Source organism: Mesorhizobium sp. LSHC420B00, assembly GCF_000503055.1.
In the GTDB taxonomy this organism is placed as follows: domain Bacteria; phylum Pseudomonadota; class Alphaproteobacteria; order Rhizobiales; family Rhizobiaceae; genus Mesorhizobium.
Window position 1 is genome coordinate 1 of the sequence record NZ_AYVY01000030.1, and the last position, 56,699, is coordinate 56,699.

55 protein-coding genes and 5 pseudogenes (1 of these 60 running past the window's edge) are annotated in these 56,699 nt (G+C 60.9%); 30 read left to right on the top strand and 30 right to left on the bottom strand.

The window, feature by feature from the left end; genetic code table 11:
• Positions 1-562: 562 nt before the first annotated feature.
• From X760_RS67450 to X760_RS0139490, 5 genes and pseudogenes are all read right to left on the bottom strand, one after another.
• Positions 563-928 carry a hypothetical protein gene (locus X760_RS67450; protein ID WP_023721803.1) on the bottom strand — a complete coding sequence of 122 codons (366 nt, stop codon included), beginning with the start codon at positions 926-928 and terminating at the stop codon, positions 563-565.
• Positions 929-1,072: 144 nt separating this feature from the next.
• Positions 1,073-1,450, bottom strand: coding sequence for a hypothetical protein (locus tag X760_RS67455; RefSeq protein WP_245278716.1), 378 nt, complete (start codon positions 1,448-1,450; stop codon positions 1,073-1,075).
• Between the two features lie 408 nt (positions 1,451-1,858).
• Positions 1,859-2,287 carry a methyltransferase gene (locus X760_RS78295; RefSeq protein WP_023721805.1) on the bottom strand — a complete coding sequence of 143 codons (429 nt, stop codon included), beginning with the start codon at positions 2,285-2,287 and terminating at the stop codon, positions 1,859-1,861.
• Complete coding sequence (locus X760_RS78300) at positions 2,287-2,844, bottom strand: methyltransferase dimerization domain-containing protein (protein WP_023721806.1); 558 nt, start codon at positions 2,842-2,844, stop codon at positions 2,287-2,289. The genes X760_RS78295 and X760_RS78300 overlap by 1 nt, the downstream gene beginning before the upstream one ends.
• A gap of 336 nt (positions 2,845-3,180) precedes the next feature.
• Positions 3,181-3,432: pseudogene (locus X760_RS0139490) on the bottom strand (DUF2285 domain-containing protein); the annotation flags it as partial.
• A gap of 476 nt (positions 3,433-3,908) precedes the next feature.
• On the opposite strand from X760_RS0139490, the gene X760_RS67465 reads away from it, so the two are divergent.
• On the top strand, positions 3,909-4,526 hold the full coding sequence (locus X760_RS67465; protein WP_348633254.1) for a MucR family transcriptional regulator: 618 nt from the start codon (positions 3,909-3,911) through the stop codon (positions 4,524-4,526).
• A 115-nt stretch (positions 4,527-4,641) separates the two neighbouring features.
• On the opposite strand, the pseudogene X760_RS78305 reads toward X760_RS67465, so the two are convergent.
• Together X760_RS78305 and X760_RS67470 are read right to left on the bottom strand one after the other, a co-directional pair.
• Positions 4,642-4,740 (bottom strand): annotated as a pseudogene (locus tag X760_RS78305) (DUF736 family protein); the annotation flags it as partial.
• 360 nt (positions 4,741-5,100) lie between these two features.
• Positions 5,101-5,661 carry a DUF1003 domain-containing protein gene (locus X760_RS67470; RefSeq protein WP_023721810.1) on the bottom strand — a complete coding sequence of 187 codons (561 nt, stop codon included), beginning with the start codon at positions 5,659-5,661 and terminating at the stop codon, positions 5,101-5,103.
• 861 nt (positions 5,662-6,522) lie between these two features.
• Here X760_RS67470 and X760_RS67480 point away from each other — a divergent pair.
• The gene (locus tag X760_RS67480; RefSeq protein WP_023721812.1) at positions 6,523-6,945 is read left to right on the top strand and encodes a YidB family protein; all 423 of its coding nucleotides are present in this window, start codon (positions 6,523-6,525) and stop codon (positions 6,943-6,945) included.
• Positions 6,946-6,983: 38 nt separating this feature from the next.
• Here X760_RS67480 and X760_RS75405 read toward each other — a convergent pair whose 3' ends face one another.
• From X760_RS75405 to X760_RS75415, 5 genes and pseudogenes are all read right to left on the bottom strand, one after another.
• Positions 6,984-7,142 carry a KTSC domain-containing protein gene (locus tag X760_RS75405; RefSeq protein ID WP_023721813.1) on the bottom strand — a complete coding sequence of 53 codons (159 nt, stop codon included), beginning with the start codon at positions 7,140-7,142 and terminating at the stop codon, positions 6,984-6,986.
• 84 nt (positions 7,143-7,226) lie between these two features.
• Positions 7,227-7,553, bottom strand: a complete 327-nt coding sequence (locus X760_RS0139495; protein ID WP_031194855.1) for a hypothetical protein — start codon at positions 7,551-7,553, stop codon at positions 7,227-7,229.
• A gap of 104 nt (positions 7,554-7,657) precedes the next feature.
• Positions 7,658-7,861, bottom strand: a complete 204-nt coding sequence (locus tag X760_RS67485) for a CsbD family protein (RefSeq protein ID WP_031194857.1) — start codon at positions 7,859-7,861, stop codon at positions 7,658-7,660.
• Between the two features lie 154 nt (positions 7,862-8,015).
• A pseudogene (locus X760_RS75410) lies at positions 8,016-8,316 on the bottom strand (DUF1236 domain-containing protein).
• A gap of 322 nt (positions 8,317-8,638) precedes the next feature.
• Entirely contained in the window at positions 8,639-9,025 is a 387-nt protein-coding gene (locus X760_RS75415) for an alpha/beta fold hydrolase (RefSeq protein WP_245278717.1), read from the bottom strand.
• 128 nt (positions 9,026-9,153) lie between these two features.
• Here X760_RS75415 and X760_RS75420 point away from each other — a divergent pair, with 128 nt between their 5' ends.
• Positions 9,154-9,738 (top strand): CGNR zinc finger domain-containing protein, encoded by a 585-nt coding sequence (locus X760_RS75420; protein ID WP_023721817.1) that lies wholly within the window; start codon positions 9,154-9,156, stop codon positions 9,736-9,738.
• Positions 9,739-9,851: 113 nt separating this feature from the next.
• Here the strand turns inward: X760_RS75420 and X760_RS0139500 are convergent, their stop codons facing one another.
• On the bottom strand, positions 9,852-11,174 hold the full coding sequence (locus X760_RS0139500) for an MFS transporter (RefSeq protein WP_084643007.1): 1,323 nt from the start codon (positions 11,172-11,174) through the stop codon (positions 9,852-9,854).
• 46 nt (positions 11,175-11,220) lie between these two features.
• Positions 11,221-12,018 (bottom strand): NmrA family NAD(P)-binding protein, encoded by a 798-nt coding sequence (locus tag X760_RS67495; RefSeq protein WP_245278718.1) that lies wholly within the window; start codon positions 12,016-12,018, stop codon positions 11,221-11,223.
• Positions 12,019-12,233: 215 nt separating this feature from the next.
• Here X760_RS67495 and X760_RS67500 point away from each other — a divergent pair, with 215 nt between their 5' ends.
• Positions 12,234-13,136 (top strand): LysR family transcriptional regulator, encoded by a 903-nt coding sequence (locus X760_RS67500; RefSeq protein ID WP_023721820.1) that lies wholly within the window; start codon positions 12,234-12,236, stop codon positions 13,134-13,136.
• Between the two features lie 457 nt (positions 13,137-13,593).
• Here the strand turns inward: X760_RS67500 and X760_RS67505 are convergent, their stop codons facing one another.
• The 6 genes from X760_RS67505 to X760_RS67530 form a co-directional block, all read right to left on the bottom strand.
• Positions 13,594-14,343, bottom strand: coding sequence for a ribonuclease activity regulator RraA (locus X760_RS67505; protein WP_023721821.1), 750 nt, complete (start codon positions 14,341-14,343; stop codon positions 13,594-13,596).
• Positions 14,344-14,365: 22 nt separating this feature from the next.
• Entirely contained in the window at positions 14,366-15,529 is a 1,164-nt protein-coding gene (locus X760_RS67510) for a mandelate racemase/muconate lactonizing enzyme family protein (RefSeq protein WP_023721822.1), read from the bottom strand.
• 33 nt (positions 15,530-15,562) lie between these two features.
• Entirely contained in the window at positions 15,563-16,660 is a 1,098-nt protein-coding gene (locus tag X760_RS67515) for an ABC transporter ATP-binding protein (RefSeq protein WP_023721823.1), read from the bottom strand.
• Positions 16,661-16,670: 10 nt separating this feature from the next.
• Positions 16,671-17,561, bottom strand: a complete 891-nt coding sequence (locus X760_RS67520) for a carbohydrate ABC transporter permease (RefSeq protein WP_031194860.1) — start codon at positions 17,559-17,561, stop codon at positions 16,671-16,673.
• Positions 17,558-18,517 carry a sugar ABC transporter permease gene (locus X760_RS67525; RefSeq protein ID WP_023721825.1) on the bottom strand — a complete coding sequence of 320 codons (960 nt, stop codon included), beginning with the start codon at positions 18,515-18,517 and terminating at the stop codon, positions 17,558-17,560. Before X760_RS67525 ends, X760_RS67520 begins: the two co-directional genes overlap by 4 nt.
• Positions 18,518-18,595: 78 nt before the next feature.
• Positions 18,596-20,074 (bottom strand): sugar ABC transporter substrate-binding protein, encoded by a 1,479-nt coding sequence (locus X760_RS67530; RefSeq protein ID WP_031194862.1) that lies wholly within the window; start codon positions 20,072-20,074, stop codon positions 18,596-18,598.
• Between the two features lie 208 nt (positions 20,075-20,282).
• On the opposite strand from X760_RS67530, the gene X760_RS67535 reads away from it, so the two are divergent.
• The 4 genes and pseudogenes from X760_RS67535 (at position 20,283) to X760_RS67550 (ending at position 24,845) form a co-directional block, all read left to right on the top strand.
• Positions 20,283-20,993, top strand: a complete 711-nt coding sequence (locus X760_RS67535; protein WP_023721827.1) for a GntR family transcriptional regulator — start codon at positions 20,283-20,285, stop codon at positions 20,991-20,993.
• A gap of 55 nt (positions 20,994-21,048) precedes the next feature.
• Positions 21,049-22,215, top strand: coding sequence for a mandelate racemase/muconate lactonizing enzyme family protein (locus X760_RS67540; RefSeq protein ID WP_023721828.1), 1,167 nt, complete (start codon positions 21,049-21,051; stop codon positions 22,213-22,215).
• A gap of 52 nt (positions 22,216-22,267) precedes the next feature.
• Positions 22,268-23,628, top strand: a pseudogene (locus tag X760_RS67545) (mandelate racemase/muconate lactonizing enzyme family protein).
• A 17-nt stretch (positions 23,629-23,645) separates the two neighbouring features.
• Positions 23,646-24,845 (top strand): mandelate racemase/muconate lactonizing enzyme family protein, encoded by a 1,200-nt coding sequence (locus X760_RS67550; protein WP_023721831.1) that lies wholly within the window; start codon positions 23,646-23,648, stop codon positions 24,843-24,845.
• 542 nt (positions 24,846-25,387) lie between these two features.
• Here the strand turns inward: X760_RS67550 and X760_RS67555 are convergent.
• On the bottom strand, positions 25,388-25,969 hold the full coding sequence (locus X760_RS67555) for a sulfocyanin-like copper-binding protein (RefSeq protein WP_023721832.1): 582 nt from the start codon (positions 25,967-25,969) through the stop codon (positions 25,388-25,390).
• Between the two features lie 1,334 nt (positions 25,970-27,303).
• Between X760_RS67555 and X760_RS67560 the strand changes: the two genes are divergently transcribed.
• The 8 genes from X760_RS67560 (at position 27,304) to X760_RS67595 (ending at position 34,474) form a co-directional block, all read left to right on the top strand.
• Positions 27,304-27,915: a cupin domain-containing protein gene (locus X760_RS67560; protein WP_031194868.1), complete on the top strand. Its 612-nt coding sequence runs from the start codon at positions 27,304-27,306 to the stop codon at positions 27,913-27,915.
• Positions 27,916-28,031: 116 nt separating this feature from the next.
• A complete protein-coding gene (locus X760_RS67565; protein ID WP_023721834.1) occupies positions 28,032-28,970 on the top strand; it encodes a substrate-binding domain-containing protein in 939 nt (312 codons plus the stop codon).
• Between the two features lie 74 nt (positions 28,971-29,044).
• On the top strand, positions 29,045-29,842 hold the full coding sequence (locus tag X760_RS67570) for an ATP-binding cassette domain-containing protein (protein ID WP_023721835.1): 798 nt from the start codon (positions 29,045-29,047) through the stop codon (positions 29,840-29,842).
• Entirely contained in the window at positions 29,839-30,843 is a 1,005-nt protein-coding gene (locus tag X760_RS67575) for an ABC transporter permease (RefSeq protein ID WP_023721836.1), read from the top strand. The genes X760_RS67570 and X760_RS67575 overlap by 4 nt, the downstream gene beginning before the upstream one ends.
• A gap of 4 nt (positions 30,844-30,847) precedes the next feature.
• The gene (locus X760_RS67580; RefSeq protein WP_023721837.1) at positions 30,848-31,936 is read left to right on the top strand and encodes a phosphotriesterase; all 1,089 of its coding nucleotides are present in this window, start codon (positions 30,848-30,850) and stop codon (positions 31,934-31,936) included.
• A 28-nt stretch (positions 31,937-31,964) separates the two neighbouring features.
• Entirely contained in the window at positions 31,965-32,735 is a 771-nt protein-coding gene (locus X760_RS67585; protein ID WP_023721838.1) for a glutamine amidotransferase, read from the top strand.
• A gap of 3 nt (positions 32,736-32,738) precedes the next feature.
• Positions 32,739-33,647: a ribokinase gene (locus X760_RS67590; RefSeq protein WP_023721839.1), complete on the top strand. Its 909-nt coding sequence runs from the start codon at positions 32,739-32,741 to the stop codon at positions 33,645-33,647.
• Positions 33,644-34,474, top strand: coding sequence for a BtpA/SgcQ family protein (locus X760_RS67595; protein ID WP_023721840.1), 831 nt, complete (start codon positions 33,644-33,646; stop codon positions 34,472-34,474). The genes X760_RS67590 and X760_RS67595 overlap by 4 nt, the downstream gene beginning before the upstream one ends.
• Before the next feature lie 110 nt (positions 34,475-34,584).
• Here the strand turns inward: X760_RS67595 and X760_RS67600 are convergent, their stop codons facing one another.
• Positions 34,585-34,830 (bottom strand): type II toxin-antitoxin system prevent-host-death family antitoxin, encoded by a 246-nt coding sequence (locus tag X760_RS67600; protein ID WP_023721842.1) that lies wholly within the window; start codon positions 34,828-34,830, stop codon positions 34,585-34,587.
• Between the two features lie 709 nt (positions 34,831-35,539).
• Here X760_RS67600 and X760_RS67605 point away from each other — a divergent pair.
• Positions 35,540-36,562 carry a LacI family DNA-binding transcriptional regulator gene (locus tag X760_RS67605; protein WP_023721843.1) on the top strand — a complete coding sequence of 341 codons (1,023 nt, stop codon included), beginning with the start codon at positions 35,540-35,542 and terminating at the stop codon, positions 36,560-36,562.
• On the opposite strand, the gene X760_RS67610 is transcribed toward X760_RS67605, so the two are convergent.
• Together X760_RS67610 and X760_RS67615 are read right to left on the bottom strand one after the other, a co-directional pair.
• On the bottom strand, positions 36,550-37,527 hold the full coding sequence (locus X760_RS67610) for an alpha/beta hydrolase (protein ID WP_023721844.1): 978 nt from the start codon (positions 37,525-37,527) through the stop codon (positions 36,550-36,552). The two genes, X760_RS67605 and X760_RS67610, sit on opposite strands and share 13 nt — an antisense overlap.
• A 15-nt stretch (positions 37,528-37,542) precedes the next feature.
• Entirely contained in the window at positions 37,543-38,691 is a 1,149-nt protein-coding gene (locus X760_RS67615) for a Gfo/Idh/MocA family oxidoreductase (protein ID WP_023721845.1), read from the bottom strand.
• Between the two features lie 400 nt (positions 38,692-39,091).
• On the opposite strand from X760_RS67615, the pseudogene X760_RS79210 reads away from it, so the two are divergent.
• The 7 genes and pseudogenes from X760_RS79210 to X760_RS67645 form a co-directional block, all read left to right on the top strand.
• Positions 39,092-39,259: pseudogene (locus tag X760_RS79210) on the top strand (sugar phosphate isomerase/epimerase); the annotation flags it as partial.
• Positions 39,256-40,032, top strand: coding sequence for a sugar phosphate isomerase/epimerase (locus X760_RS67620; protein WP_051409751.1), 777 nt, complete (start codon positions 39,256-39,258; stop codon positions 40,030-40,032). The pseudogene X760_RS79210 and the gene X760_RS67620, both read left to right, overlap by 4 nt.
• Positions 40,033-40,042: 10 nt before the next feature.
• Complete coding sequence (locus X760_RS67625) at positions 40,043-41,119, top strand: Gfo/Idh/MocA family oxidoreductase (protein ID WP_023721849.1); 1,077 nt, start codon at positions 40,043-40,045, stop codon at positions 41,117-41,119.
• Positions 41,119-41,937, top strand: a complete 819-nt coding sequence (locus X760_RS67630; RefSeq protein ID WP_023721850.1) for a sugar phosphate isomerase/epimerase — start codon at positions 41,119-41,121, stop codon at positions 41,935-41,937. Before X760_RS67625 ends, X760_RS67630 begins: the two co-directional genes overlap by 1 nt.
• On the top strand, positions 41,937-42,770 hold the full coding sequence (locus X760_RS67635) for an alpha/beta fold hydrolase (RefSeq protein WP_023721851.1): 834 nt from the start codon (positions 41,937-41,939) through the stop codon (positions 42,768-42,770). The genes X760_RS67630 and X760_RS67635 overlap by 1 nt, the downstream gene beginning before the upstream one ends.
• A complete protein-coding gene (locus X760_RS67640) occupies positions 42,767-43,489 on the top strand; it encodes a ribulose-phosphate 3-epimerase (protein ID WP_023721852.1) in 723 nt (240 codons plus the stop codon). The genes X760_RS67635 and X760_RS67640 overlap by 4 nt, the downstream gene beginning before the upstream one ends.
• Positions 43,489-44,481 carry an ROK family protein gene (locus X760_RS67645; protein ID WP_023721853.1) on the top strand — a complete coding sequence of 331 codons (993 nt, stop codon included), beginning with the start codon at positions 43,489-43,491 and terminating at the stop codon, positions 44,479-44,481. Before X760_RS67640 ends, X760_RS67645 begins: the two co-directional genes overlap by 1 nt.
• Positions 44,482-44,578: 97 nt before the next feature.
• Here X760_RS67645 and X760_RS67650 read toward each other — a convergent pair whose 3' ends face one another.
• Positions 44,579-45,340, bottom strand: a complete 762-nt coding sequence (locus X760_RS67650; protein WP_023721854.1) for a DeoR/GlpR family DNA-binding transcription regulator — start codon at positions 45,338-45,340, stop codon at positions 44,579-44,581.
• A gap of 232 nt (positions 45,341-45,572) precedes the next feature.
• Here X760_RS67650 and X760_RS67655 point away from each other — a divergent pair, with 232 nt between their 5' ends.
• The 6 genes from X760_RS67655 to X760_RS67680 all read left to right on the top strand — a co-directional run bounded on the left by X760_RS67655 (position 45,573) and on the right by X760_RS67680 (position 52,465).
• Positions 45,573-46,379: a class I fructose-bisphosphate aldolase gene (locus X760_RS67655; protein ID WP_031194878.1), complete on the top strand. Its 807-nt coding sequence runs from the start codon at positions 45,573-45,575 to the stop codon at positions 46,377-46,379.
• Complete coding sequence (locus X760_RS67660; RefSeq protein ID WP_023721856.1) at positions 46,376-47,314, top strand: PfkB family carbohydrate kinase; 939 nt, start codon at positions 46,376-46,378, stop codon at positions 47,312-47,314. The genes X760_RS67655 and X760_RS67660 overlap by 4 nt, the downstream gene beginning before the upstream one ends.
• Positions 47,315-47,463: 149 nt before the next feature.
• Positions 47,464-48,609 (top strand): sn-glycerol-3-phosphate ABC transporter ATP-binding protein UgpC, encoded by a 1,146-nt coding sequence (gene ugpC / locus X760_RS67665; RefSeq protein WP_023721857.1) that lies wholly within the window; start codon positions 47,464-47,466, stop codon positions 48,607-48,609.
• Positions 48,610-49,316: 707 nt separating this feature from the next.
• Positions 49,317-50,570, top strand: a complete 1,254-nt coding sequence (locus X760_RS67670; protein ID WP_031194880.1) for a sugar ABC transporter substrate-binding protein — start codon at positions 49,317-49,319, stop codon at positions 50,568-50,570.
• A gap of 101 nt (positions 50,571-50,671) precedes the next feature.
• On the top strand, positions 50,672-51,610 hold the full coding sequence (locus tag X760_RS67675; RefSeq protein ID WP_023721859.1) for a sugar ABC transporter permease: 939 nt from the start codon (positions 50,672-50,674) through the stop codon (positions 51,608-51,610).
• A 6-nt stretch (positions 51,611-51,616) separates the two neighbouring features.
• The gene (locus X760_RS67680; protein ID WP_023721860.1) at positions 51,617-52,465 is read left to right on the top strand and encodes a carbohydrate ABC transporter permease; all 849 of its coding nucleotides are present in this window, start codon (positions 51,617-51,619) and stop codon (positions 52,463-52,465) included.
• Between the two features lie 381 nt (positions 52,466-52,846).
• Here the strand turns inward: X760_RS67680 and X760_RS67685 are convergent, their stop codons facing one another.
• The 5 genes from X760_RS67685 to X760_RS67700 all read right to left on the bottom strand — a co-directional run.
• Positions 52,847-53,245 carry a type II toxin-antitoxin system VapC family toxin gene (locus X760_RS67685; RefSeq protein WP_023721861.1) on the bottom strand — a complete coding sequence of 133 codons (399 nt, stop codon included), beginning with the start codon at positions 53,243-53,245 and terminating at the stop codon, positions 52,847-52,849.
• Positions 53,242-53,508 (bottom strand): AbrB/MazE/SpoVT family DNA-binding domain-containing protein, encoded by a 267-nt coding sequence (locus tag X760_RS67690; protein WP_031194881.1) that lies wholly within the window; start codon positions 53,506-53,508, stop codon positions 53,242-53,244. The genes X760_RS67685 and X760_RS67690 overlap by 4 nt, the downstream gene beginning before the upstream one ends.
• 400 nt (positions 53,509-53,908) lie before the next feature.
• Positions 53,909-54,517 carry a DsbA family protein gene (locus X760_RS0139515; protein WP_031194882.1) on the bottom strand — a complete coding sequence of 203 codons (609 nt, stop codon included), beginning with the start codon at positions 54,515-54,517 and terminating at the stop codon, positions 53,909-53,911.
• Positions 54,518-55,212: 695 nt separating this feature from the next.
• Positions 55,213-56,289: an S-adenosylmethionine:tRNA ribosyltransferase-isomerase gene (locus X760_RS67695; protein ID WP_023721864.1), complete on the bottom strand. Its 1,077-nt coding sequence runs from the start codon at positions 56,287-56,289 to the stop codon at positions 55,213-55,215.
• On the bottom strand, positions 56,286-56,699 hold the 3' portion of the coding sequence (locus X760_RS67700; RefSeq protein WP_023721865.1) for an SDR family oxidoreductase. Its footprint extends 309 nt past the window's final position; only the last 414 of its 723 coding nucleotides appear in the window; its start codon lies beyond the right edge, outside the window; it ends in the stop codon at positions 56,286-56,288. The genes X760_RS67695 and X760_RS67700 overlap by 4 nt, the downstream gene beginning before the upstream one ends.

Consider the following 56,699-nt stretch of genomic DNA (forward strand, 5'->3'; position numbering starts at 1 on the left):
ACCCTTACCACATCTGCTGACACTCGAGCCACGGTGACCACCGCCGTCACAGTTAGCGCATTTCTCATATTCAAGCTTTGATGTTGTTCAACCGATCAACCCGCGCGTGGGGCGCGATTTGCGAGCGCCTCCCCATATCATCGCCGGTCCAGCAGAGCGCCCTGAAAGAATCGCCAGCCCTAAAGCGGACTATAACGCTAGCATCGACTACGCGCGCGCAGAAGCAAGCCGTGAAAACGTGGTTGTGAAGATCATCGAGTAGCGTGCCGGCTAAGCGTATCTCTAGGGAGCGAGGATGATCACGCCGCCAAGACGACACGGCGTGCCGATCGCGAGATACTGCCAGGAGGCCATGGGGCCGGGATTCCAAGCCATCGTAGGTTGCCTGCTTGGGCCGGATGGACGCGAGGCGAAATCATGCAATCCCCGCGACGGCTCATCGCCGCCGACAATATGGACCCAGAAAGAGAGGCGAGGACGGAAGCGGAGCTTGCGATTGCCGAGCGATGGTCTTCTTGCTCGTCGGTCCTCTCTAGTGGGTTCCCGGGAGGGCGATGCAAAGCTAAGTCTCTGCGCGGCGACGCCACCACGTGAGCCCGCAAGCGAAGACCCAGTTGAAATAGATGAGGGCGATAACCGGCCCGGCCAGGGGACCTTGCAGGTGCCAATAATCAAGGAAGTACCGTGCGCCTTCTGATAGCGTTCCATACGCCGTACCTACGAGCACGACGCATGCGGTAACAAGCAATCCGTTAGCGATATGGAGTGAAGGTATAGTGCGCAGTGCGTTGAGCCAAGCGGCAAACGAGACCGCAGCTAATGGCAGGCAACTCAACGCGCCCGCGATCCACCCGTGGCCAGCGCCAGCCAACGCGATGAAACCGAACAGCAGCAAGGCGCCGAACAGCGAGGCGATGACGTATTTCATGCGTCTAGTTCCGGGACTCCGAGTCCTTCTTAGCTACGGCCATCCCATTCTCCTCGCGGAAATCCTTTAGCGAAGCGTGCCGCAAATCCTATTCACCGCGCAAGTACTTTACGCGGCCAGCCCGTACTTGCCAGGATGCGACCTCTAGGAGAAGCCGTCAGCTAATTTCTTTGTCCAGCTTGCAATCGCGAGCCCGCACGCGATGCCGACACAATCGGCAAACCAGTCGAAGATATCCATGTCGCGACTTATTATTTGCATGCCCTGCAGTATCTCGATCGCGCCGCCAGTAAGGGCGAGAAAAACTATCAGCCTTGCTCTGTGCTCTGGCCAACCAAGACTGCCGATAGCCGTCAACACGACGAACGCTGCGGCGTGATTGAGCTTGTCATCGTGAGAGGTGAACCCGAAACCAAAATTCTGCAAAAGCCACACCGGTGAGAGCGCGAGCACGAGGACACCGGCCAGTGTGACCAGAAAAGCAATCCTTGCCACGATGGGAAAAGGTCTCGCACGCAACAAATCAGGCCACTCCTTTTATCCGAACCTAGGACGCCGCTACTTCGAACATAGCCATCCGCACGTGGCGGCACATTGGGGAACAGAGTCCATTGCCGCAGATGGCTGGGAAAAAGGTAAATTGGAATCTCGGTAGGCTTCTGCGTTTAATACGGCAGTATCAGGGCGGGCGTCAGAAGCAGGCTGCGATCGGTGCCACCGACCAATGCAGCACTCGGAGGGGGAGTTTGCTGCGCGTACCGAACCGGCGACCCGGTTGTTCACCAACGGCGGCCGCGCCAGCAAGAGCTGCAGCGGAAAAACCAAAACGAGCTGCTCGGGCGGCAGCAGCGACAAGACAGCCGCAACCGCAATCAAGTCGCGGGGCGCCTCGGAGATCCCTGCGTCCGAAAATCAACGATTCAGCCACGGTCAGCCCGTGAGGCGCGCACGAAAGAGCGTGGAGCCGTCCGCCAGGCGCGACCTCGAAATATCCCGGAATCCAGCCTCGGTCATCCACGCGCGATACTGACCTTCAGTGTACGATTCGCCGTGGCGATAGAGGTTCAAGAAAGTGACATTCAGAAAGACACCCTCAGGCGGGCCGAGGCGGTCGTCATCGACGACACCCCACCCCGCAATTGCGATCTCGCCTCCGGGTGTGAGGCAACGTGCCGCGTTCAGGATCGAACTGCGCGCCTGGTCCGGCGGAGGCACCTGGACGACGGCCTTCAGGATCGCCAGATCGTGCCGACCGATCGATGGAGCGACAGTTATGTCCCCCTCTTCGACGACCACGTCGTCTGCACCGTATTCTGACAGGATCGCTGGCGCGACCGCTGCGACCGTTGGGAGCTCCATCAGCGTCGCCGCAATCTGCGGCCACCGCTCCCGAAGTCCGACAAGAATGGTCCCGGAGCCCCGCCGATGTCGATCACCGAACTGATCGCCGAGAGGTCCATCTCCCGGGCCAAATGTCGGCCGAAAATCACCCCGCCCGGTGCGAGCCTGCGGCTGAAAGCCGCCGCGGCCTCGGCCCGCGCTTCGGAGAAGTCGTGCAGCGCAGCCGGCCGGTTCTGTCGCAGCGACTCTGCCGTCAGCAAGTCGGCTCCCCAGAGCTCCCGCAGGAGGGCATGATCGCCGCCGCGATAGGTTGGCTTGGACGCGTCGAGGAAGGCTGACGCTTCGGCTCCGTTGCGAAATTGACCATCGTTGACTTCGAGAAGACCAATGCTGGCGAGCGCGTAGAGGAGCCGCGACAGACGATCGGGCTCGACTTGGAGCGCGGCCCCAAGGCCGTCAGCGGTCACCGCGCTGCTCCCGAGCCGGGTGAAGATGCCGAGGTCCAGCCCGGCGCGAAGCGCCAAGGCCGCGGGCACCGCTGCGATCAGTTTGTCGATCCGATCAGAACCAACCATGCCACATCTCCTTGCGCAATCCAGGACCGAGTTTGAGGCTCGGAAGATCGGATTGGACCGAGGCGGCGCTGTCCTCACCTATCCAAGCTGAAGAGTTGTGCGACCGACCGTGAAAAACACGCCGCACTCTACAGCACGACCGGTCTATCAGGCATTGCACCACGCCAGTGGCGTGGAATTGGGTTGGGCTGTACCCGGTGCGCGGGTTTGTGAAAGATCATACCCGCGCCGCTGCTTAGCTACTGAAATTTGGGACTTCAAAATGCCGTTCAAACGAGCCGTCCATACCATTCCGATCTTCATCGCGGTGACTTTCACCAGATCCTGGCTTCGCAGCGCGCCACCGGAAAGAAGATATCGATAGCCGTTGATGGTCATCCAGTGCGCGCGCGCTAGATGCGTCTGCCAGGCTGTGAAGGCCCGCTCCGGCTCCTTGTCCGAATCCACGTGCAGAACGATCCTAGAAACTTCCCTCCAATCGGCCCCTTCGTCAGAAGCATCAAGCAGGCGGATAAAGGTAAGCAGGTGCTCTTCGTCGTAGCCAGGCGCCTCGTCGGCAACGTCGGTGTCTAGCAAGGGCTTGAGCATGGCCCAAGAGAAAAACGCACCCGTGGCAAAGCGTCAAGCGAGAAAAGCTCGCCAGAACGCTATCGTAATCACGATCAGATTGCGCACCAACTCCGGATGCTGGATGGCCGTTCTGAAGCGCCGAGGCACCCGAACAGCCGGGGATGTCTGCCTGGCGATGCCGAGGGCGCGAGAGTTCGGCGATATCATCGCCGCTGCTTCCGCGGGCTCATGCGCGTGTCGCGCAGACCGGTCCGGCTGTAGCCTTCGACGTCAATGGGACGCTGACCTGGCACTTCTCAGACAGCGGGCCCAGTGATCTGGGCCTCGTTCCTGCCGCTGCCGATCGGTGGCATTGTGTCGGACCTCGACCCCGCCGAATAAGCTGCTGTTGCATTGCTTCATCAGCAGGCTGCCGACCTCGAGCGCCTCCCAACCTTGTCTGGAGCTGATGAAAGCGAAGCGTGCCGGTTGATATTTGCAACGAATGAGGTTTGTTGGCGGAAACGACGAATTGTTTGCCTGATTCCGAAATAAACAGCTCATCCGTTTCAACGCGTGCCATTAGACAAGAGGAAAACTCGATGAACGTTTCTCCGGACCGAAACAACCAGGCTGATCTCACATCAATTACGGCCGACATCGTTTCCGCCTACGTGTCGAACAATCCCTTGCCGGTCGGCGAGTTGTCGAAGCTGATTGGGGACACCTATGTTGCTTTGCAAGGGATCGGCACGCCTGTCGTTCCGGCCGCAGTCAAGCTGGAGCCGGCGGTGTCGATCAAGAAATCAGTGTCACCTGATTTCATCATCTGCCTGGAAGACGGGAAGAAGTTCAAATCCCTCAAGAGGCACATCGGAGTTCATTACAATTTAACGCCCGACGCGTACCGCCAGAAATGGAGCCTGCCGTCCGACTATCCGATGGTGGCGCCGAACTACGCAGCCACCCGCTCGGCTCTTGCGAAATCAATTGGGCTCGGGCGCAAGGCGGCGCCCGCACCAGCAGCGGCAGAAAAACCAAAACGAGCTGCTCGCGCCGCGGCGGCGACAACAACCGCAACGGCCGTCAAGTCGCCGGTGAAGAAGGCGCGCAAGGCACTCGTCAAAGCGTAGCGTGCTGCACCCGATAAGGAGCTCCAAGCAGTGTCGTACCTGAACGTGGCGAAGCCCGCCTTTTGCGACGGGGCTCCGTGTTGGGGCGGATCACTCTGCGGCGCGGCGGGAAAATGATGAGCGAGAACTCGTTTTTTGTCTGGGTATCGACCACGCTTGCATAAATCGGAGCAGGAAAGCTTGGATCGTCGAGCTTGACCGAGTGATATTCGCGGCTTTCGCGACGTCTTCCATGCGGTGCCGACGCGCTCGTTCTGATTGACCTGCTTCCGGCCCGCTCAGATGAACCTCGCGGGTAGGGTGGAGGCGCTGGCCGGCTTCGGGCTTAGCACGGGCGACATTGCCTGCGTGCTCGCCACAGACGAGCAGGTTTAAGGCGACCTATGCCCATAAGCTCGAGAGCGGCGCCATCAAGGCCGACGCACGGGTCGCCGAGAACCTATACCGCAAGGCGAGCGGTGAAGGTCGAGGGCCGTCACTGAAGCAATCTTCTGGCTGAAGACCAGGGCGCGCCGGAAGGAGACGTCGATCCATGAGCTAGAGGGAGACACATCAGTGACCTTCGTCACCACCTTCAGCGCTGGTCCAGCTTCTTCGCAGTCTCCCGCTGCTTCGATTCGATCTCGTCCAGTACTGCTTCTGGCGCAATGTCTCTCTTAATCTCGCCGACTTCTATATCGCTTAAGGCTGGTTTTACACTCAACCGATCCGCAATTGAATCGACAAGTTCAGTAAGCTTTGTGAGTTCGTGCTCCGTTAGCAGGCTCACCTGAAGGTCCAGATCCGCCCGTTTATCTGCGGCAACTGACATCCGGTTTTGGCTGATCAGTACAAAGGTCGAGAGGAATATGGCCTCGACGGAAGCTACCATAGCCAATATCACGAATGTCGGATCAAATGGCGGAGTGATCGGTATCCAGCCCAAGTTCAAGACGATCCAGCCGCCATACACGGCCAAGTGAAGGTACACGAAACGCATACTGCCCGTAAAAGAAGTAATCGCCTCAGCGATTTTCTCTTCCAAAGTTGCATCGCTTGCTTCCTTCGCCCGGCGCTCCTCAATCGCTTGGATATTGCGTTTCAGTGTTTGGCTGAGTTCAGTCGGAGGTGGCGGAGGCAACGTTGGAGAATCCATGGAACACCCGTTGGATAGCTATCGGTACTGCCACTCAGGGCAACGTACAAAATCATGGATATTCGACTTTGTTCCCGACTAGAGCCATCTAATCATTGGCTCCGCTTTTTACCGGGGCCCGGGGTCTTAGACGCTTGGCGCCACCAAACGGTGGTTTGCAGTTTGCGCACCCTTGGGGAGGTCAAGTTGCCGAGCGCAGTGGTGTCTCCACGCGGCGGTAAGGCCGCTCGGGACTGGGCATCGAGGCTCAGCGCACCGCGGTCGTCCAGGGGGTGCTACGGCCCTCTGTTTAGGGCTCGGAGTGCCCGATGTCCGGTTCCGCCTCTACATCGTGACGCGTGCCCCTCATGGGAACATCGCCCAGGACCGATGAGCACCACGTGCTGCAGCCTTCCGACTGATCCTTCCCGGCAACCGCCGTCACGACTATACCGAATGCAAGCGAAATGGCGAGGGCGACACCCATTGGGAGATGATGCATGCCTGCCCGCCTACCGAGCGCTTGGAAGACGGTCGATGGAACGTTTGGAGATAGTCCCATCACCGCCTCAACATGCCTAACGAACCGTTATGCGGCTGGCGGCACGGTGCTGCTTGATCGAACCATCGTCGCAGGCGGGGGTTCTGCCCAAGACAACAAAAGCCCGCCGACCGAAGCCGACGGGCCAAGTGCAACCAACAGCTGATCACAATTTGCTGTCTGGCCGGAGTACAGGCACCAACACGCGAAAGGGCCGAAAGTTCCGCAGATGCTAATATACAACATGTGCGAGGCTGGCCCGGAATTCCGGTGGGAGATCCGACCCGGCGGAACCTTTCAGAGCCGCATGCCTTGTCCCTTTTGGATGAAGGAGACGACAAATGAGCCTTGACATAGGAAAGGTCGCCATAGCGTTGCTTGGCCTGCTTGCCTACAAGAACAAGGACAAGATCGGCGAGCTGATCGCGGGAAAGAGATCGACAGATCCCAATAGTGCCGGCTCGCCCGGCGGCCTCGGCGACATCCTGGACCGCCTCAGGAATGCAGGTGCCGGCGACCAGGTTGATTCGTGGGTAAGTAAAGGATCAAACCGACCCGTTCAGCGGGAGCAGGTTGAAAAAGCAATCGACCCGCAAACGTTGAACGATCTGGCCGAGCAGACTGGATTGTCCCATGACGAGCTTCTCGATCGGCTCACAAGAGAACTCCCTGACGCAGTGGACAAGCTCACTCCCGACGGCCAGTTGCCACCGAGCAAAGGTCCAAGTCTCCTGGACGAGGTCCCAAGGACTGGTCGCACTTAGCGCCACCTCGCCACGACATGTCAGGTCATCCCGGGTCGCTATCGCTCGCGGCCCTTCGCGAACGCGGCTTTGAATGCCGCAAAGGTCTCTGGCGGAACACCCTCAAACTCGTACCGCTTGCCGCTGGCCACGAACCACACCGAAAGTACCTTCCGCTCGGGATCGTACTCCGTTTTGCGAATCGAGGTAGAGGGCATAAAGGATCAACGAGCGGAAAAGCCGTCGCGTTCCTCGTCTTTGATGGCGGGGCGCAAAGGAAGCCCGGCGGCGCGACCGTCCCTCTAGTTCAGCGCCGGCGGCTGCCCTGGCCTGAAACTTTTCAGAGCGGCAGCGATGCCCATCATGATGGACGGGTCAGGAAAGTCGAGCAAGCGCAACGTGCCCGGCTCCTCGCCGCAAACGCAACGGATTGGCACGATTTGGTAGTCATCGTCGAACGGCGTGCCGCAGCCGTTTGCAAGAAAATCATATTCCGGGAAGCAGGCCTTCAGGAATGCTTCGACCTCGCGCAACACCGCTTCGGACCGAGCCCCTGAAGGTGGCAGGATGACGAAGCTATCGACCTCGTCGCTTGCCGGAGTACCGGAAGTATTGATGGCAGTAAGCATGAAGAACCCGACATAGCTCCTGGCGACTTTGGAACCAAACGCGGCATCTCGCGCGTTCCGTGAGGCTGCCCGCCGCCGTATGCCGGCGGCGGGCGCATCGTCCGCTACCATGATTGGCGGCTGTACCAGTCATCGACGTCGGATCGGACCCTGTCCTTTTCGATGCCGTAGCGTTCCTGAATTTTGCCTTCGAGCTGGTCACGCTTTCCGGCAATTAGATCGAGATCGTCATCAGTGAGCTTGCCCCACTGTTCTTTAACTTTGCCTTTGACCTGCTTCCAGTTTCCTTCCACGCGGTTCCAGTCCATGGTTTTCTCCATCAGGCGGGATCGCCATAGTTACGAAACGATTGTCACCGGTTTTGGTTCTACGAAACGAAAGGCTTCCCGATCAGTTGCTTGGATCGGCTGAACGCAAAAAGCCCGCCGCACCTTTTCGGCACGGCGGGCTTCAGGTAGAAAATCAGTCGTAGATCTTAAAAGTTTTGCGGGTACCTGGATCAACCAGGACGGTTCGTCCCTCGGCAACTACATAGCGGTACTGAACGTCCGGCACTTCGTAAAGCTCTGACTGTGTCGGGCAGAGCGGTGCCAATGTTGAGCTCAGCACAGGGAAGGCTCAGGGATGCTATCGGCTTCTTCTTTACATATTCCCGGATCACCATGTCTTGCTCAGGCTGAATGATGACGTCCTGAGCGGCGGCGGTTCCGATACCTACGAATAGAAAGATTCCTGTGGCAGCAGATAAAAGTTGCTTTCCCATATAGCAATCCTCCAGCGAGGCAACCTTCCGCTACGGTGCTTGATGCTTCCGTGCGNGACAACGCCACATCGTATTTCGTCGATAAGATTCCTGTCGCAGCAGATAAAAGTTGCTTTCCCATATAGCAATCCTCCAGCGAGGCAACCTTCCGCTACGGTGCTTGATGCTTCCGTGCGAGGCTACTTACCTAAACGGGCAGAAGGACTTGTTGGAGCGCTCCTCGCCTGGGCCATATCCAAGGGCCTCAAGCTCGCTGATCTCTTGGGCCGGGGGCATGGTGCCGATGCGGTCCCAGAACGCCTTTCGTTTCTCCGCCAGCGGGTCAGCCTTTGGATCGAGCTTGTCGCCCACCTCTTTTCGCCAGCTGAGCTTGTCGGCGTCGGTGTGGATGTAGGGCAGCTGCTGCGCACGAAGCGTCGCCGGCCCGACATACACATGACTTGAGCGGGTCGATCGTCTGCGCCAGGGCCTCCAACGTATACGGATAGTCTTCTGGCGCCTCCGTGAAGCTGAACCCGGGCAGATCGGGCGCGACGACCCGTGCCACTTCCGCCAGCGGGTTGATGACGTCGCGGAAGCTGTACGATGAGCTGGGCTGGCCGTGGAGCAGCAGGACACCGGGCGCATCGCGCCGCCCCGCCTCGCGATCGAACAAGTTCACCCCGTCCACTTCGACCGTATGATGCTTGGCTTTATGAACGTTCAGCATGGCCGTTTTCCGTCTTTGGTTTGCAGCGAGCGAAGAAACCTGATAAATCGGTCAATCCGGTTACGTTTTGTAACCATGTAACGGAATATTAAAGGTTAAGTTCCCTGTCGCGCGATCCCACGGCCTGGGTGCCAGAGCACTTCATAGGCGGCCACGCCGCCCTCGACCTTTCGAACGCCGTGTATGACCGGCGAAACCCGCCCCTGCACAATGAACTCTTCAACTCCCCTCGCGATATCGGGACGTGGTTGCTCGCCGCGGGGTTGGCAGACGAACAGGAAGCAGTGGCCGTTGCCGAGATACGGGATCGGCACTTCCTCCACGAAGTTCGTGACATACGGGAATCGTCATACGCGCTCTTCGACGCGATCGCCTCAAATCTGGAGCCTCCCTCGCAACCGCTTGGTCTTTTATGCTCACGCGCCGCAAACAGGTTGGGAGCCCAGCAAGTCGCGTGGGATGGGACACGGCTCGCTCTGGCGTCTGATCAATGGGAAGACCCAGCCTTGGTGACCGCATTCCTTGCGTTCTTGTCCATCGAGGCGTTTTTTACGCTACCCCGCGCAAGGCTCCGCGTGTGCCCACGATGTGGGTGGCTCTTCGTAGACATCTCACGGGGCGGAAAACGTCGCTGGTGCAATATGCGGGTTTGCGGGAATCGCGAAAAGGTAGCCCGCCATCGGGGCCAAGTGGCATCGTACGAGGTAAGATGACAACGCATCCCGCGCCATGGCCTCATTCGTCGCATATTGTGGGCTCCGGATTCAAACATCATGGCGCGTCGTTGTGCCACCGGCGAGCTCGGCGCGAGCTGACTATTCGTTTGTTACAGGTTTGTTGAGGTTTCCCCCGGCACCGAAGGTGTCCCCGGATGCCAGTTCGCAGAGCTGGCGATCAGTGCAGCAAAGGCAAAGACCAAGCTTGCACCGCTGATGCCTGCCCAGCCGGCCTGGGCCCAGCATACTCCAGCGAGACTGGAGCCGGCCGACCCACCCAAGAAGAACAACCCGGTGAAAAGCGCATTCATGCGTCCGCGCGCCTCCGGTCGGACTGTGTTGATGGCGATGCGGCCGAGCACCTGGTCGGCGACAGTACCGAGATTAAGCAGAACCGCCCCAATGGCCAACGCCGCGAGCGACAGCCAGGGGAAGCGATCCGCCTCCCAGAGACCCCAGCCGCCGGAAGTTGGCAATCCGATGAGCACGACGCCGATGAAAGCCGACAGGTGTGCAAATCGCGTTGCGCCATCTGACCAGCCTCGATCGGCGATCCGGCCCGTGAAAGGCGCAATCAACGCAGCGGGTATGCCGACCAGTGCGAAGGCTGCAATGCCAATCTGGTCGAGCCCGAATGGTGGCTCAGCAAGCCTCAGGGCGACCGCCGTCCAGAAAATATTGAAGGCAGCCATCAGCAGGAACTGATAAAGCACGCGACGGCGCAGCAATGGCTCTTCACGGATCAGCTTCCAAAGCGATCCGATGAGAGCGCCGTACTGAAGACCGGTCGCCGGGCGATGAGCCTTGACAACGCGCGCAAGGATCAGGCCGAGCACAGCAACCAATACGGCCATGATACCATAGAATGCACGCCATCCAAGAAACTCGGCAGCCAGGCTTGCGGACGGGCGCGACAGGAGGACGCCCACCACGATGCCGCTCTGCACCGTGCCCACGATGCGGCCCCGATCTTTTTCCGCCGCCAGTCTCGCGATGACCGGAACGAGCATCTGCGCGACCGTGGAGGTGATGCCGACGGAGGTCGAGGCGACAAGAAAAAGTGCCGCCGTTGGGGCAAGCGCGCTGGCAATCAGCGAAAGCACCATGAGGACAAGTGTCAGCCCGATAAGCCAACGGTTCTCCATCAGATCGATGAGCGGGACCAGGAAGATCAGTCCGGCTGCGTAACCAAGCAGTGTGACGGTCGGAACCAACCCCGCCATTTCCGGACCAACCTCGAATGTAGTCCCAATCAAGCCGAGCAACGGTTGAGAGGCATAGAGGCTCAATACGATTGCGGCGATGGCGGCGGTGAAAACTGGGACCAAGCGGCCCTCGGTGGCAGAGGCATTGCTTCTGCCAGGGTAATCGAGAGATGACGTTCCGTGTCTGCGCCGTGGCACGAGTTGGAAGATCAATTGGGAGACCGACATCGGAGATACCCTCTTTGCGAGAAAATGGCCGAAGGCGTCGATGAGATCAGGCGGCCGCGGCCGCCCCGCGCGACGCTGCAGCAAGTTCCTCGAAAAACTGATGCAACGTGCGGGGCTGGCGTCCGAGGATGGCACGCAAGGTCAGGCTGTTTCCGGCGGAACCGAAGTCGGAATAGGACTGAAATACCCGTTCGAGCTGAGCAAGCTGCTCCCCCCGGAAGGGCGGCTTCGCGACAGCGGTCCATTGCTCGAACGTCACCTCGGCTGCCTCCACGGGCCGGCCAAGGGCGACGCTCATCATCCCCGCAATTTCAACGCGATCGTGCATACTTTCTGCCGCAAGCTCGAAAGAGCCGTAGGCGAGCCGGTCGGACGTCAGGGCCTCGGCCGCCACTTCGGCGACGTCGCGGTAGTCGACACGCGCCAGGCGCGCCGTTTTCGCAAACGGCTCGGCAAAGACGCCGGTTTCCACCACGCCTTTCCAAGCAGCTGCCATGTTCTGAAACAGCGTCGCCGGATAGAGGATGGTGTAATCCAAATTCGCGCGGAGAATGGCCTGCTCAACGGGCAGCTTGCTTGCGTGGTTTGCAAGTCCGTTCGCCGGGTGGATAACTGAAGAGAAAACGAACTTGCGGATACCGGCACGCTTTGCGGCCTTGACCATGGTTATGCCTAGGTCCGCTTCATCGGCCACGAACGGCGGTCCGACATGATAGACTCCGTCGACGTTTCTCAGCGCTGCCTTTAGGCTCTCCGGATCTCGAAGGTCACCTGAAGCAATTTCGGTCGCTCCGCTCGCGCGTGCCGTCGCAGCAGCGTACTCACTGCGGACCAACGCCCTCACCGCATGCCCCGCCGGGCAAGCTCGGCCGCGACGAAGCCGCCGCTGCGGCCGGACGCACCGACAACCAGAACAGTTCGTTTCTTGGGTTCTGACATGAGTTCTTCCTTTCGTAGCGAGGTGGCGTCCCTGCCCCATCGAGTGAAATATCGAGTTCCGCTTTTCGGATGGTAGGCGCGGAAAATGTGATATGGTCTCTCTAAATTTGAGAGATCATCATGGGCGGATTTCGAGACATTGAGGCGTTTCTCGCTGTCGTGGAGCGCGGCAATCTCTCAGCCGCGGCGCGGCACCTCAGCCGCTCCTTGCAATCTGTCAGCCGGTCGCTTGCCGCGCTTGAAACCAGCGTCGGCGTCGAATTGGTCCGCCGAACCACCCACAACACGCAAACGACTGAGGCAGGCCACGACTTTTATCGACGGGTGAAACCGGCACTGTCTGAGATTGTCGAAGCAAAGGCCGAAGCCGGCAAGCGCAGTGCCGAACCTTTCGGACTCCTAAGAGTAGGAGCGCCGGTGCTCTTCGGCCCTACTTACCTGGTACCCGTCGTGGCCCGCTTCATGGAGCGCTATCCGAGGATCGAGGTCGACCTCAAACTGTCGGACCGATTCGTCGATCTCATTGAAGATGAACTCGACCTTGCTGTTCGCATCGGGGAACTCCGCGACTACGATCTCAAGGCCCGGCGCCTTGGAGCGATGCGTCTCGTCATTTTCGGCGCTCCGTCGTATTTCGCCACGTACGGGCGGCCACAACATCCGAAGGAGCTAGCGAACCATCAGTGCATCTTCCGCAACACCGACCGCGATGCTGGAAAATGGCAATTCCTGGAAGCCGGCAAGCAGCTGAGCGTCAATGTGGGTGCGCGATTTCACGTCGACAATGCCGCCGCAAGCCATGCGGCGGTCGCTGCGGGGTTGGGCATCGGTCGGGTACCACTCTGGCAAGTAAGAGACCTGGTAGACGACGGGGCGGTTGAGGTTATCCTGGCAGCGTTCGAACAACCGCCGATCCCGATTCATGTGGTGTGGCCAGCGACCCGGCTTCCACTTGCCAAGATGCGCGTCTTCATCGACTTCCTGGTTCAGAACCTAGTCATTGGGGACAGCGAGCGAAATTGAACCGACATCTGATTTTCTGTTAAGCCTGCCGCCGTTTGTCGCCTTCAGGAGCTCTTTCGAACTAGACTAGGCTGATCGTGCCTCGTACCGGCGGACGCCGAAAAAGCGTTTCGACGCGCCTAGAGACTAGGTGATCCGCGCTGCGAGAAGGATCAGCAGCCGCCTCCTGGCGTGTCTTGGCGATACATGAGGTTACTCTGCAGCAGCCCGTACAAGCTTCGTCACGCCTTCGCCAATGGCGTCGATCGTCGCGGAACTCGCTGCCGAACGCCCGGTGCTACGTCAGCTTCTAGGCGCTGATGAGGCTTCCGGTTAGCCATTGGAGGTCCGCATGGTGTAACGCTTGGTGCCCGCACGAGATGGCGGGAGCCGGACCGTCTCGATCGTTCAGTGCAGTGCAGTGGGCGCCCGACGACGAAACTCGACTCCCCGGCCCCGCCACGAGGTAGTTGATGCGCTAACTCGGGTTTTCCAAGCGATTTGCTTTGCGCCACTCCTCGTACTCCCCGCGGGCATCGTCATGCAGCGGATAGTAGCGTTGCAATGGGCCCCCCTCCATGAGCTTGGCTCGCGAAAACTCCTCCCAATCGTGATGCTTCTGTGATTCTTCGATCACCTTCGGGGCCATCACGACGGGAAGCACCACCACGCCGTCGTCGTCAGCGACGATGATGTCGCCGGGGATCACCGTGACACCGCCGCAGGCAATCGGAACGTTGACGGCATTGGGATAGATGCTGGTCTGCACATGATAGTTTGGCGTCCAGCCGCGCAGCCATAGGGGTAGATCGAGCTTTTCGACATTGGGCCGGTCGCGCATGCACCCGTCGATGACGATACCCGCCCCGCCCCTGCCCTTGAAATAAGTCGACATCATATCGCCAAAGACACCCGAGCTCATGTCGCCGCGCGCGTCGACCACGACCACATCGCCCTCCTGCGCGTGGTAGAGCACGTGCCGGTGAAGTTGGGTCTCCGGATCGGCATATTCTCCCTCGGTGAACAGGTCCGGCCGCTGCGGCAGGAACTGCAGCGTCAATGCCGGCCCGACGATCGACTTCCCATGGTTTTGCGCCACCGGACCGACCATGTGCGGATTGCGGAAGCCCATTTGGCCAAGCGTGCCGGCAACCGTCGCGGCGCCGATCTCCCTCAGCGCGTCGATCAGGTCTTTAGGCGGCCGCGTGATGTCGGAAGTATGCGTCATTGTCGACTCCGGATGAATGGAACTACCAGTTCGTAACAGAACCATCGCGGCGCTTAAGGTGAGGCGCTTCCCAGAAACGCAAACTCTGCGCCTGGACCGCCACTTCGTTGACCTCGACGCCGAGCCCCGGCAGATCGCCGACCGGGTAATCGGTCCCGTCGAGCCGTGGTTGCACGGGGAAGAAGTCGGAACTGTCGAAGCCCAGCTTTGTTTCGGGCGCCCTGGTCTCGAGCCACGCGAAGTTGGGTACTGCGGCGGCGAGATGCACGGTAGCGGCCGTGCACACTGGACCAAGCGGATTGTGCGGCATCAGGTCCACATAGTGCGCCTCGCTCCAGCCAGCGATTTTCATTGCCTCGGTGAGCCCGCCGACGTTGCAAACATCGAGCCGGTTGAACTGGTGGATGCCGCGCTCGATGTAGGGCAGGAACTGCCACTTGCTGGCAAATTCCTCGCCGATGGCAAAGGGGATGTCGGTCATCGTGCGCAGCGATTCATAGGCCTCCGGCGTCTCGTCCCGTATTGGCTCCTCGAGGAAATCAAGCACGCCGCGGCCGAGCTTGTTGCAGAAGCTCGCCGCCTCTGCCACCGACAGCCGATGGTGATAGTCGATGCCGAGAACGGCGTCGTCGCCCAGCGCCTCGCGCGCCTTGTTCAGCATACCCGCGGTAGCGCCGATGGACTCGCGCGGCTCGAAGATGTCCTTGCTGTTTTGCCCGAAGGGGAAGAAGCGGATCGCCTGCCACCCCTGTGCGCGAAGTTCGCGGGCCCGTCCGATGGCAACATCGCCCTCGGCCTCGTCGCCGGTCGAGGCGAAGGTGGGGACGCGGTCGCGCTGCTTGCCGCCGAGCAGCTCGTAGACGGGCACGCCCAGCGCCTTGCCCTTGATGTCGTGAAGGGCGATGTCGATGGCGGAAATCGCCGCCTGCAGGACTCGCCCGCCTTCGAAGTACTGGCTGCGGTAAACCTCCTGCCAGATCCGCCCGATCTGCATCGGGTCGCGACCGATGAGAAACTCGCGATAGTGCTCGACCGCGCCGGCCACGGCCCTCTCGCGACCGCTCAAGCCGCTCTCGCCCCAGCCGAAGATGCCCTGGTTGGTCTCGACCTTGACGAGCATCTGGTTGCGCGTTCCTACCCAAACCGGATAGGGCTTGATCGCGGTGATCTTAAGCTTCTCAGTCATCCACGCCCACGTTCCACACGCATCGGCCCTATCTCAGTTGGCTTTGAGGGCCATTTCAGTTTCGCCGTCGAACAGATGCATCCGCTCCTGGTCGAACTCGAGCCAGATCTGCTCGTCGGGCGAGACGGCAATGTTCGGCGGCACGCTGACGTTGACGATGGCGCCGGACAGGAACGCCTGCACGAAGGTGACGTCTCCGGTCGGTTCCACGGTGTAGGCCTTGGCCGGAATGGAACCGGGGACCGCGCTCTTGTGGAGCTTGATCGTCGAGTGACGTGCGCCGAGCACGACTTTCATGGTCGTCGCTCTCACGACCTTCTGGGCATTGCGCGGCGAGAGCTCAAGGCGCCAGCCCTCGGCGCCGGTCAACACCGTGTTTCCGTTTGCCGTCGACGCCTCCAGCGGAATAAGGCTCATCGCCGGGCTGCCGATGAAGCTGGCGACGAACATGTTCACCGGATGGGCAAAGACCTGCGCCGGTGAATCGTATTGCTGCAGGTAGCCGCCATTCATCACCGCCATCTTGTCAGCCATGGTCACGGCCTCGAGCTGGTCGTGCGTCACATAGATGATCGTCGCCTTGAGGTCCTGGTGGAAGCGCTTGATCTCCGACCGCATCTGCACGCGCAGTTTGGCATCGAGGTTAGACAGTGGCTCGTCCATGAGGAACACCGCAGGGTCGCGGACGAGGGCACGGCCAAGGGCCACGCGCTGCTGCTGCCCGCCCGAAAGTTCGCGCGGCTTGCGCTCGAGCAGATGCGTCATGTCGAGCACTCGCGCCGCTTCCTTGACCTTCTTGTCGATCTCGTCCCTAGGGAGTTTGCGCATCTGAAGCGGGAACGCCAGGTTCTTGTAGACCGATTTCTGCGGGTAGAGCGCGTAGTTCTGGAACACCATTGCGATATCCCGGTCCTTGGGGTCGAGGTCGTTGACCACCCGCTCGCCGATGATGATGTCGCCCGATGTGATCGGGGTCAGCCCGGCGACGAGATTGAGCGTGGTTGTCTTGCCGCAGCCTGAAGGGCCGACGAGCGCAACGAACTCGCCGTCATTGACCGTCAGCGAGACGTGGTTGACAGCTTTGAAGCCGCCATAGCTCTTGACGAGATCTTGGAGGACCACGTGGGCCATCGGCAACTCCCTAGTGCTTGACCGCGCCTTCTGTAAGGGCGCGTACAAAGTATCGTTGCAGGACCAGGAACAGCACCACGACGGGCACGCTCATCATGAAGCTGGCCGCCATCAGGCCCGGAAAGTCCGTCGTATTTTCCGAGAAGAAGCGCTGGATGCCAACCGGAAGGGTCAACTGCTCGTTCTTGGAGAGGAAGGTGTAGGCGTAGATGTACTCGTTCCACGCGCCGATAAAGGAATAGATTGCGGTGGCGATGATCCCCGGCGTCGAGAGCGGCATCACGATCATGATGAAGGCCTGGAACCGTGTGGCGCCATCGATGCGCGCCGCCTGCTCCAGCTGCACCGGGATGTTGTCATAAAAGCCCTTGAGCAGCCAGATCGCCAGCGGCAGGCCGAAGGTGAGATAGGTGAGTATCAGCGAGCCGTGCGTGTTCACCAGCCCGATCGCGCGCATCAGGATGAAGAGTGGCACGAGAAAGATCACCGCCGGGAACATATTGCGCAGCAGCACGGCAAAAAACAGGAAATTCCGGCCGGGGAAACTGAAGCGCGAAAACGCGTAGGCCGCAGGGACAGCCACGATCACCGAAAGGATTGTCGTAACCGTCGACACGAAAAGGCTGTTCCAGAAGAAGCGGAGGAAATCCTGGCCGACGCTGTTCTGCGGATCGAGCAGCTTCTGGTAACTGGCGAGGGTAGGCTCGTCCGGCCACCATTGCGGCGGGAATTGCGTCGCCGCGAATCCGGACTTGATCGAGGTGATCAGCATCCAGATCATCGGCAACGCAGTATAAAGCAGCATGAACACGAGGAATATGCGCCCGGCCCACCGCCAACCGTCGACGCGCATGCGGCGACGGGTCGGGGCTCGAGAGGCTGTCTCGGCAATCGTGCTCATGCGCTGCCCTCTTTCCGCTCGTTGCCGCTTAGCGCACGGACGTAGAAGTAGCCCAGTGTCATCAGTGTGAGGAACAGGAGCACTGAATAGGCCGATGCCACGCCCCAGCGCTGCCGTCCGAAGGCGAGCTCATAAATGTGGGTTATCCAGATATGCGATGCGTTCGACGGCCCGCCGCCGGTCATGATCCAGGGGATGATGAAGGAATTGAAGTTGGCCACTGCGAGCAGCAGCATCGTCACCACCGAGACGTTGCGCAAGTGCGGGAAGGTGACGTGCCAAAAGCGCTGCCATGCACTGGCACCGTCGACTTTTGCGGCGCGCAGCAATTGGTCGGGGACTGTCTGCAGGCCGGCCATCATCATAATCATGGCGAACGGAAACTCGCGCCAGATATTGACGACGATCAGGGAGGGCAGCACCGTGCTGACATTGTCGATAAAATTCGGCGGCCGGTCGGCCAATCCGAGGCCGACCAGCACCGCGCCGATGATCCCGAAGTCCGAATGGTAGATCCACTTCCAGATATAGGAGGCGGCGACGGCACTGATGACCCAAGGGATGATCAGGATAGCGCGCAAGACACCACGGCCGATGAAGTCGCGGTGGAGCGCCAGCGCCGTTGCAAACCCCAGGACAAAGGAGATGAAAGTGGACCCCAGCGTCCAGATCAGTGTGTTCCAGGTGACCTTCCAGAACACCTGACTGGTGAGGATCGTCGTGTAGTTGTCGAAGCCGATGAAGGTCTTGTCGCGGAGCTGCAGACCAGGCGGTGTCTTAAAGAACGACAGCTCGACCGTGTAGTAGATCGGATAGGCGATGACGATGAGCATCACGGCGATCGCCGGGAGCACATACGCGTAGTCCGCGCGATGCTCCCAGATCTTCCGCAGCGTGCCGGCTGTACCGGGTTGCAATCTTCGGCGAGCCTCGGCCTTGCCGGTCACGATCGTCACTTGTGGCGTGCCCTTATTCTTCGGAACGAGGCGGCTGCGCCAGCGGCGCAGCCGGTCAGGTCGTAGGTCAGGCTTGGACTAGAGTCCGCCCATCACGTCTTTTACCTTCTTGGCCGCGTCGTCCGCCGCCTCGTCGACGGTCATCGCTCCGGTCAGGGCATTCTGCAGCATGTCCGGGATGATGATGTTCATGATCTCGGGGGCCTGCGGCAGCGCTGGGAACGGAATGCCGTATGGCAGCATCGAGGTCGTGACATCGAGGAACTTGATGTTGTCCAGACGTTCCTTCATCCACTTGGTCTTGAAGCCGTTAAGGTTGCCTGGGTTTGATCCGGCGTAGGCCATCTTCAGCGACCATTCAGGGCTCGTCCACATGCAGATGATAGCCTTTGCAGCAGGCTCGTCTACCTTGCCGCCCTCGACATATTCGGGCTTCAGGATGTGAATGTTCGAGCCGCCGAACACGACGGCGCGCTTGCCGTCGGGGCCAGTTGGAATCAGGCCGTAGCGCATATTGTCGATGACCGTCTGCGCCTTGTCCTTGTCGGTGCCCGTCGCCTTTTTCTGCAGGTCGAGCATGACGTTGTAATCGGACGGGTGCGAGATCATCATGCCGAGCTGGCCGGCGACGAACAGGGGCTGGTTATCGGCCTGCTGGTTGGTGAGCGCCGAAACCGGAACCGACTTGTCGCGAACATACATGTCGTAGGAGGCTTGCAGCGCCGCCTTGCTCTGGGGACTATCGAGCTGGACCTGCTCATAGGTCGGATTCGCGGTGGCTTCGTCGAAGACGCCGCCGCCATAGGCCCACAGCTGTGGCATGAAACGGTACGGCGTATTGCCGGCATTCTTGCGCGCCACGAGGCCGTAGCCGGCAATGCCGAGCTTGTCGTGGATCTGCTTGGAATATTTGACGACGTCTTCCCAGGTTGCCGGAGCCTTGTCCGGATCGAGACCCGCACGCTTGAAGATGTCGGCGTTCCAGATGAACGCCATCGTCTCGTTGTTGGTCGGAATGCCGTAGGTCACGCCCTCCCAGGTCACGGCCTTCATGGCGCCGGGCCAGAAATCCTCGGTCGAATACCCCACATCCTCTGGCTTGAGCGGCGCCAGATAGCCCTTTGAGGCGAACTCGGTACCACCCAGGATTTGCAGGCGGACCGCCATCGGCGCGGCATTGCCCAGGAGCGCCGTGCGGAACTTGTCGAGAAGGTCGTTATAGGTGAGGGCTTGTTCCTCGAGCTGGATGTTCGGATAGGTTTTGCGGAAGGTCTCGAAGAAATCCTTGTAGTACTGGCGCAGGAGGTCGGGGTCGCCCTCGAACACGCCCTGATACCAGAAAGTCAGCCGCCCCTTGTAGTCGAGCGGGGTGACCTTGGCGCAATCGGCCGCCGTGTCAAAATCCTGTGTGCCGGCGATGGAGCGCACATATTCCGGCGACCACTTGCTGAGGTCGACCGGTGGCGCAGCCAGCGCCGATGTGGGCATCAGGGATGCCATCAAAGCAGTGACGACAGTGCCGCGCAGGACCGCACTGCCGAGCGTAATCCTCGTCATAGGTATCCTCCCTGGTTCTCCCATGCCGCCCTGCGCCAAGGCAAAGCGGTCCTTGCTCGTTTCGATCGCGAGGATGCTCAATGTATCCTCCCGATCCCTTGGTACGTTTTCAGATCATGGATTGCCTGTCAACGCGCAGGATCGTACATTGTTTGCGAAAGCCGTGTGTGATATCGGGCAAGGTATGTATTAAGTTGGGGAGCCGGCCTTGGCCGAAATAAGCGATTTCAAAGCTATGCCACCTGTGGGCACCGATCCCATCGGAGCCTCCAGCGAGGGCGCCTCGCTTTATGAATTGATCAGGGAAGACATCATCGAGGGACGGCTCGCCGCCAACGAACGGCTTGTGGTCACCGATCTGGCCCGGCGTCACGGCACCTCGACCAATCCTGTGCGCGAGGCCCTGCAGCTGTTGCGCGGCGAAGGCTTTGTCATCTTTGTCGCCAACCGCGGGGCACGCGTCCGACCCATTGATCAGGATTTTGTCCGGGATATCTACGAGATCGGTGTTCTGATCGAGCCAGCCCTGACACGATGGTTTGTGAATATGGCTACCGGCGAGGACATTGCCGAACTCGAACGTCTCCAAGGCCTGATTGAAGAGAACAACTTCGCCGACACATTCAGGCACAGTGAGCTGGATACCGCTTTCCACACCGTGATGTACCAGCGGCACTATAACCGCCACGCCGCCGAGCTTTGGTGGAAGCATCGCGAAGTGCTGCGAGCCGTGAGCCGTCGTTTCAACTTCACGCTGGCGCGACGTGCCGCGATCATGCGCGAGCACCGCGAACTCATCGCGCTCGTAAAGGCGGGAGAGGCCGACAAGGCGGCCGAACTCGTCTCCCGCCATGTCGAGGGCTCGGGCCGGCATATTCTCGAACAGATGCGTGCGCGCAACGCCGCTCGGGCCGGATAGAATATCCAGTCCAGAACATCGTTAGGCTGACCATTTTCAGACAAAGGTAGTTGCGATGAAAATCACGAGCATTCGGCCGTGGCTGATCAAGTCCGATGCTTCTTATTGGGGAGAGTTCCTGTTCGTCGAAGTGACGACCGACGAGGGAGTGAGTGGCTGGGGAGAGATCACCACCACCACAAGGCTCGCCAACCGCGCTCTCTGCACGATCCTGCGGCAGATCGGTGTCGCCGTGACAGGCGAGGATCCAGCGCGTATCGAGCATCTCTGGCACAAGATCTTCCGCAGCTTCACCTACATGGGCAGCCGCGGCGCCGCCGTCGAATGCGTGAGCGCCATCGATATTGCCCTCTGGGACATCCGGGGCAAAGTCCTTGGTAAGCCGATTTACGAGCTGCTGGGCGGACCAGTACGCGATGAAATCGCGCTCTACACCCATCCCAACCAAGCCAAATTCACGAGCAAGGAAGCCGTGGTCCGCGAAATTCTAGACATTGTCGAGTCCGGACACACTGCGCTCAAGTTCGATCCTTACCCGCACCAGGGTCGCAGCGCCGATGGTCTGCCTCGCGAACAGCGGGACGGCTACCTCGATGGCAGCATGACCCGCAAGGACGAGCGCGAAGCCGCCGAACTCACGGCTCTGATCCGTGAAACGGCGGGACCCGATGTCGACATTCTCATCGATGCCCATGGCCGCTTCGACGTTCCCACCGCCATTCGCCTCTGTCGGAGCCTCGAGGAAGCCGGTCAGATCGACTGGTTTGAGGAGCCCTGCCCGCCCGAGAGCCTTAACGCCCTCAAGCAGGTGCGTGAGAAGGTCAATACCGCCATCTCGTGGGGCGAGCGCGGCCACACGAAGTGGGATTTCGTGCCGGTACTTGAGAACAAGCTCGCCGACTACATCATGCCCGACGTCACCTGGACCGGCGGCATTACCGAACTCAAGAAAATTTCTGCCCTATGCGAAGCCTACTACGTCCCGGTCTCGCCACATGACGCCGCGGGACCGATCAATGTGGTTGCGGGAGCACAGGTGATGATGACCGTCCCCAACTTCTACAAACTCGAAACGTCGGAGTGGAACCTGGGCAAATACGATCACCTGATCGACAGACCACTCGACATTTCGAACGGCAGCCTCAAGCTGACGTCGAAGCCTGGTCTCGGTATTGAGATGGACCGCGACTATCTGCAGGCCCACGAGATTGAGCTGGGCTAGCAACACTCTATGCCCAGGGTACGGGGCGACAAGCCGAAAACGAGGATAAGTCATGGCAAAGACAGGTGGCGCCGACGAGGCGCTCAATCGGGTGAACGCGAACTCCAGGCCATCTCAGCTTCGCATCACCGACATGCGGGTAGCCGAAATCGTCGGCGCGCCGTTCACCTCAACCCTGCTCAAGATTTACACCAATCAGGGCATCGTCGGACTTGGCGAAGTGCGCGATGGCGCCAGCGCCACCTACGCGCTGATGCTGAAGAGCCGGCTGCTTGGCGAGAACCCTTGCGACATCGACCGCCTGTTTCGCCGGATCAAGCAGTTCGGTGGGCACGGCCGGCAAGGCGGCGGCGTCTCGGCGGTCGAAATCGCGTTGTGGGATCTCGCCGGCAAGGCCTATGGCGTGCCCATCTATCAGATGCTTGGCGGCCGGTTTCGGGAGAAGGTGCGCCTCTATTGCGATACCGATGCGACCGTGCCGAGCGGCACCGAGACCGGCAAGCGCCTCAAGCAGCGCATGGCGCTTGGCTTCACCTTCCTCAAGATGGATCTGGGGCTGATGCAGATCGCGGATGTACCCGGTGCGGTCGTATCCCCTGCCGGCTCACTTGAAGGGTACCGCGTCCACCCCGGGCGCGGCCCGGTCAAGACCACGGAGGAGCGGCGCGCCCGCAATGCCGCGTATGATTTGCATAATGTCCCCCACCCGTTTACTGGCCTCCACTTTTCCGACAAGGGCCTCGACCTGCTTGAGCAGTACATTGCCGAGGTTCGCGAAATTATCGGCATGGATGTTCCGCTCGCCATCGACCATGTCGGCCACATCTCACTGCAGAACGGTATTCGCCTCGCCAGGCGGATTGAAAAATACGTGCCAGCCTGGCTCGAGATGTGATCCCATGGCAGTACTCCGAGCAGTACCGACAACTGCAGGCCGCCACCACGGTGCCGATCTGCACCGGCGAGGATATCTACCTTAAGGAGGGCTTCGAGCCTCTGCTCAAGAGCGGCGGCCTCTCCCTTATCCACCCGGACCTGCTCACCAGCGGGGGCATTCTGGAGACCAAGAAGATCGGCGACATGGCGCAGGATCACGGCGTTGCCATGGCCATCCATATGGCCGAAAGTCCAATCGCCGCAATGGCCGCGGCACATGTCGCGACCGCGACTGAAAACTTCATGGCGCTCGAATACCACTCTGCCGACGTCGACTGGTGGGACGATATCGTCGCCGGCGTTTCCAAGCCGCTCGTGAAGGACGGCTTTATCACTGTTCCGGACAAACCGGGCCTGGGGATTGACGACGTCGTCGACGAGGTGATCTCGCAGCATCTGCAGCCGGGTGTCACCGACATCTGGCAGCCCACGGATCACTGGGACAACGAGTATTCCTGGGACCGCACCTGGAGCTGAGGCGAAAAGAACCGAAGATGAAGATCACCGACCTCCGCTGTGCCGTTATCGGCAGGCACCCCATCGTCCGCATCGTTACCGACGAGGGCCTCTATGGCCTGGGCGAAGTCGAGTTCACCAAGACCTACCTCAAGCCCTGGGTCCTGCATTTCCGCGAGGCGCTGATCGGCGAGGACCCGACCGACGTCGAGCGGGTGATGCTGAAGATCCGCCAACGCGGCTCTTTCAAGCCCTATGGCGCGGCGGTAAGCGCCATCGAGCATGCGCTGTGGGACATTGCCGGCAAGGCTGCAGGCGTGCCGGCCTACAAACTGCTCGGCGGCAAGGTGCGCGACAAGGTGCGCGTCTATAACGGCTCGATCCGCCAGAAACGCACGGGCGACCGGCCGGAGGATTACGCCGCTGACGTCAAATGGATGATGGAGCAGCCGCAGAACTTCTTCATGATCAAGCAGGGAATCTCGTTCCACTCCGACATGAAGGACACCATCGAGGGCTTTCACTACGGCGTGACGCAGAAGAAGGCCGGCTATCACGGCGCCATGGACCAGGGCGTGATCAGCGAGCGCGGTTTCAACCACATGCTCGACTGCGTGATCGCGATGAAGGAAGTGCTGGGCGACAAGGTCAGCCTGGCGCTCGACTGCGGCCCGGGCTGGATGCTGCCCGATGCGATCAAATTCGCTCGCGCGGTCGAGAAGTACAATTTGATGTGGCTCGAGGACATGCTGACCGGCGACTATGTGCCGTGGGTCAATCCGCAGGCCTATCGGGAGCTGACCACCTCCACCTCGACGCCAATTCATACCGGCGAGCAGATCTACCTGCGGCACAATTTCAAGGAGCTGATCGAAACGCAGGCGGTGCGCGTCATCGGCCCCGATCCGGCCGATATTGGCGGCATTGCCGAGCTCAAATGGGTCGCCGAGCACGCCTATATGCACTCGATCCTGATGGCACCGCACGGCACCGCGAACGGCCTTCTCGGCCTCGGCGCGCTGATCAATGTCTGCGCCACCCTGCCCGCCAACTATATCGCGTTCGAATACCCGAGCGCCTCCGACCCCTGGTGGGAGGATCTCGTAATCGGCCTGCCGTCGCAGATCGTGAAGGACAGCATGGTGGAGCTGCTGGAAGCGCCGGGGCTGGGCCTCGATATCGACGCCGAAGCAGCCAGGAAGTATCTCGGGGAAGAGGATGCAGGCTTCTTCGACTGAACCATCCTTCTTGCGCCACCCAGCACCACGCGGACCGCTTCACGCAATCTGTCATTCGGAATGACCGTTTCGGGGCCGGAAGCAGATTGTCGGCTACGGGAGAATCCGCCCGACTCCTTCCGACAGGCGAAAGTTCGCTCTGGAAAGCACCGCGGGTGTCTTGAAATGGCACGACCGAGCCGGCGGGCGCATCGGCTCGGACTATACGCGTGGGAGCGCTCTACGTCTCGATCGGGCGGAAAGGTCGCACACGGGAGCGGCCTAGTAGGCTCATCTGCGCCAACAGGCGACTTGTGGATCAAGCTTTGGAAGGCGGCTCCACAAGCCGATGCTTCGACACTACGGCCCAAATTAGCCCTCGCCGATGCTCCGGCTGCGCCAAAGGCTTGTTTGGATGCCTCAGCTTGGACCTGGTGGCTTGGCAACCAGGGGCAGTTCTAGACCGGTCGGGGCGCGGCCAGACTTTCGAGTTTCAAGATAAGCCGCCACGGATTTGCAATGATCTCCACGACGAAGCCATAGCGCTGGTTGCTCGCGCAACCCTATGGGCGTCCTGGGGGCTGCTCCTGCGGAAACTTGTCTTCATGGACGATTGCCACGGCCCGCACAAGATTGCCTCTCACCTCGAAACCGATCCAGTGTCCGTCCATCAGGTGTGTTTGTCTCGGACAGGCGAGGAAATAGTTCCCCGCCTGCTGGGCAACAAAGTTGAGTTGTCCCTTCTCATTAATTTTAATCCCCTCTAGCGGAGCGGTGTACGCCCCCCAAATCGCATCCTCAGCCTCCAACTTCACTGGCATCTCCGACCGAGCATAGACCCTGGTCACCATCAGACCGTGCCTGAAATTCGAAGAGCCATTGATGAACTCGATCTGTACCGACCATTCTTCTGGCACGATGATCGTGAGATTGCCGTCCCAGTAGCCGTTGAAGTCGATAATGTCGGTCCGGATGTTGTCCCTGCGGTACCGCTCGACTTGGTTCCAATCGGCGACAATCTCTATAGCCACCGTCTTGGCTGCCGGATCGTTTTTGATCCAGCTCGGGACGAAAGGCTCCCCAGCCAGCGCAATTCCAGGCAACAATCCAAAGGCGAGAAGGGCAAGGTGGGCAAAGCGCGCCATCGCAATCAGAGGCTCCTCCCGAGCGGAGCGGCCAAGCTTAAGCGACCGTAATCGAAATCGACTAGGCCTATCCCTCAACGAAGAGAATACCCCCAAAACAAGATCCACACCAGCAAACCCCCTTTTGGCGGAACGGAACAAAACTCGCCGTCGCCGGAGGCGCCCCCAAGCGAACGCCCCACCTCGCACAGGCCGATGTCTGCCGCCGAAAAGCGAAGGAGGGTAAGGTTATCCCGCCAGGCTGATCGCCGCTCGGCAAAGGTCTCCTTCGGGCCGGAAAGCGGACAGATGCTTTTCTAACCCGGAGCGACACGAGCAGACCTTTTGTCCGGCGCAAGTGTCGTCCTGACGTGACCCAATGCGGCCTTCAGTTGCGAGCGTCGCTCGCTGGAGCTGCGTCAGTCGGTCGGGGGCCAATGGTATTTTCAATGGAACGCTAATATATATGGAAAACCGAACGAGCAGCGCCTGCCAGATACTTGAGGAATGCCATGCGAAGGCTCATCTTCACGGCTATGTGTATCGCCGCCGCAACAGCCGCTAACGCCCATGATTGGTACGAAGACAAGATTGACCCACAGACCAAATTCAAGTGCTGCGGTGGTTCTGATTGCCGCGCCGTACCTCGGTCTTCGGTGCGGTCCAGGGTAGACGGTGGGTATACTTATTTGCCGCATAATTTCACCATCCCACGGGACCGTGTGCAGCAATCCCCGGACGGGCAATACCATATCTGCGAAAATAAATATGTCGTAACCAATCAGCTGTATTGGCGTTGCTTCTTCGCACCTCGTGTCGATGTGTCTATACTTCTAAAGCATTAACCGCGCGTCGCTTCCGCGATTCACATCCGCAAGGTGCTAGTCCATTAATTCTGTTGGACTTTCTTCAAAATTGTCGAAGCTCAGGCGGTGCGCGACTGCCTCAGGGATTTCATTGAGTACATCGCCGCTACCGAGAGCAACTCCATGGGGCGCTGCCGCGGGTGACTTCCGGCGGACTCCGCAAATTCGGTGACAGTCCAGATTTTATCGTGTCGGCATGGCCGTGGTTGTGTAGATTGGCTGTGTGGCCCGCCTTACCCGTATTGTCCAAGTCCACTCGCCACGAGACGCAACGCGGTAACGGCTGGCGATTTCGACCACGATGGACAGCCAAGCGATAGGGGTAACTGGCGCGGGATCATCAGCACGGTTCATGCGAGAGCAGCATTCGCCAGAGGCCGGAGCTACGGCTGCAGCCTCGAATTTGACGCATCAGCACTTGCAAATCGTCGGCCGAGGTCTTTTGCTCGCGCGATAGTTGCCCTTGACCGTTGAATGGTTGGCGAACAGATGAATAAAATCGATCGACGGCGGCCAGAGTCGGAAACGGACGCCACCGTAAATGCCGCGAGACTTGGAACTCGACTGCGCCTCGCCCGCCAGACACGCGGCATGACGCTGAAGAGCCTGGCCGCGGCTGCGAATTGCTCGGAAAGCCTGCTGTCCAAGATCGAGAACGGCAAGGCTTCGCCGTCTCTGCCCATGCTTCACCGTCTGGTCGAGGTTCTCGACACCAACATCGGCTGGATGTTCGAGCAAGTCGATGACGACGAGGCGATCGTATTCCGGGCGGGCGCAAGGCCTTTGATTGCGCTCGACGCGCTACGGCGTGGCGAGGGCATTTCGCTCGAACGCATCATTCCGTATTCGCCTGGCCACCTCTTACAATGCAACATCCATCACATCGAGGCAGACGGCGAGAGCGAAGGCCCGATTCAGCACGCCGGCGAGGAAGTCGGCTACGTGCTCGCCGGCCGGATCGAGTTGATCGTCGACGGCAAGCGACATGCTCTCGCCACCGGCGATGCCTTCGTTTTCAGGTCGGAGCTGCCGCATCATTACCGCAATATCGGCAAGGAACGCGCCAGCATTTTCTGGGTCAACACGCCGGCGACTTTCTGAGCAACGCTCTGCGTTCATTTGGATTGACAAATATTCAAGTCTCTTGAATGCTTGCCTCGTGCCTGTAGCACCAACGGGAACCAGCCGGTCTGGTCCGCAAGCAAGGGGAACCGAAAATGCGTCTGTTCAAAATTCTCGCCGGCTGTGCCGCCGCCATTGCCATGGGCTCGGCAGCCATGGGATCGGCGCTTGCCGATACGTTCGCACTCGTCAACATCAACCAGCAGGCCCTGTTCTTCAACCAGATCAACGAGGGCGCGCAGAAGGCAGCCGACGCCGCCGGCGCCAAGCTGGTCATTTTCAACGCCAACAATGTGCCGAGCGCGCAGAACGACGCGATCGAGAACTACATCACGCAGAAAGTCGACGGCATCATTCTGGTCGCCATCGACGTCAACGGCGTCAAGCCCGCGATTACTGCGGCCAAGGCGGCCGGCATTCCCGTCATCGCCATCGACGCGCAGATCCCCGACGGCGACAACGTTTCGTTCATAGGTGTGGACAACACCAAGGCCGGCGAGGACATCGGCAAATTCTACGCCGACTATGTGAAGACCGAGATGGGCGGCAAGGCCAAGATCGGCATCGTCGGCGCACTCAATTCATTCATCCAGAACCAGCGGCTCGACGGCTTCAAGAAGGCGGTGACCGAAAGCAGCCAGGCCGTCACCTTCCTCGACACGGTCGACGGCCAGAACGTTCAGGAGACGGCGTTGAGCGCTTCGGAAAACCTGATGACCGCCAATCCGGACATGAACTCGCTCTATGCCACCGGAGAGCCGGCCTTGCTCGGCGCCGTTTCGGCCGTGACCAGCCAGGGCCGCACCGGCGACGTCAAGGTGTTCGGCTGGGATCTGACCAAGCAGGCCGTTCAGGGCATCGACGACGGCTGGGTGGTGGCGGTCGTGCAGCAGGATCCGGCCGGCGAAGGCAAGGCTGCGGTCGAAGCGCTGGGCAAGCTCAAGAAGGGCGAGAAAATCGACCCGATCATCAATATCCCGGTGACGATCGTGACCAAGAAGAATGTCGACCAATACCGCGCGATGTTCAAGTAAACTGCGTCGGCGACCGAGCCGCGGCGCCGCCTGAAGCTGCGCCGCGGATACCTGGCAATCGCGTGGAATCCCAGATGAGCAGTGGCCAGACCTATCGGGTGCGGATGAGCGGCATCTCAAAGCGTTACAACGCCATCCAGACGCTCGATGATGTGTCGCTGACGCTGAAGCCGGGCGAGGTGCTGGGGCTGGTCGGCGACAATGGCGCCGGCAAGTCGACATTGAGCAAGGTGCTGTCGGGGGCTGTGGTTCCCGACGCCGGCACCATCGAGATCGACGGCAAGCCGGTGATCTTCAGCTCGCCGGCGGACGCACGTGCGGCGCGCGTCGAGATGGTCTACCAGGACCTGTCGCTCTGCGACACGGTCGATGTCGCCGGCAATCTGTTTCTCGGCCGCGAGCCGCGCCGCCGCATCGCCGGCATTTCCTTTCTCGACAAGAAGCGCATGCACGACGAGACGCGCCAGATGCTCGATCGGCTCGGTATCGTCATTGCCGACACGCGGCTCAAGGTCGAAAACCTCTCCGGCGGGCAGCGCCAGTCGATCGCCATCGGCCGCGCCGCCTCGTTCGAGCCGGCCGTGCTGATCATGGACGAGCCGACGGCAGCGCTTGCGGTGGCCGAGGTCGAGGCGGTGCTCGAACTGATCCGCGCGGTCAGCGCGCGCGGTGTCAGCGTCATTTTGATCACCCACCGGCTGCAGGACCTGTTCCTCGTCTGCGACCGCATCCAGGTCATGTATGAAGGGCGCAATGTCGCCGAGCGGCTGATCGGCGAGACCAATATCGAGGACGTGGTCAATCTGATCGTCGGCCGCAAATTCAGTGCGCGTTCCGCCACCAACGGCTATCGCGGTGGAGCGCCGGCATGAGCGATGCGATCCACGCTGCCCAGCCCTCACGAGTGCGCAAGGGCACCTGGCGCGATGCGCTGCTCGCCAATGGCAGTGTCGTCTCGATCGCGCTGTTCTTTCTGGTCGTCTGCATCATCTTCTCGGTGGCGACCGACGCCTTTCTGACGTCGCCTAATCTGTTGAACATCCTGCGGCAGTCGGCGCCGCTGCTGATCGTCGCCGCGGCAATGACTTTCGTCATCACCACTGGCAGCATCGATCTTTCGGTCGGCTCGGTACTGGCGCTGGTGGCAACGCTGTCGGCGACGCTCTTGCAGTTCGGCCTGCCATGGCCAGTCGTTATCCTCGCCATGTTGGCGCTCGGTGCCCTGCTTGGCGCGGTGCAAGGCTATTTCGTCGCCTATGAGGGCATCCCGTCCTTCATCGTCACGCTTGCCGGGCTTTCGGTGATCCGTGGCGTAGCGCTGCTGATCACCGGCGGCTATTCGATCCCGATCGAGCCCGGAAGCGCTTTCACCGTGCTGGGCCGTGCCTGGTTCCTTGGCGTGCCGGTGCCGGCGCTGATCGCGCTGGCGATCCTGGCCATCGCCTATCTCGCCTTCAACGAGACGCCGTTCGGCCGCTATGTCACCGGCATCGGCGCCAACGCTGAGGCGGTGCGGCGCGCCGGCGTCAACACGCGGCAGACGACGCTCTTCGTCTATGTGATTTCCGCCACCGCGGCAGCCCTTGCCGGGATCATCATTGCTGCCAGGCTTGGATCGGGATCTTCCAATGCCGGACAGGGTTTCGAGCTGGAAGTCATCGCCGCCGTCGTGCTCGGCGGTACCAGCCTGTTCGGCGGCCGCGGAACGATCATCGGCACGGTGCTCGGCGCGCTGACCGTGGCCGTCATCGGCAACGGCCTGATCCTAGCGCATCTGTCGCCTTTCCTGACGCCGATAGTCACCGGAACGATCATCCTGATCGCCATCTGGCTGAACTTCCGCCTGTTCCGCGGCGCCGTGCGGAGCCGTTGAGCCGATGAGCGATCTGTTCGATGACGCGGTGCCCAGGCAGCGGCTGCCAATCGGGGTCGAAACCGGCCATGTGATGACCGTGCTCGGCCCGGTTCCGGTCGAGGAGATGGGCATCACGCTGATGCACGAGCACATCTTGCTCGAGGGCGCGCGCAGCTGGAAGTGCCCCTGCCATCCCGATGACATGGCGATCGCCGAGCAGCCGGTGAACATCGAGATCATCGGCGAGTTGCGCATGAACCCTTACGTCAACCGCGACAACGTCTCGCTCGACGACGCCGACCTGGCGCTCGCGGAGCTGCAGCGCTATCGCGCGCTGGGCGGCCACACCGTCGTCGATGCCACCAATATCGGCATCGGCCGCGACCCCGAAAAGCTCGCCCGCATCAGCCGCATGTCCGGCCTGAAGATCGTCATGGGCACCGGCTTCTATCTCGAGCACACCCATCCCGAATGGCTGAAGGCGATGGATGTCGACGCCGTTACCGAGTTCATCGTCAACGACGTCGGCGGCGGCGAGACGCAGCCGCCGATCATGGCCGGGCTGATCGGCGAGGTCGGCGTCAGCAAGGATTTCACCGCCGAGGAGCGCAAGTCGCTCAAAGCTTCGGCGCGCGCTTCGCGCATCACCGGCGTGCCGCTGTCGATCCATCTGCCTGGCTGGGAGCGTCTGGGGCACGAGGTGCTCGACATCGTCGAGGCCGAAGGCGCCGATCTTCGTCACACGGTGCTCTGTCACATGAACCCGAGCCACGACGATCCCGATTACCAGAAAAGCCTCGCCCGGCGCGGCGCGTTCCTCGAATACGACATGATCGGCATGGACTATTATTACGCCGACCAGGACGCGCAATCGCCCTCCGACGAGGAGAATGCACGCGCCATCGCCGCCCTTGTCGAGGCGGGCTTCGGCGACCGCCTGCTGTTGTCGCAGGACGTGTTCCTCAAGATCATGCTGACGCGCTTCGGCGGCTTCGGCTATGGCTATATCCTGAAGCATTTCATACCGCGCCTAAAACGCCACGGCGTCGAGCAGCCGGCCATCGACCGCATGCTGATCGCCAATCCGAAAAGCGTATTCGCGCGGCTCTGAATGGCCTCGAGTTACGACGGGAGTTCAAATGTCCAAGAAGAAAATCCTGCTTGCCGGCGAAAGCTGGGTTTCGACCGCGACCCATATCAAGGGTTTCGATCAGTTTCCGACCGTTACCTACCACACCGGCGCCGACGAATTGCTTGGCGCGCTGAAGGCGACCGACTTCGACGTCACCTTCATGCCGGCGCATGAGGCGCAGCGCGGCTTTCCACAGACGATGGAGGCGCTGTCGGCCTATGACGCGGTCGTGCTCTCCGACATCGGCGCCAATACGCTGCTGCTGCATCCCGACACCTGGGTCCACTCCAAGCCGACGCCGAACCGCTTGCGCCTGCTGCGCGGTTACGTCAGCGGCGGCGGCGGTCTATTGATGTTCGGCGGCTACTACAGCTTCCAGGGCATCAATGGCGGCGCGCGCTACCGCAAGACCCCGGTCGAGGACGTGCTGCCGGTGAACTGCCTGGCCTACGACGACCGCGTCGAGGTTCCCGAAGGTTTTGCGCCCGTGCCGAAACCAGGGTCGAGCCATCCCATCCTCAGGGGCCTCGGCTCGGACTGGCCGATCCTGCTCGGCTTCAACGAGGTAACGCTGAAGGACGGGGCCGAGGTCCTGGCCAGCGTGTCGTCGGATTATGGCTCGCTGCCACTGCTTGTCACCGGCCATTACGGCAAGGGCCGCACCGTGGCCTGGACATCCGATGTCGGGCCGCATTGGCTGCCGCCGCAATTCATCGCCTGGCCAGGCTACAAGACCCTGTTCGAACAGATGCTGGGCTGGGCGACCGGTGAGAGCTGAGCCATGCATGTCCACGTCGTCGGCAACGCCTGCGTCGATACCGTGTTTCGCGTCGGCCGCTTCCCTGCCGCGGGCGAGACTTTGAATGCCGTGAGCTATGCCGACGGGCTCGGCGGCAAGGGCGCCAACCAGGCAGTCGCAGCAGCACGGACTGGTGCAGAGGTGACGTTCTGGACGGCGCTCGGCAAGGACCCAGCTGGCGCATGGATCAGGAGCCGCCTCGACAACGAGCTGTCCGACCTTGAGGTCAGCCAATTCGAGCTGCCGAGTGACCGCTCGACCATCGTCGTCGATCGAGGCGGAGAGAATTTCATCGTCAGCGGCGTCGCCTGCGTCGAAGCCTTCGACCCGGTGGCGCAGACAGCACTTGTCCGCTGGATCGCTCCCGGCGACATCCTCGTCTGCCAGGGAAATCTACGGACTGCCGTGACCAATGCCTGCCTCAGAGCAGCAAAGGGAAACGGTGCGCGCACCGTTCTCAACGCCAGCCCGATCGATGCGATTTCGCTGCCCGATCTCGGCCTGGCGGAGGTTCTGGTGGTCAACCAGTCCGAAGCGCAAATCCTGACCGGCCGGGATGACATGACAGCAGCAGCCGGCGCGCTGGTGGCCAAAGGCGCAGGCGCCGTCGTCATCACCCTCGGTGCCGCAGGCTGTATCGTGCTTGGCACGGACCGGACGGAACCGCTTCGCTTGCCGGCGCCGAAGGTCGAAGCGCTCGACACCAGCGGCGCGGGCGATGTGTTCTGCGGCTGCCTCGCCGGCGGGCTTGCGCGGGGCATGCCGGTCATCTCGGCGCTGAAGCTGGCGCTCGCCGCCGCCGCAATCGCCGTGACACGGCCGGGCACGCTGGCATCCTGTCCTTCCGCCTCCGAGATGGCGGTGCTCATCGATCAAATGGAGATCTCATGACCCAGATCGGCCAATCCGGCGGCGACGCGCTTCTAGACCTTTTCGGCCGCACCAAGGTGGTGATCGGCGTCGTTCACCTGGCGCCGCTGCCCGGCGCGCCGCGCTATGACGGCGAGGCCGTGGAAGTGATCTACCAGCGCGGGCTCGATGACGCCAAAGCCTATCTCGACGGCGGCTGCGACGGCGTCATCGTCGAGAACCATGGCGACATCCCCTTCGCCAAACCTGACGATATCGGCCCGGAGACGGCGGCCTATATGGCGGTCGTCTCCGACCGCATCCGCCGAGAGCTCGGCAGGCCGATCGGCATCAATGTGCTGGCCAATGCCGCTATCCCGGCCTTGGCGATCGCCAGCGCCGCCGGCGCCGGTTTCGTCCGCGTCAATCAATGGGCGAACGCCTATGTCGCAAATGAGGGTTTTGTCGAAGGCGAGTCGGGTCGCGCGGCGCGCTACCGCGCCAGGCTGCGCGCCAACGGCATCCGCATTTTCGCCGATGCCCATGTCAAGCACGGCGCACACGCCATCGTCGCCGACCGCCCGGTGGAGGAACTGGTCAAGGACCTGGTCTTCTTCGACGCCGACGCCATCATCGCCACTGGCCAGCGCACCGGCCACGCCGCGGATTTGGGCTACATAAGCATGATCAAGCAGGCCGCCGGCCTGCCGACGCTGGTCGGCAGCGGTGTCACGCCGGACAATGCCAAGGATATCCTCGCCATTGTCGACGGGGTCATCATCGCCAGCGCGCTGAAGCACGACGGCGTCTGGTGGAACCAAGTCGACTCTGCTCGAGTAAAGGCGTTCATGGGTGGTCTGAGGCGATAGCTGACTTCAACCCCCACCGCACCGAAGGGCGGCAGTCACCTGCGCGAGGGGCGGGAGCTCTTCGGGCTCGCCCGCCGCCCAGAGCAAAAGATGGGCATCGAGCAGAAGTTTCATGCGTCGCCGCCAAACAGCTTCCCGATTTCCTCATCGGCCATGCGATCAACCTCGTCCGGAACTGAAAACTGCCCGGCCATAAACCCAACGCGACGCATTTCGCCGGCCGCAGGTGCGTCTATGGCAACGACCTTCACCATCGGCTTGCCGGATTTCGCAATTATGAAGGATTCAGCTTTGACCGCCCTGTCGACAAGACGAGACAGATGCGTCTTGGCCTCGTGAATATTGACGGTGTGCATTGCGGGCCCCGCGACTTAGTCCATGCAACTTAGTCTACTCGGGTCGATCTTCCACTATTGAGCGACTTCCTCGCGCCTAGCCGGCTCCTAGCAAGGAAGGGATTTCGACCTAATGGCCCGAATTCGCCGTTAGGAATGGCTTGATCAGGATGGTAGCTTCGCTCAACCACAGCAACGAAGTCGGAGGCGATAGTTCGATGAGTGTGGGGAAGGCATCTCGCCCAGTAGTGCCGTTGGACCCCCGTTTCGACTTCGATGCCGCCGATCTTCGACGGATCTCGAGACACAGTAACTGTTTGGATCAAGTCCCGCATCGCCTCTGCGGATTCGGAGTTGCCAGCCCCAATTCCTTTGGCAAGCCTATTTGAAGCTGGTTTAGTTGTTCATCGTAGCGTGCCGGCACCACAGGGCTCCAAACAAGTCACCGCGCATGGGTGTCGGCTGATCTCGACAAGGATCTCGCCGGCACTGACCAGTTTCTCGATCTCGCGGAATTCGTTCCGACGCTGCGCTCTCGCCTCGCCGCGAGACTCGAATTTCCCATTGCTCACCCGACGATTAATACCGCTTGCGCCTTTTGCGTCAATTAATAAATTTACGCATGGAAACTCTCGGACATTATCTGTAAATTTTCGCCTTGCAGTTGCACGCATGGCGGGCAGCGCCGAGGAACCACCCGGGATCGGATGTCTGTGACGAGAGGATTTCAATGCCGATGACGCACAAGACCATGGAGGATTTCGCCCGCTCCTGGGGCGTCTCCAGGCCGACCTTGTCCAAATATTTCGAGGATCCAACCAGCGTCAAGCCAGCGACGCGAAAGCGGATCGAGGAGGCACTCCGCTCGTCCGACTATCAGCCCAATCTGTTTGCCCGCAACCTGAACCGCAAGCGGACCCGCAGCATAGGCATCGTGGTGCCGACTCTCGCCGATCCTTTCTATTCCGAGATGGTCAGCCGCATCGAACTTAGGCTGCGCCACGAAGGCTACTGGCCGATCGTGATCTCCTCGCACGGCTCGCGCGAACTCGAAGTGGAAGCGACGCGAACCATCCTGTCACTAAAAGTTTCCGGTGGGCTGATCGCGCCGCTCGGCCTGCGCTCGGACCACCGTGCGCTGGAGAAGCTGACGCAGGCCATACCGATCGTCTATTTCGATACCTATCTCGAGAGCGGCACGCCGTTCGTCGGCAACAACAACAGCCAGAGCGTTTCGACGATCGTCGATTACCTCTGCCGCTCCGGCGACGCGCCGGTCTATTTCGACATCCCGCACGTCAATCACAATACGCGCGAACGCCTGCACAACTATGCAAGCGCCATGCAACGGCTCGGGCAAGAGCCGGTGATCATTGGCGACACCCATGAATACACCTGGGATTTCGAACGGATCGGCTACCAGCAGATGGAGACAATGCTCAGCAATGGTGGCTTGCCGGGTAAGACCATTTTGTGCGCCAATGACCGCCTGGCCTTCGGCGTCATGGCGGCCGCCTATTCGCAAGGTCGCAAGGTCGGCCGCAAAAGCGATTGCGACCTGCGCGTCGCGGCCCATGACGACCACCCGCTCAGCCGCTACACCTGTCCTGCCTTGACCACCATGGCGCAGGACTTCGCCGCTATGGCGGGACGCAGTGTGGAGACGCTGCTGGCCCTGCTTGATGAGGACGGGACTGCGGTTGCACCCAAGATCAATCTCGACGCGACGCTGGTCATGCGTCAATCGGCCTGAGCATTTCCAAAGGCGAGATCGAAGCCGCGCCATGCGCGGACCGCCGCGCTGACCGCTTGCCGTGCAGCCGGGCTATGGCGGCCCATCGAGACGAAGCCGTGGATCTGGCCATTCCAGCGGCGCAGGGCGACCGGCACTCCTTCATCTTCCAGACGCTTCGCGTAGGCCTCGCCTTCGTCGGCGAGAATGTCATGGCCGGCGATGGCAACAAAGGCCGGCGCCACACCGGCAAGGCTGGCCGCCTTCAGCGGCGACACGCGCCAATCGTTGATATCGCCGGCATGGGTAACATAGTGGTCGCGGAACCAAGTCATGGTTGCCGCAGTGAGACCAAAACCCTCGGCAAAGCGGCAATAGCTGTCGGCCGTCTGCGCGGCGTGCGTATTCGGGTAGAACAGCAGCTGCGCCGTCGGCGGATTCTTGTTTTCGCGCGCGAGCAGGGAGAGCACCGTGGCGAGGTTGCCGCCCGCACTGTCGCCTGCGACAGCGATGCGCTTCGTGTCGACGCCGAGATCGTCGACGGCACTTTGCATGAAGGCAAGCGCCACGCGGCAATCCTCGATCGCCGCCGGGAACTTGTGCTCCGGCGCCAGCCTGTAGTCGGGACAGACGACGACGCAGGCGGCCATGTTGGCAAACCAGCGGCAGATCTCGTCATGGGAGTCGAGATTACCGATCACCCAGCCGCCGCCATGCAGATAGAGCAACGCCGGCGCGCCATGCGCGGAAGCTCCTAGCCCGCGATAGATCCTGAGCGTCAATGGGCCGCTTGGTCCGGCGATGGTGCGCTCGGTCAGCGAGGCGACCGGCTCGCGTTCGCCCTGCAGTGTCGGAAAGCCCTGCTCATAGGCGCGGCGGGCTTCCTGAGGGCTGCCGGCCTCGAACGGCTTGGCGGCCGCCTGCCGGCCGAGGTCGAGCACATGCTGGGCTTCCGGATCGAGCAAGGGCGAAGGCGATATTGTCATGGACGGCCCCCAAACTCAGGCAAGCAGGCTTGCCGCCTCGTCCTCCGCAAGGAGTGGCGGCTGATCGACGGTTCCATTGACTGCAACCGACTCGCGGCTTTCGCCCGAAGCGAGAATCGCTTCCATGATCTCCAGCACATGCAGCGCAAGGTCGCCGGACGCACGCGGCTTTCTTCCGCTCAACAGCGCGCGTGAAAGGTCGGCGACGCCGAGCATGCGGTAATTGGCGCGATCGGGCGCGGCGAAGGGCCAGTTGCGCGCGCCGTAGAGTTCGCTCTCGCTTGTGAAGTCTGCCCAGTCGGCTCCGCGCTCCGAAAGCGAGACGGTGCCGCCGAATGTGTCCGGATCGGGCAGCTTGAGCGAGCCTTCCGTGCCATGCAGTTCGATCGGATGGTTGGAGTGCTTGAAGACGTCCCAGGAGGCGCCGAAGGCGACGGTAGCGTCTGAGCGGAATTCCAGCAGCGACAGGATGCTGGTTGGCGTGCCGACCTTGAAGGTGGTGTTCCTGTAGGGACCCTCTGCGGTGATCAGGCGCTCCTCCTGGCCACGCGTTGCCATGGCCATCACGCGGCCGACCGGCCCGAGCAGGTTGACCAGCATAGTCAGGTAATATGGCCCCATGTCGAAGACCGGGCCGCCACCGGGTTGATAATAGAATTGCGGATTGGGATGCCAATGCTCCATGCCGCGCCCCATCATGAAGGCGGTGCCGGTCACCGGCCGGCCGATCGCACCCCCGTCCATGAGGCGGCGCGCCCGCCGGCCGACGGCGCCAAGAAACGTGTCGGGGGCCGAGCCGAGCAGCAGCCCGCGCTTCGCCGCCTCCGTGACAAGACGGCGGCCGTCGTTGGCCGAGGTCGCCAGCGGCTTTTCGGTGAAGACATGCTTGCCCGCCGAAAGCGCTGAAAATGAGATGTCGAAATGCGCCGACGGGATGGTCAGGTTGAGGACGAGGTCGATCTCCGGGTCGGCCAGAAGCGCGTCGACGCTGAGCGGACGGATGCCATATTCGCTGGCGCGCAAGGCCGCCATGTCGGCGGAAATGTCGGCGCAGGCGCGCAGTTCCACCTCACCGAACAGAGCCGCATTGCGCAAATAGGTCATCGAGATGTTGCCGCACCCGACAACGCCGATGCCGAGCTTTGTCTTTGATTTCCCGTGCATTTCGATCGTACCTCCCAACACCGCAGCGGCCTGGACCGCTGCGCCGGCAACGGATCACATTCGCAAGCCGCTATACAACATTTTAAATATTGACGCGCGTAAAATTGTTATAGAACATGCGAAAATGCTGACGAACGTCGGGCGAGCTGCCGGCCCTGGGAGGAGAAATGACTGACATGAAAAATCGGCCGGCCGCCGGCTCGAAGCCCGTGCTCATGTGACGATCGCCGACCGCCGGCAATTTCTCACTGGAAGCGCCGGACAGCTGGTGCAGCAGCGGTCGGCTTGCGCGCAGGACTGGGCGTTCGCCGGACTCGCGCCTGTCGCGCGCCGAATGAGCTTTGCCAACACCGCCTCGGGGAGGCTGACGCAGGCGGCATCAAGGAATGAAAGGACGATCGTGAAAAACCTGAAAGTCGGTTGCCAGACCTTTACCTGGGAAATGTTGGGAGACCGCTTTGCCGGCGGCCCCGACGATCTCGTGAAGGCGATCGCGGATGGCGGCTATGCCGGCATCGAGATCACCGACACGATGATCGGCCGCTATGCCGGCAGGCCGGCGGAATTCNGCTCGGGGACCGCTTCGCCGGCGGCCCGGACGATCTGCTCAAGGCGATCGCCGATGGCGGCTATGCCGGCATCGAGATCACCGACACGATGATCGGCCGCTATGCCGGCAGGCCGGCGGAATTCGCCACCGCACTGAAGGCGACCGGCCTCACCCTCGTCTCCTTTGCCTTCGGTTCGAAGAACGGCTTCACACTGAAGGAGCAGATCGGCGCCGACCTCGAGGCCGCGAAGCGCTGGATCGACTTCGCCGCCGCTTTTCCGGGCGCGATGGTGTCGATGGGCTCGGCCACCGTCGTCTCGGACGGCCGACGCGACGACAGGTTCGCCATCGCGGCCGAGATCTACAACAGGGCGGGTGAGCTTGGGCGCAAGGCCGGCGTCGATGTCGCGGTACATCCGAGCTCGCACCACAACACGCTGCTGTTCGACCGCGCCGATTACGACCGTATCTTCGGGCTGATCGATCCGTCGCTGGTCGGTTGGGTGCCCGACACCGGCCATATATTGCGCGGCCACAACGACATGATCGACACCCTCACAACCCATCGCGACCGCATCCGCTACGTTCACCTGAAGGATGTCGATGCCAGCGGCACTTGGGCAATGCTTGGCAAGGGCGTCTGCGACACCCAGGCAGTGATCGCCATCGCCAGCGCCGCGCCCAACTTCAACGGCTGGCTGGTGTTGGAGGAAGAATCCGACACCGCTGCCGCAGATCCGGCCGCCGCGGTCAAGACCAACCGCCAGACGATGCGCGGCTACGGCGCGTGAGGAACAGATCATGATCCGGAAACAAGACCGCCGCCTTCGTGTCGGTGTGCTCGGCTGCGGGCCGATCGCGCAATTCGCCCACCTCGAATCCTGCGTCAAAGCAAGGAACGCCGACCTTTATGCTATCTGCGATGCCGCCCCCGACCTTTTGGGGCGCATGGGCGCGACCTATGAACCTGAGAAGATGTATGGCGACTACGACGCCATGCTGGCCGACCCGGAACTGGAGGCGGTGATCGTCGCGACCTCGGACGCCTATCACGTGCCGATGGCGATCAAGGCGCTCGAGGCCGGCAAGCATGTGCTGTGCGAGAAGCCGATCGGCGTCTCGGTCGAAGAGGGCCAAAAACTCGCCGACGCGGTCATGCGCTCCGGCAAGGTGCTGCAGGTCGGCCACATGAAGCGCTTCGACCCGGCTCTTGAGGCGGCGCGCGATTTCGTCCGCGACGAGATGGGCGAGATACTGGCGCTAAAAGCCTGGTATTGCGATTCCACCCACCGCTACACCAACACCGATGCCATCCAACCGCTGCCGGTCAGCAGCCGGCTGGCGCGCAAGCCGGCCGGTAATCCGAAGGCCGATCTCAGGCGGTACTTCATGCTTGCGCATGGCTCGCACCTCGTTGACACCGCACGCTTCCTGTGCGGTGAGATCCTCGCGGTGCGCGCCCGTCTCAACCAACGTTTCGGCGCCTATTGCTGGTTCGTCGAAACGGAATTCGCCAACGGAGCGCTTGGCCATCTCGACCTGACGGTGGCTGTGCGCATGGACTGGCACGAGGGCTTCCAGCTCTACGGCGAAAACGGCTCGGTGATCGCGAAGACTTTCAATCCCTGGTACTTCCGGGCAAGCGAGGTCGATATCTTCCATGAGAAGGATGCAACGTCGCGCAAGCCGCTTGGCGCGGACGGCCATTTCTTCCGACGCCAGCTCGAAGGCCTCTCCGACACCGTGCTTGACGGCGCGCCGCTGCGTGGCGCCGACGTCGAGGACGGCCTCGCCTCGATCCGCGCCATGGTGGCGATCGCCCGCTCGGTCGAAACCGGCCAACGCGTCGAGATTGCTGGCGTAACAGGAGCGGTCTGATGGAGATCGGGGTCTTCGCCAAGACTTTTCCGGGAAGCGAGCCGGCCGGTGTGCTGGCCGCGGTGCGCGACGCCGGATTTGCTGTTACTCAGTTCAACCTTGCCTGCGCCGGCCTGCCGTCGATGCCGGATGCGGTGCCGGATCACGCCATCAGCACTATTTCGGCTGCGTCTAATGCCTCCGGCGTCGCTTTGGTGGCGCTGTCGGGCACCTACAACATGGCCCATCCGGACATGACGGTGCGCCACGACGGCCTGCGCCGTCTTGGCGCGGTCATCGAGGCCGCGGCAGCGCTTTCGGTTCCGCTCGTCACCCTGTGCACGGGAACGCGCAATGCGGACGACCAGTGGGCGCATCACCCTGGCAATGCCGATCCGTCGGCCTGGGCCGATATGGCAAGCGAGATGGAAAAGGCGCTTGCTCTGGCCGAGCATCACGGTGTCGATCTCGGCATCGAACCCGAACAGGCCAACATCGTCACATCGGCAGCGGACGCGATGCGCCTTATCGCAGAGATGGGCTCGAAGCGGCTGCGCATTGTGCTCGATCCGGCGAACCTGTTCGAACAGGCGAGCACAGGGCAAGCACGCGCCGTCGTCGCTGCAGCAGTCGAAGGCACCGCAGGCCACGTCGCCATGGCCCACGCTAAGGACCGTTTCGCCGACGGCCGCTTTGCCACCGTCGGCCGCGGCGTCGTCGACTTCGCCGATTTCGTCGCCCGGCTCAAAGTGTCAGGCTTTGACGGGCCGCTAGTCACGCACGGCCTTTCAGCCGAAGAGGCACCAGGCGTCGCCCGGTTCCTGAAGGGCCTGGGCTGATGGCGCGCCCGGCGACCTTGTTTCGCGACGATGCCACGCTGCGGATTTCCGATGAGGGCGACGGGCTTGCCGTCGTCTTCCAGCACGGGCTGGGCGGCGGCGAGGCACAGGTCGCGCAGGCTTTCCCCATCGACGCCGGCTGCCGGCGCATCACGTTGGACTGCCGCGGACACGGTGAGTCCGATCTAGGCAGCCGCCGACCGTTTTCAATGGCGATGTTTGCGGACGATGTTCTGGCCGCCGCCGACCAGGCCGGCCTCGACCGTTTCGTCGCTGGCGGCATTTCCATGGGCGCCGCGATTGCGTTACGCCTTGCCTGCCGTTGTCCGGACCGCGTCGCCGGCCTGATGCTTGTGCGGCCGGCCTGGACGTTCGAACGCGCGCCAGTGAACCTGCAGCCGATCGCCGAGGTCGCCGGCCTCATCCTCGATCATGGCCCCGACAAGGCCAGGACGATCTTCTCGCGGTCTGAAATCGCCGCGCACCTGCAGAGCGAGGCACCAGACAATCTCGCCTCGCTGTTCGGTTATTTCGACCGCCCGGATGCAGCATTGTTTGCGCAAGTCCTGGCCGACATCGCTGCCGATGGAGCTGAGGTCTCGGCAAGCGACGCCGCCACCCTTGGCATTCCTGTGCTGGTCATCGGCAATACTGTGGATGCGGTGCATCCACTATCGGCCGCGCATACACTTGCGGATGCCATCCCCGGCGCGGCCTTTGTGGAGATCGCCGCCAAGGCGCTCGACGGCAAAAGGCATTTCGCGGAGCTGCAGGCCGAGATCACCACGTTCCTTCACGCCCACTTCAACATCCGGAGCCTTGTTGCCTCATGACGAGCAAATCCCTGTCCGGCCGTATTGCCATCGCCGCCTTGCCGCGCAACCGGCTGCTCGGCGAGTTTTCCCTGTGGTCGGCCGACCTGGCCAACATGGAGCGCGATCTGAAGCGCATAGACGCTTATGTCGACCTGCATCACATCGACGTCGCTGACGCCCGCTTCACCCCCGGCTTCCTGTTCTTTCCGGATCTGGTGGCACGGATCGCCAAGCTGACGACAAAGCCGATCCATGTGCATCTGATGGTCGAAGCGGAAATCGTCGAGGAGCAAACGCGCCAGTTCATCGAGGCCGGCGCCGACCTCATCAGCGTCCATGTTGAAAACGGCGAGGCCGGGTTGCGCGCCGTGCGGCTGGCGCATGAGCTAGGCGCCGAGGCCGGCGCGGTGCTCAGGCTGGAGACGCCTGTCTGCGCCGTCACGCCCTTCTTGCCCGAAGTTGCCTTTGTGACGCTTCTCGGCACGTCGATCGGCGTCAAGGGCCAGGCCCTGTCCGACCAGGCCTGCCCGCGCCTGATCGAGGCGCGCGCGCTGATGCGAAAAGCAGGTCGAGAGAACCAAATCATCTTGGCTGCCGATGGCGGAATCCGACACGAGACGGTGCCGCGCCTGCGTGCTGCCGGGGCCGAAACGGTGGTGCTCGGATCGCTGGCGTTCGGCGACCCCGACCTTGCGCAACGCATGGCCTGGCTGCATGGGTTGAAGGTCACCGCCTGATGACCAAAGTTGCGCTTGCATTCGATCTCGGCGGAACGGAGCTGCGGGGCGCGCTGGTCGAGCGCAACGGTCGGGTTGTCGCCCGCGTTTCGGCGCCGACGTTGGCGGGTGCGGGATCGGAAGCGGTGATCGGCCAGATCATCTCACTTGCTGGCAGGCTTTTGGTCGAGCGGCCGCAGGCAGAGATTGCCGGCATCGGCGTCTGCGCGCCGGGGCCGCTCGATCCCAAGGCCGGGATCGTGATCGCGCCGCCGACGCTGGCCGGCTGGCACGACGTGCCGCTGCTCGACATTCTGGGCAGGCATTTCGGCCTGCCGGTGCGGCTGGAGAACGACGCCAATGCAGCCGCGCTGTGCGAGTGGCGTTTCGGCGCCGGCCGGGGTAGCGGATCGGTGGTCTTCGTCACCGTGTCGACCGGCATCGGCGGCGGCGTTGTTGCCGATGGCCACATCTATCATGGCCGACGCGGGCTGGCAGCCGAGATCGGCCATATGACCATCACCGGCGAAGGCGACCGCTGTTTCTGCGGCGCCATCGGCTGCTTCGAGGCGGTGGCGTCGGGAACCGCGCTCGGGCGGCATGCCACGCGGCTGACGGCTCCCGGCGACGGCTCACTGCTCAGGCGTCTTTCCGGCGACGGCGATGTCTCGGCCAGGCACGTCGTCGAGGCCGCGCACGCCGGCGATATCAGGGCGCTCGAACTGGTCGAGGCCGAGGCGAAGTGGCTGGGCATCGGCTTCACCAATCTGTTGCACCTCTACTCGCCTGATCTGATCGTGATGGGCGGCGGCCTCGCCAACGGCTTCGATCTGCTGGCGCCGCTTATCAGGGGCACCGTCGAAGCGCGGGCGATGCCCGCCTATCGCGATGTGCCGATCGTACAGGCGCAGCTCGGCGACCAGGCCGGCCTGGTCGGCGCGGCAAGCCTGATCCTGTGGGAGGGCGAGCCAGGAACGTCACTGGCAATGGCGCAGAACGACGAGAGAAGATGACGCCGGCACTCGCCGTGAGCGCTTCGGCCGCAGCGAATTCGAACTCCAGCGTCAAACGCGGCGCGGCACCGAGAGGCTGATGGCAGACGAAAGGCACTCACACGTAGCGCACTTCGACTCCCAGCTTGTCCAATCGGCTACGAATCCCATACGGCATACCAGTGTCGGTGATGATCAGATCGACACGTGACAACGAGAATGCCTTGGACGAGGCGCCGATATCCCATTTGCTTGAATCTGCCACAAGGATCACACGCCTGGCCATACGAACCAGATTACGCTTCGTACGTGCAATGTCTTCTGAGACATCGACAACGTCGAATGAGTGATCTATCGCATGCGCGCTGACGAATGCCTGGTGAGCCACAAGACCGCCCACGGCCTTGTCAAAATCCGACACGATCGTGCTGACCGTCTCGGGATAGACCCGACCGCCTATCATATGCACGTCCAGTCCGGGACGATACATCAGATGCTGCGCGATGTTCATCGCGGTTGTCGCTACTACGACATTGCTGACCGGGGGCATCTGCATTGCGACCTGCAGCAACGTCGAGCCGCTGTCGAACACCACGGACTGGTTGTCTATGATCTGGCGCGCCGCCATCTGCGCGATACGCCGTTTGGCATCGAAGTTGCGGTACATCCGTTCTTCGAAGGCCGCGGCGGGCGAATCAGCGGGCAAGGCAATTGCGCCGCCATGCGTTTTGATCAACTGCTTTTTTGCGTCCAGAATTTCCAGGTCGGACCTAATGGTCACCTCGGACACGCCGAAGTTTTCCGCCAGTTGGCTGGTGCGCGCCTGGCCGGTCCGTTGAAGCTCGAGCATGATCTGATGTCGTCGTTGTTCCGCCAGCATGTGTGACCCCGAATTGCTGTTTGAATAGCTGCACGCTAACCTTTCGAAAATCGAACCCCAAACCGGCAAGCGTTTGCGAATCCTTGGGATAGCGCGTCATCGTAGCGAACGCTAGCGGTCGCAATCGCAATCTTATATCAAAACGAAAGAAATCGAAATATTGAGTATTGTTTTGCTTTCGAGTTAGGGTCCCTCAATGTCAGATCAAAAATCGCGAAGGGACTGCACCGATATGGGCCTTGGAACTAAAATTCGCTTGTCGCGGCTGTTCTCGCATCGATCTGGAAACCTGTTCGGTGGTGCGGTCGACCATTTCGTAGGCTATGGCAACGTCCGTGAGGGCGGCCTTGCGGATCTCCCCGGCGCGCTCAAGCGAGTGATGGCCGGAGAGCCAGATTACATCAGCATTCAGCCTGGTGCGGCGCGTCATCTGTGGCCGGCTTACGCCGGCAAGGCGGCGCTGGTCATTCAGGCGGGGTGCTTTACGCCCGACGATCGGATCAGTCAGTTGATCGCGACACCCGAAGATGCCGTGCGCTACGGTGCCGATGCGCTGGCCGTCGCCATTCCGGTGCGGGGCGATACCGAGGGCCACTACATTCGCTGGCTTACCGATACGGTCAACGCTGCTGCTCGTTTCGAAATGCCGGTCGTTGCGCATGTTTATCCGCGCGACTATTCAAACGGCTGCAAGATCGTCTTCACGCCCGACGAGATCGCCTATGCAGTTAGGATTGGCTTTGAGACCGGCGTCGACGTGATCAAGGTCGGATACACTGGGGACTTCGACTCATTCAAGGAAACGGTCGCCACTTGCCCGGTTCCCATCGTTATCGCCGGCGGCCCGAAGACCGAGGATCTTCTGGGCGCTCTGACCCAGACCTCTGAAGCCCTGCGCGCCGGCGCGAAGGGTGCGGTCGTGGGGCGCAATTTGTGGGGGCATGGTGACATCACGATGGCAGCGCGTGCGTTCAAGGGCGTCATTCACGACGGGATGGCGCCGCAAGACGCTTTGGCGGCTGCGGCACGTGAGCCGTGACCGGCGATCTTCAGGTCTTGGGCTTCGGAGCCTTGGCGATTGACGACATCATCTATGTCGACAGCCCGCTGGGTGCCGGCAAAGGGAGGGTGACAAATCGCACGAGGGACCACGGCGGCAATGTGGCGACGGCACTCGTTGCTGTCGCCAAGTTGGGCGGGCGTGCCGGTTTCATCGGCTGGCTGAGCGATCAGCCACATTCAGATGTCAGCGCCCGCGAACTTGAACGACACGGTGTCGACATATCGTTCGCGCCACGTCGTTCCGATGCCAGGCCGATCCGGTCGGTGATCACTGTCGCGCCTAATGGTGACCGGTTCATCGCCTATGATGATGATGTGCCGCACGGGACCTCGGATGCGCTGGCCGACAGCGTCCTTGCGCAAGCCCAGGTACTGTTGATCGACGGCTACGCCACGCAGGCGGAGATGGTCGTTGCTCGTGCCCGCACGCTGGGTCTGGCGGTGATCGCCGATATTGAGTGGACAATCGGACCTGCAACCGACCGATTGATCCGCCTATCAAATCACCTGGTATTCCCTCTGGAATTTGCGCAGACCTATACAGGCGAAAAAGAGGCGACGGCGATCCTGCGCAAGCTGTGGTCGGATGACCGCTCCGCGGTCGTGTTGACCGATGGCGATCGAGGCGCCTACCTCCGGCAAAAGGACGATGCCGTTTTGTGGCACGTTCCGGCCTACAAGGTCAGGGCAGTGGACACGACCGGCGCGGGGGATTGTTTCCATGGGGCCTATGCCTTTGCCCTTACACAGGGAAAGCAGCCTGTCGCCTGCGTTGTTTATGCAAACGCCGCGGCCGCGATCTCGGTAACGGGCCGCGGTGGCCGTATGGCTCTGCCAGACCACAATGCCTGTCTCGCGTGGATGGCGAAAGAAAATGCGCCTGTGCCCATACCGATTACGTCGCCAGACTGAGAATTCATCGCTCGGATATTGCCGCTTCTGGGGGAACGTCCGGGGAGCGCGCCTTGGCTGCGCCGATGACACTGCCGGTTCGATCTGCAGTCGCGCTGGGTGGAGGCTATTCGACGTTTAGCTAGCGCAGATAATAGGGAGGATGTGACGTGGCCGTTGTTGTGTTGGACAAGATTTGCAAGACCTACGGGACGAAATTCCAAGCAATCAGGGATCTTAGCCTGACGATAAACGATGGCGAGTTCCTCATTCTCGTTGGCCCTTCGGGATGCGGAAAATCGACTGCCTTGCGCATGATCGCGGGGCTGGAAGAGATCAGCAGCGGAACCCTGAGCATTGGCGGCGAGAATGTTGAGGATCTGGCGCCGAAGGACCGCGATATTGCGATGGTCTTTCAGAATTATGCCCTTTATCCGCATATGACAGTGTTCGACAACATAGCCTTCTCGATGAAGCTTGCGGGGAAGAGCAAGGCCGAGCGCACGAAGCGCGTCCATGAAATTGCAAAGACCCTGCAATTGGAAACGCTGCTCGACAGTAAGCCGGCGGCGCTGTCAGGCGGACAACGCCAGCGGGTCGCCATGGGGCGCGCGATGGTGCGCGAACCGGCGGCCTTTCTCATGGATGAACCCTTGTCAAACCTCGATGCCAAGCTGCGCGTGCAAATGCGCGCGGAAATTGTCAGCCTGCAAAGACAGTTGGGGGTGACCACGATTTATGTAACACACGATCAGACCGAAGCCTTGACCATGGGCGACCGGGTTGCGGTCTTAAAAGGCGGTGTGCTTCAGCAGGTCGACACGCCAAAGACACTGTACAATCGGCCAATCAATGCCTTCGTGGCGGGTTTCATCGGGTCGCCATCGATGAACCTGTTCGAAGGCCGTTTGCACAATGGCAGGATCGACCTGCCGACCTTTTCGATCCCGGTGCCGACGAGTGCGTTTGAGCGCTCGCCTGGTCTGACCGCCTTCGAAGGCAAGACACTCATCTTCGGCATACGCCCCGAGGATCTCTACGACAGCAGTCTGGAATCGGGATCGCGCCATGCCACTCTGCCGGCCATCGTAAAGTCGACGGAGGAATTGGGATCCGAGCTTGTCGTTCACCTGAGTGTCGATGCGGTTCGAATCGATTCCGGCGACCCAGATGCCGTTGAAGATCTAAGCGGTGCGGCAAACGCCGTAGCGAGGTTTGAAGCCGTCAGCGCGGTCGGGCCGGGCGAGTTGATTAATCTTGCGATCAACGCGGCCAAGTTGCACTTCTTCGATCCCCAGACGCATCTCGCAATTTAGCGTGATCCGCGAGGGTTGATCCGGAAAGAATCGGACGCGCAAATTTCGTTAGACGCTGGCTCCACTCTGGTGTGCGAACCCTCGCTCGACCATCAAATCGGTTGGTTGAGGGTTATTTTAAGGCCGTGACTTCTAAGCTGCCAGATCGTAGCCGGCCAGGAGCCAAGCATTCGTGGGCGACTAAGATCGTTGGCTTTGCATCAAGGGAAATTTCGGGCCGTCCTCCTTGGCAAACGGTGCAACCCTGCTCGACATCGTTCAGCGGTGCGACACGCCGATTTTTTCACCGGGAGCTCGAGATCGTCTTGTGCCCATTGGTCACCCAACAAAGCGACCAAGCGATCAAGAGTCGCCTGAACGCCGTCTAAATTGCGACGTCTTCGCAAGTGCGTGACCTCGCCGAAAGCCCGCTTTTCCGCCCGATCGATGCGCCTTTCATTTGTTTTCTTTTGAGCTAACAGGCTTTCGTTTGTTTACGAAATTAGCGGAAAAATGCGACGCGAGCAATGTGTACAATGGAAAAAGCACCTCCTCGGAACTCAGACAAATCGCGTTATTATTCAACTGCTTACATTTATTTCTGGCTTCGCATTATCCCAGCCATTCTTCCCGATCCCAGTTCTTGATTGACACAAAGACCCGGAAGGGAACCTAGTTTGATCGCGATCGGGAGGATCGAGCCAAAACATCGCTCCGAGGAGGGAAACATGAACGTCAGTAAATATATTGTAGCGGCTTCGTCCGCTGTGGCCGTCTGGGTACTATCTGCCACCTGCGCCTTCGCTGAGACCAATCTCGAATTCATCCAATGGTGGGAGCCCGAAATGCCCGCTGGCGCTCTGCGTGGCATCATGGATGAGTTCGAAGCTAAAAACCCTGGCATCAAGGTGACGCTTGTCAGCGGCCCCTACTCCGCCACCCATGATCAGATCGTGGTCGGCGCCGCGTCGGGTACGCTTAGCGATGTCGTCGGCCTGGACGGCGCATGGGTCAACGGGCTTGCAAAGCAGGGCGCAATCGCGTCGATGGACAGCCTAATGGCCGACGCCAAATATGACCCGAGCCAGATCGCTGACATCATCAAGGTCAACGGCCAAAGCGTCATGTTCCCGCTAGCCTCGTTCGTATACCCGGTCTTCGTCAATCTCGATCTGGCCAAGGCTGCCGGTGTCGACAAGATGCCGACTACCCGCACAGAATTCGCCGCTGCCGCGAAGAAGATGACCAATACGGACAAGAACGAATACGGGTGGGTGCTGCCGCTATCGCTGCAAAATCCCGGCGGCATCCAGAACGACGTGATGTCTTGGGTGTGGGCTTCCGGGGCGTCGATGCTCAAGGACGGTAAGCCCGATGTGGAAAATAGTGCCGTGGTCGGTACGCTCGAATACATCAAGTCCCTGCAGGACGCCGGCGTCATATCGCCAGGCATCTTTGCCAAGAAGGAACAGGACAAGGTCGAAGAGTTCGTCAACGGCCGCGTTGGAATGATGATCGACTCGCTGGCACATATCAATCTTATCCGCCAGCGCAACCCCGATCTCAAGTTCGGCATCTCTGCCCTGCCTGCGGTTGATGGCTATTCGGGTAAGCGCGGACTGCCCTATGCCTCGTGGGGCATCGGCATCAGCAACAGCACCGAGCACAAGGCTGAGGCCTGGAAGCTTGTTGAATATCTGATGAGCCCGGAAGTGAACGGCCGCCTGGTATCGCTCGCAAACGCCTTTCCAGGCAATGTGCACGCGAAGCCTGACTTCTCGAAATCGGACCCGCTATTTGAGGAAGCCTTCAAGATCTACCAAAGCGGCCACCTGGCCAACGAATTCGTGGGCCTGCCCGTCGCCGAGGACCTGATGCGAGACATGAACGTCGAAGTGCAAAAGATGTTCGACGGCCAGCAAACCGCAAAGGACGCGGCTGCCAATACGCAAAAGCAGTGGTTGGTTGACTTCGCCAAGTAGGCGCAGCTCCAGACAATTCCGGCAGCGCGATATGGTTCTATCGCGCTGCCGCTGCATCGTAACCAGACGATACGTTCCTACGATCAAACGGGTTACACCTCATGAGCCTCGCCAACGAAGGTCTGATCGTCACGCCAACGAAAGTGCGCAAGCGTGGCATGATCTCTTACAAGACAAGAAAGAGGCTGATCCCGCTGTTTTACGTGGCACCAGCCACGTTTTTGTTTTGCCTGCTCATGCTGTTTCCCATGATCACGGTCCTGCGCTATTCGCTGATGGACGGCGCGATCATGAAAAAGGACGCTGCTTTCGTAGGGTTGCGGAACTACGTGACGATCTTCGCAGATCCGGTTTTCTGGCAGTCGGTCGGGCAGACCCTCTATTTCACGGTGATGAGCGTCATTTTCCATCTTCTAATCGGCTTGGCCTTCGCGCTCTTGCTGAACACCCAACGCGTCCATCCGGTGATTAGAAGCATTCTGCGTGTTCTCTACATCTTGCCCTGGCTCTTTACGGCAGTGATCATCGCGATCATATGGCGGTTGCTTTTGGATCCCAACGGCGTGGTCAACAGCATCCTGATGGCGCTCCATATCGTCAACTTCAAGGTCGAGTGGTTCTCCTCGACGAAAACCGCGCTGCATGCGTTGACGTTTGCGAACATCTGGGCGGGATACCCGCTTTACATGGTCAGCTTGCTCGCCGGTCTGCAGGGCATCCCCAAGGACCTTTACGAGGCCGCAGGCATCGATGGGGCCAATGAGTTCCAAAAGTTCCGGTACATCACGATTCCGCAGCTGATGCCGATCATCATCAGCATCGCCTTGCTGGATTTCATCTGGACGATGCAGGTCTTCCCGCTGGTCTGGATGACAACGGGCGGTGGCCCGATCCATGCGACCGAGGTGCTAAGCACATATACCTATAAGCTTGCGTTTTCGAGTTACGAATTTTCACAAGCCTCGGCGAGCGCGATCTTCATCCTGATCATCTCGATGGGCGCGACTTACTTCTACATCAAACACCAGAAGGCCAGGTGACCGGCAATGGCAAAGCGCTCTTCTTTCAAAAACACCGTATTGCCCACCGTACTGACATATCTGGGGCTCGCGGCCGGTCTGGTCTTTGCAGGTTTTCCCATCCTGTGGATGTTTTTCACTTCGTTGAAATCAAACACCGAGATCTTTGCCCTACCGCCGCGGCTGCTGCCCGACCATTTCACCAACGTAGCCTACCTTTCGATCTTCAATGATCCGGTCAAGGTGCGCTTCTTTCTCAACAGCTATCTCGTCGCGGGAGTGGTAACGCTTCTGACGCTGCTGGTCGCCGTTCTTACGGCCTATGGCTTCAGCCGCTATTCATTCCGTTTTAAGAATACGCTCAACGTCTTTATCATCAGCACACAGACCGTCCCGCCAATCACACTTCTCATTCCCTATTTCGGCATGGTCGTCGCCTTCGGTATTTTCAACACCTACTTCGCGCTGATTCTAACCTACATGGTATTCACCCTGCCTTACGCAATTCTGCTGATGACGGGCTACCTCAATACCCTGCCAAGGGAACTCGATGAGGCGGTGTTGGTCGATGGGGGGTCAAGTTGGACAGCGCTGTGGCGTGTGGTTATCCCTCTTTCAGTGCCTGGCATCGTAGCGACTGCGGTCTATACGTTTCTATTGGCGTGGAATGAGTTCCTCTTTGCGCTCACTTTGACGAAGTCGACAGACATGCGGACCGTTCCAATCGGTATCGAGTTGCTAATGGGCCAACATGCGTTCGAATGGAACGAGATGATGGCGATGAGCGTGCTGGGATCGCTCCCGCTTCTGATCCTGTATCTGATTGCACAGCGTTATTTCCTCGCGGGCTTGGCCGCCGGGTCGGTGAAGATCTGAGCGGCTGGACTCCCAGTTCGCCGCTCTCGTCATCCCGTTGAGGGATTGGCCGGAATGGTGTTGCTGAACACAAACACCCCCAATGCCCGGCTACCCGGTTCGAACGTGATCGTCCATTCCTGCCAGCAGGGAAGCAATCAACGCTGGGATCATACTGGCGGCCAACTTAGGAGTCGTGCTTCCGGCCTATGCTTGACCGCGCATGACGGCGCACAGTTCACTATGGAAAGCTGCACTCCCGGCACGCGCAATCAGATTTGGCACCTGCCTCTCCTGCCTGCCGCACCTAGATGATTGTGGCACGGGACAAACAGAATTCGATTCCTCGCAGCAGCCTCTAACAGACGCGACAGCGCAGTGCGAAAGACCACCGCGGAAAACTTAGGAAAGAAGCTGTACGGATTGTCCCTGCGCCGAAAGCAGTTTGGCGGCCTTCCGGTCAAACGAGACGAAAGTCTCCCCGCCAAGCCAGCCGCCGTCAAAAGCGATCACGCCGTCCGCGAAATCGCCGCCGGCATCGAGGACTGACAGCCCTGCCTCAACTGCCGGCCGGTTGACGACAACATTCGCGGTGTTCAGCAACGCCCGGATCCCCGCGGCAATATTTTCGCGCTCTGTCTGGTATTGCCTGGCCAGAACCCAGGCGAACTCGCACAAGGCCTGCAAGCTCACGGCCACGATGTCCGCTTTGGCCAGCAGGTCGACGGCAACGGCCGCCTGCCCCTCATCATCGGCGACATAGGCGCGCAGCAGCACATTCGTGTCGGCCGTAACCCTCATTCCTTGCCGGACCCGGCCGCGGCGCCCGCTTCCGCTATCGCCTCGTTGATCTCCTCGATGCTGAGCACCTGGCCGTTCGTCTTGCCTCTGAGGAAGCCGTGGAGGTCCCGGAATGACCCTTTCGCCCGTGCCGCCTTCAATTCCGCCCGACCGTCGGGCAGCAGATCAAGCTCGATCTTCTCGCCCGGCTTGATGCCCAGATGTTGCAGCACGTCCTTGCGGAACGTCACCTGTCCCCTTGTCGTCACTGTCAACGTTGTCATATTAAACATTTCCTGTTCATCGCAATAAGATAATGCAAATCTGCATTATTATCAATGCAGATCGTCGGGGCCAAGCTCGGCGTCCATGCGGCGACAGAATCGCATTCCTGCCGTTTAGAAAGCCGCCAGGCACTGTGGATTCGCTCTCGCCCCCTAGTTCGGCAGATTCGTTGATTTCCCAACGTCGAGTGGATCACGAACGGTCGCTTCGAGTATCTCGAGATAGCTTTTTCGACGTTGCGGCCGGTCTGGACCGCTGCCCTCCATCTGCTCTGCGATCTTCTTCAGATTTTCCGCCGCCGGCCAGAAACGACCATCACCTTGGCGAATTCGCTCATAGCGGACAAACAGGGCAGGTCAGCCACGATTGGCGGATCCAAGGGGCTCGCGCACTTCCGTGCTAATGGACATCTTGCAACCGATGCCGACCGGTTGCCCAAGAAAGCGCTTCTTCGAGCCGGTCGTCTCCCCAAAAAATTTCGCCATTTACCACGAACGCAGGCGAACCGAAAATTCCGTATTCGCGCGCCGCATCGGTTTCCATCTTGAGCCGCTCGTGGGCGGCGGGTGCGTTGGCCTGAGCGATCACCGCATCCACGTCTTTGCCGAGTGGCCGAAGCACGTGTTCAAGGTGGGCTCTGTCGCCGAGGGCCACGCCCTCCAAATACCAAGCCTTGAAGCTCTCGATTGAATAGTCCTCACACCAGCCGCCTTCCGCGGCGACCATCGCAACCCTGTTGGCCAGAAGGTCGGGGTCGGTTGGCCAGATGGGCGCAGTTACGAAGGGTAGCGCGTGAGTTCGCGCCCTGCGCTGCACGTCACGCCACATGTATTTGACCTTGGCGGTCTGCGAGCGAAGCGCAATGTTGTTTTCCGCCATGACGGTGCGGACATTGAATGGACGCCATCTGACGGTAATGCCAGCGTCCCTCGCCAAAGAGCCGATACGCATGACGGAGAGGTATGCATAACCACTCCCAAGGAAATAGAAAAATTCGAGTTGCCTCATCCGCTGTCTCCTCGACACTGTCTAGAGCCCGGGCGTTCACGCGATCGTCGACGCCACCACTACGCTGCCAGCTGCCCTTACCAAGACTTCACGCGTCGCCTCCCAGTTTCCTGGTGGTCATGGCGCATCGAAGGCATCCTGCCCAAACATCAGGGTAATTGCTGAGTTCCTGTATTGCGCAAGCGAGATCCCTGTCTTCGTTCTGTGAAAAGGCTTGCCGAATTGCTTCCCAACCACGCAACGTTACAGTGGAAGAGACGATCCACCTGGCATCTTCCGCCTAGGCTGAAGCACAAGCTGCTGCCTTGAGCCGGTTCACGAGCTGCAAGGTATTCTCTCGTGATTGGGCAAAGTCTAAGCTAAAGCCAACTATAGCCTCCTGTCTCCCGACGCACACTATCGCCCAACGTTGGAGCGTAGGCAATATTGTATTAGCGTCAACTTGAATACCGCCATCGTCGCTCCCGGCTCACCCTGGCGCGGCGAATAGGCATTGGTGACGTGACGATCACCGCGGCACAGAGCGCGGGCCTTTCCGCGTCTCAGCCGCAGCTCGCGCGTGACTCCCGGCGACGAAATTCGAACTCCGGACCCCTAGAGTCGAAGTTACTAGTGTCGAAATAGTTGTTTTAGATGAATTACTTAATCAAAATGTCGTTTTCGAAAGCCCTGGAAATCCAAGATCATCGGATCGCCTAGAGTAGAGGCTTCGTCTCGCGCACTTCCTGTTCTGTCCGCGATCGATCCAGCCGTTGGCGATTGAGCAGCATGGAATCGCCGAATTCATGCGTGCGATATCGGTGCTCGGCGAAGGCCGCGGAGGCCTTGGCGAGCAGAGCATCGTCGGCAAAGGCGCGCAGCAGCTCGAAATGGCTTTCGCCGGGCTGGTGGACGCCTGTTAGAATCGCATCGACCACGCGAAGTGGGGTGCCCCGCGCGATGCGCCCTGTCGCAATGCCATTTGCGGCACGCACATTGCCGCCGGGATTGGCGGCTGCCTCAAGTGCGCGCACTACGCTCGTGCCGATCGCAATGATGCGGCTGCCGCGCAGCTTCGCCCGCGCGACCTGCGCCGCGGTGTGCCCAGGGATGCGGTATGGCTCGTCGAAGGGAAGGCGCGAGTCGAGCGCGGGATCGCCGGTGGAAGAGACGCCCGCAGCATGCGTGAGTGTTGCAAAGCCAACGTCGTGCCGACGCCAGGCTTGGAGCGTGCGCCAGTCGAGCGCGAAGCCTGCCGACGGCGCCTCGAACGCGACCGGCCCGGCGGCAATCTTCGTCCAAACATCCCACAGTGCCAACGGCTCGGGAACATGCGCGTATTGGATCGGCCGGCCGTGCTGCGCCAGTCCTGCAAGCACCGCTGCGCGGTTGCCTGGGAAGTGCAACTCGAGAAGGCGTGGATGGTCGAGAAGGCGCTCGACGACGGCGTCAAGCGAGCCGAGCCGGAGGCGATCGCCTGGTGACAGCGGAGGTGGAGGCAGCCGGTCTTCCGTGCGCGTCCGGTGATCGCCCGCGCCGAAGGCAATCGCTACGAAGCGCGTTGGATCGGGAAGTGACAGCCAGCCCGCCAAGCGGATCTCGATCGCCTCACCGCTTGGGACATGCGTGCCGAGCAAGCTGGCAGGCAAGGTCGCGGCGTCATTGGCGACGACCAGATCGCCGGGGTTGAACAGCGTCGCGAGTCCAGCTCGCGGCAGGTCGCGCATCGTGCCGTCCGCCTCGACGACGAACAGCCTGGCGGCGCGCCGATCCGGACGGTCGGCGGCAATCATCCGCGTGTCTCGGCGAGAAGTGTTGCGCCGGCCGGCAGCGTATCGAGCATCTTTTCGATGATCTCGGCAGCAGCCAGGTCGGGACGCTTCAATGTCGACGGATCGGCGTCAGGAAGCGCCAGCGCGTGCAGCGGGGTGTCCATATCGCCGGGGTCGAGCGCGAGGTGCCGGATGCCGTCGGCCTTCGCCTCCTCGTCCCAAATCGCCGTCAGGTGAGCAAGAGCGGCCTTGCTCGCACCATACGCGCCCCAGCAGGGATAAGCGTTCACCGCCGCGTCGCTGGAAATGTTGATCACCAGCGCGCCACGGTCCTCGCGCGCGGACGCGGCAAGTGCACCGAACAGTGCTTTCGTCAGCCGGAACGCGCCGACGAGGTTGACCGCGAGCGCTTTTTCCAGCTCCTCGCACTC

Coding starts and splice junctions, on each gene's coding strand:
- X760_RS67600 (WP_023721842.1), bottom strand. CDS start 34,830: ATGCACACCGTCAATATTCACGAGGCCAAGACGCATCTGTCTCGTCTT.
- X760_RS67645 (WP_023721853.1), top strand. CDS start 43,489: ATGACCAAAGTTGCGCTTGCATTCGATCTCGGCGGAACGGAGCTGCGG.
- X760_RS67550 (WP_023721831.1), top strand. CDS start 23,646: ATGAAGATCACCGACCTCCGCTGTGCCGTTATCGGCAGGCACCCCATC.
- X760_RS67670 (WP_031194880.1), top strand. CDS start 49,317: ATGAACGTCAGTAAATATATTGTAGCGGCTTCGTCCGCTGTGGCCGTC.
- X760_RS67480 (WP_023721812.1), top strand. CDS start 6,523: ATGAGCCTTGACATAGGAAAGGTCGCCATAGCGTTGCTTGGCCTGCTT.
- X760_RS67560 (WP_031194868.1), top strand. CDS start 27,304: ATGAATAAAATCGATCGACGGCGGCCAGAGTCGGAAACGGACGCCACC.
- X760_RS67690 (WP_031194881.1), bottom strand. CDS start 53,508: ATGACAACGTTGACAGTGACGACAAGGGGACAGGTGACGTTCCGCAAG.
- X760_RS67635 (WP_023721851.1), top strand. CDS start 41,937: ATGGCGCGCCCGGCGACCTTGTTTCGCGACGATGCCACGCTGCGGATT.
- X760_RS67685 (WP_023721861.1), bottom strand. CDS start 53,245: ATGAGGGTTACGGCCGACACGAATGTGCTGCTGCGCGCCTATGTCGCC.
- X760_RS0139495 (WP_031194855.1), bottom strand. CDS start 7,553: ATGCTTACTGCCATCAATACTTCCGGTACTCCGGCAAGCGACGAGGTC.
- X760_RS67520 (WP_031194860.1), bottom strand. CDS start 17,561: ATGAGCACGATTGCCGAGACAGCCTCTCGAGCCCCGACCCGTCGCCGC.
- X760_RS0139515 (WP_031194882.1), bottom strand. CDS start 54,517: ATGAGGCAACTCGAATTTTTCTATTTCCTTGGGAGTGGTTATGCATAC.
- X760_RS67540 (WP_023721828.1), top strand. CDS start 21,049: ATGAAAATCACGAGCATTCGGCCGTGGCTGATCAAGTCCGATGCTTCT.
- X760_RS67615 (WP_023721845.1), bottom strand. CDS start 38,691: ATGCACGGGAAATCAAAGACAAAGCTCGGCATCGGCGTTGTCGGGTGC.
- X760_RS67650 (WP_023721854.1), bottom strand. CDS start 45,340: ATGCTGGCGGAACAACGACGACATCAGATCATGCTCGAGCTTCAACGG.
- X760_RS67515 (WP_023721823.1), bottom strand. CDS start 16,660: ATGGCCCACGTGGTCCTCCAAGATCTCGTCAAGAGCTATGGCGGCTTC.
- X760_RS67640 (WP_023721852.1), top strand. CDS start 42,767: ATGACGAGCAAATCCCTGTCCGGCCGTATTGCCATCGCCGCCTTGCCG.
- X760_RS67470 (WP_023721810.1), bottom strand. CDS start 5,661: ATGGATTCTCCAACGTTGCCTCCGCCACCTCCGACTGAACTCAGCCAA.
- X760_RS67675 (WP_023721859.1), top strand. CDS start 50,672: ATGAGCCTCGCCAACGAAGGTCTGATCGTCACGCCAACGAAAGTGCGC.
- X760_RS67450 (WP_023721803.1), bottom strand. CDS start 928: ATGAAATACGTCATCGCCTCGCTGTTCGGCGCCTTGCTGCTGTTCGGT.
- X760_RS67590 (WP_023721839.1), top strand. CDS start 32,739: ATGCATGTCCACGTCGTCGGCAACGCCTGCGTCGATACCGTGTTTCGC.
- X760_RS78295 (WP_023721805.1), bottom strand. CDS start 2,287: ATGGAGCTCCCAACGGTCGCAGCGGTCGCGCCAGCGATCCTGTCAGAA.
- X760_RS67530 (WP_031194862.1), bottom strand. CDS start 20,074: ATGACGAGGATTACGCTCGGCAGTGCGGTCCTGCGCGGCACTGTCGTC.
- X760_RS67610 (WP_023721844.1), bottom strand. CDS start 37,527: ATGACAATATCGCCTTCGCCCTTGCTCGATCCGGAAGCCCAGCATGTG.
- X760_RS78300 (WP_023721806.1), bottom strand. CDS start 2,844: ATGGTTGGTTCTGATCGGATCGACAAACTGATCGCAGCGGTGCCCGCG.
- X760_RS67510 (WP_023721822.1), bottom strand. CDS start 15,529: ATGACTGAGAAGCTTAAGATCACCGCGATCAAGCCCTATCCGGTTTGG.
- X760_RS67555 (WP_023721832.1), bottom strand. CDS start 25,969: ATGGCGCGCTTTGCCCACCTTGCCCTTCTCGCCTTTGGATTGTTGCCT.
- X760_RS67505 (WP_023721821.1), bottom strand. CDS start 14,343: ATGACGCATACTTCCGACATCACGCGGCCGCCTAAAGACCTGATCGAC.
- X760_RS67500 (WP_023721820.1), top strand. CDS start 12,234: ATGGGCGGATTTCGAGACATTGAGGCGTTTCTCGCTGTCGTGGAGCGC.
- X760_RS75415 (WP_245278717.1), bottom strand. CDS start 9,025: ATGCTGAACGTTCATAAAGCCAAGCATCATACGGTCGAAGTGGACGGG.
- X760_RS67485 (WP_031194857.1), bottom strand. CDS start 7,861: ATGGACTGGAACCGCGTGGAAGGAAACTGGAAGCAGGTCAAAGGCAAA.
- X760_RS67625 (WP_023721849.1), top strand. CDS start 40,043: ATGATCCGGAAACAAGACCGCCGCCTTCGTGTCGGTGTGCTCGGCTGC.
- X760_RS67565 (WP_023721834.1), top strand. CDS start 28,032: ATGCGTCTGTTCAAAATTCTCGCCGGCTGTGCCGCCGCCATTGCCATG.
- X760_RS67680 (WP_023721860.1), top strand. CDS start 51,617: ATGGCAAAGCGCTCTTCTTTCAAAAACACCGTATTGCCCACCGTACTG.
- X760_RS67570 (WP_023721835.1), top strand. CDS start 29,045: ATGAGCAGTGGCCAGACCTATCGGGTGCGGATGAGCGGCATCTCAAAG.
- X760_RS0139500 (WP_084643007.1), bottom strand. CDS start 11,174: ATGTCGGTCTCCCAATTGATCTTCCAACTCGTGCCACGGCGCAGACAC.
- X760_RS67695 (WP_023721864.1), bottom strand. CDS start 56,289: ATGATTGCCGCCGACCGTCCGGATCGGCGCGCCGCCAGGCTGTTCGTC.
- X760_RS67655 (WP_031194878.1), top strand. CDS start 45,573: ATGGGCCTTGGAACTAAAATTCGCTTGTCGCGGCTGTTCTCGCATCGA.
- X760_RS67630 (WP_023721850.1), top strand. CDS start 41,119: ATGGAGATCGGGGTCTTCGCCAAGACTTTTCCGGGAAGCGAGCCGGCC.
- X760_RS67595 (WP_023721840.1), top strand. CDS start 33,644: ATGACCCAGATCGGCCAATCCGGCGGCGACGCGCTTCTAGACCTTTTC.
- X760_RS67605 (WP_023721843.1), top strand. CDS start 35,540: ATGCCGATGACGCACAAGACCATGGAGGATTTCGCCCGCTCCTGGGGC.
- X760_RS75405 (WP_023721813.1), bottom strand. CDS start 7,142: ATGCCCTCTACCTCGATTCGCAAAACGGAGTACGATCCCGAGCGGAAG.
- X760_RS67585 (WP_023721838.1), top strand. CDS start 31,965: ATGTCCAAGAAGAAAATCCTGCTTGCCGGCGAAAGCTGGGTTTCGACC.
- X760_RS67580 (WP_023721837.1), top strand. CDS start 30,848: ATGAGCGATCTGTTCGATGACGCGGTGCCCAGGCAGCGGCTGCCAATC.
- X760_RS67575 (WP_023721836.1), top strand. CDS start 29,839: ATGAGCGATGCGATCCACGCTGCCCAGCCCTCACGAGTGCGCAAGGGC.